Origin of the sequence: Wolbachia endosymbiont (group A) of Clivina fossor, assembly GCF_964026865.1 — a bacterium.
Lineage (GTDB): Bacteria > Pseudomonadota > Alphaproteobacteria > Rickettsiales > Anaplasmataceae > Wolbachia.
The window spans coordinates 173,015-230,685 of sequence record NZ_OZ034707.1; the positions used below are offsets into that span (position 1 = coordinate 173,015).

At 36.2% G+C, this 57,671-nt stretch carries 49 protein-coding genes, 1 tRNA gene and 6 pseudogenes (2 of these 56 running past the window's edge); 37 read left to right on the top strand and 19 right to left on the bottom strand.

The genetic code is table 11. The annotated features are described in order from the left end of the window. Positions 1-617, top strand: the 3' portion of a protein-coding gene (locus AAGD99_RS00950; protein ID WP_341822332.1) for an Rpn family recombination-promoting nuclease/putative transposase. 262 nt of this gene lie to the left of the window's left edge; only the last 617 of its 879 coding nucleotides appear in the window; its start codon lies off the left edge, out of view; it ends in the stop codon at positions 615-617. 62 nt (positions 618-679) lie between these two features. Further along, positions 680-1,060, top strand: a pseudogene (locus AAGD99_RS00955) (recombinase family protein); the annotation flags it as partial. A gap of 185 nt (positions 1,061-1,245) precedes the next feature. Here AAGD99_RS00955 and AAGD99_RS00960 read toward each other — a convergent pair. Then, positions 1,246-1,473 carry a hypothetical protein gene (locus AAGD99_RS00960; protein ID WP_341822334.1) on the bottom strand — a complete coding sequence of 76 codons (228 nt, stop codon included), beginning with the start codon at positions 1,471-1,473 and terminating at the stop codon, positions 1,246-1,248. Between the two features lie 228 nt (positions 1,474-1,701). On the opposite strand from AAGD99_RS00960, the gene AAGD99_RS00965 reads away from it, so the two are divergent. The 11 genes and pseudogenes from AAGD99_RS00965 to AAGD99_RS01015 form a co-directional block, all read left to right on the top strand. Further along, positions 1,702-1,878, top strand: coding sequence for a hypothetical protein (locus tag AAGD99_RS00965; RefSeq protein ID WP_182319925.1), 177 nt, complete (start codon positions 1,702-1,704; stop codon positions 1,876-1,878). Then, positions 1,872-3,113: a recombinase family protein gene (locus AAGD99_RS00970; protein ID WP_341822336.1), complete on the top strand. Its 1,242-nt coding sequence runs from the start codon at positions 1,872-1,874 to the stop codon at positions 3,111-3,113. Before AAGD99_RS00965 ends, AAGD99_RS00970 begins: the two co-directional genes overlap by 7 nt. Next, on the top strand, positions 3,106-3,528 hold the full coding sequence (locus AAGD99_RS00975; RefSeq protein ID WP_341822337.1) for a hypothetical protein: 423 nt from the start codon (positions 3,106-3,108) through the stop codon (positions 3,526-3,528). Before AAGD99_RS00970 ends, AAGD99_RS00975 begins: the two co-directional genes overlap by 8 nt. Before the next feature lie 294 nt (positions 3,529-3,822). Continuing rightward, a pseudogene (locus AAGD99_RS00980) lies at positions 3,823-3,963 on the top strand (Holliday junction resolvase); the annotation flags it as partial. A 5-nt stretch (positions 3,964-3,968) separates the two neighbouring features. After that, positions 3,969-4,709, top strand: a pseudogene (locus AAGD99_RS00985) (terminase gpA endonuclease subunit); the annotation flags it as partial. Continuing rightward, complete coding sequence (locus tag AAGD99_RS00990; RefSeq protein ID WP_341822338.1) at positions 4,696-4,920, top strand: gpW family head-tail joining protein; 225 nt, start codon at positions 4,696-4,698, stop codon at positions 4,918-4,920. The pseudogene AAGD99_RS00985 and the gene AAGD99_RS00990, both read left to right, overlap by 14 nt. Next, positions 4,917-5,369, top strand: coding sequence for a glycoside hydrolase family 25 protein (locus AAGD99_RS00995; RefSeq protein ID WP_341822339.1), 453 nt, complete (start codon positions 4,917-4,919; stop codon positions 5,367-5,369). Before AAGD99_RS00990 ends, AAGD99_RS00995 begins: the two co-directional genes overlap by 4 nt. Further along, the gene (locus AAGD99_RS01000) at positions 5,360-5,614 is read left to right on the top strand and encodes a GH25 family lysozyme (RefSeq protein ID WP_341822341.1); all 255 of its coding nucleotides are present in this window, start codon (positions 5,360-5,362) and stop codon (positions 5,612-5,614) included. Before AAGD99_RS00995 ends, AAGD99_RS01000 begins: the two co-directional genes overlap by 10 nt. A 42-nt stretch (positions 5,615-5,656) precedes the next feature. Next, a complete protein-coding gene (locus tag AAGD99_RS01005) occupies positions 5,657-7,063 on the top strand; it encodes a cytochrome ubiquinol oxidase subunit I (RefSeq protein WP_341822342.1) in 1,407 nt (468 codons plus the stop codon). Next, a complete protein-coding gene (cydB, locus tag AAGD99_RS01010; RefSeq protein WP_341822344.1) occupies positions 7,056-8,078 on the top strand; it encodes a cytochrome d ubiquinol oxidase subunit II in 1,023 nt (340 codons plus the stop codon). Before AAGD99_RS01005 ends, cydB begins: the two co-directional genes overlap by 8 nt. A 586-nt stretch (positions 8,079-8,664) precedes the next feature. Further along, positions 8,665-8,922 (top strand): annotated as a pseudogene (locus tag AAGD99_RS01015) (IS110 family transposase); the annotation flags it as partial. Between the two features lie 10 nt (positions 8,923-8,932). On the opposite strand, the gene AAGD99_RS01020 reads toward AAGD99_RS01015, so the two are convergent. Both AAGD99_RS01020 and AAGD99_RS01025 read right to left on the bottom strand, forming a co-directional pair. Further along, positions 8,933-9,947, bottom strand: a protein-coding gene (locus tag AAGD99_RS01020) for an IS630 family transposase (RefSeq protein ID WP_341822214.1) whose coding sequence is annotated in 2 segments (ribosomal slippage) — positions 8,933-9,481 and positions 9,483-9,947 — 1,014 coding nt in all. Because the reading frame shifts where the segments join, the coding sequence is not laid out codon by codon here. Between the two features lie 76 nt (positions 9,948-10,023). Next, positions 10,024-11,028 (bottom strand): annotated as a pseudogene (locus AAGD99_RS01025) (Na+/H+ antiporter NhaC family protein); the annotation flags it as partial. A gap of 175 nt (positions 11,029-11,203) precedes the next feature. On the opposite strand from AAGD99_RS01025, the gene AAGD99_RS01030 reads away from it, so the two are divergent. Next, a complete protein-coding gene (locus tag AAGD99_RS01030) occupies positions 11,204-12,163 on the top strand; it encodes an RluA family pseudouridine synthase (RefSeq protein ID WP_341822345.1) in 960 nt (319 codons plus the stop codon). A 7-nt stretch (positions 12,164-12,170) separates the two neighbouring features. On the opposite strand, the gene AAGD99_RS01035 is transcribed toward AAGD99_RS01030, so the two are convergent. Both AAGD99_RS01035 and aspS read right to left on the bottom strand, forming a co-directional pair. After that, on the bottom strand, positions 12,171-13,433 hold the full coding sequence (locus AAGD99_RS01035; RefSeq protein WP_341822346.1) for an MFS transporter: 1,263 nt from the start codon (positions 13,431-13,433) through the stop codon (positions 12,171-12,173). Positions 13,434-13,468: 35 nt separating this feature from the next. Beyond that, complete coding sequence (gene aspS, locus AAGD99_RS01040) at positions 13,469-15,271, bottom strand: aspartate--tRNA ligase (RefSeq protein WP_341822348.1); 1,803 nt, start codon at positions 15,269-15,271, stop codon at positions 13,469-13,471. Positions 15,272-15,466: 195 nt separating this feature from the next. Here aspS and AAGD99_RS01045 point away from each other — a divergent pair, with 195 nt between their 5' ends. From AAGD99_RS01045 to AAGD99_RS01055, 3 genes are all read left to right on the top strand, one after another. After that, positions 15,467-15,898, top strand: coding sequence for a hypothetical protein (locus AAGD99_RS01045; protein WP_253309472.1), 432 nt, complete (start codon positions 15,467-15,469; stop codon positions 15,896-15,898). Between the two features lie 3 nt (positions 15,899-15,901). Beyond that, on the top strand, positions 15,902-16,525 hold the full coding sequence (gene ccmA, locus AAGD99_RS01050; protein WP_264328441.1) for a heme ABC exporter ATP-binding protein CcmA: 624 nt from the start codon (positions 15,902-15,904) through the stop codon (positions 16,523-16,525). A gap of 572 nt (positions 16,526-17,097) precedes the next feature. Then, on the top strand, positions 17,098-17,223 hold the full coding sequence (locus AAGD99_RS01055; RefSeq protein ID WP_265016525.1) for a hypothetical protein: 126 nt from the start codon (positions 17,098-17,100) through the stop codon (positions 17,221-17,223). Between the two features lie 87 nt (positions 17,224-17,310). Here the strand turns inward: AAGD99_RS01055 and pdhA are convergent, their stop codons facing one another. Next, the gene (pdhA, locus tag AAGD99_RS01060) at positions 17,311-18,291 is read right to left on the bottom strand and encodes a pyruvate dehydrogenase (acetyl-transferring) E1 component subunit alpha (protein WP_264736170.1); all 981 of its coding nucleotides are present in this window, start codon (positions 18,289-18,291) and stop codon (positions 17,311-17,313) included. 65 nt (positions 18,292-18,356) lie between these two features. Here pdhA and hemJ point away from each other — a divergent pair, with 65 nt between their 5' ends. The 4 genes from hemJ (at position 18,357) to AAGD99_RS01080 (ending at position 26,859) form a co-directional block, all read left to right on the top strand. Then, complete coding sequence (gene hemJ / locus AAGD99_RS01065; protein ID WP_341822349.1) at positions 18,357-18,785, top strand: protoporphyrinogen oxidase HemJ; 429 nt, start codon at positions 18,357-18,359, stop codon at positions 18,783-18,785. Positions 18,786-19,054: 269 nt separating this feature from the next. Next, positions 19,055-20,413, top strand: coding sequence for a tRNA (N6-isopentenyl adenosine(37)-C2)-methylthiotransferase MiaB (gene miaB / locus AAGD99_RS01070; protein WP_341822350.1), 1,359 nt, complete (start codon positions 19,055-19,057; stop codon positions 20,411-20,413). A 297-nt stretch (positions 20,414-20,710) separates the two neighbouring features. Beyond that, on the top strand, positions 20,711-24,097 hold the full coding sequence (gene ileS, locus AAGD99_RS01075; RefSeq protein WP_341823185.1) for an isoleucine--tRNA ligase: 3,387 nt from the start codon (positions 20,711-20,713) through the stop codon (positions 24,095-24,097). A 68-nt stretch (positions 24,098-24,165) separates the two neighbouring features. Then, on the top strand, positions 24,166-26,859 hold the full coding sequence (locus tag AAGD99_RS01080) for a hypothetical protein (RefSeq protein WP_341822351.1): 2,694 nt from the start codon (positions 24,166-24,168) through the stop codon (positions 26,857-26,859). Here AAGD99_RS01080 and pheT read toward each other — a convergent pair. Further along, positions 26,856-29,252 (bottom strand): phenylalanine--tRNA ligase subunit beta, encoded by a 2,397-nt coding sequence (pheT, locus tag AAGD99_RS01085; protein ID WP_341822352.1) that lies wholly within the window; start codon positions 29,250-29,252, stop codon positions 26,856-26,858. The two genes, AAGD99_RS01080 and pheT, sit on opposite strands and share 4 nt — an antisense overlap. A gap of 120 nt (positions 29,253-29,372) precedes the next feature. Beyond that, positions 29,373-29,660 carry a hypothetical protein gene (locus AAGD99_RS01090; protein WP_253309467.1) on the bottom strand — a complete coding sequence of 96 codons (288 nt, stop codon included), beginning with the start codon at positions 29,658-29,660 and terminating at the stop codon, positions 29,373-29,375. Positions 29,661-29,890: 230 nt separating this feature from the next. On the opposite strand from AAGD99_RS01090, the gene AAGD99_RS01095 reads away from it, so the two are divergent. From AAGD99_RS01095 to AAGD99_RS01120, 6 genes are read left to right on the top strand one after another with little or no spacing between them, the layout of a single operon-like run. Further along, the gene (locus AAGD99_RS01095) at positions 29,891-30,616 is read left to right on the top strand and encodes a F0F1 ATP synthase subunit A (RefSeq protein WP_253309466.1); all 726 of its coding nucleotides are present in this window, start codon (positions 29,891-29,893) and stop codon (positions 30,614-30,616) included. A gap of 59 nt (positions 30,617-30,675) precedes the next feature. Next, positions 30,676-30,903, top strand: a complete 228-nt coding sequence (locus AAGD99_RS01100; protein WP_250294934.1) for a F0F1 ATP synthase subunit C — start codon at positions 30,676-30,678, stop codon at positions 30,901-30,903. Between the two features lie 3 nt (positions 30,904-30,906). Then, complete coding sequence (locus AAGD99_RS01105) at positions 30,907-31,386, top strand: hypothetical protein (protein WP_264736175.1); 480 nt, start codon at positions 30,907-30,909, stop codon at positions 31,384-31,386. Positions 31,387-31,394: 8 nt separating this feature from the next. Continuing rightward, positions 31,395-31,871 carry a hypothetical protein gene (locus AAGD99_RS01110; RefSeq protein WP_064125097.1) on the top strand — a complete coding sequence of 159 codons (477 nt, stop codon included), beginning with the start codon at positions 31,395-31,397 and terminating at the stop codon, positions 31,869-31,871. A 14-nt stretch (positions 31,872-31,885) separates the two neighbouring features. Continuing rightward, complete coding sequence (locus AAGD99_RS01115) at positions 31,886-33,484, top strand: glycosyltransferase family 2 protein (RefSeq protein WP_341823186.1); 1,599 nt, start codon at positions 31,886-31,888, stop codon at positions 33,482-33,484. Next, positions 33,466-34,464: a COX15/CtaA family protein gene (locus AAGD99_RS01120; protein ID WP_341823187.1), complete on the top strand. Its 999-nt coding sequence runs from the start codon at positions 33,466-33,468 to the stop codon at positions 34,462-34,464. Before AAGD99_RS01115 ends, AAGD99_RS01120 begins: the two co-directional genes overlap by 19 nt. Here the strand turns inward: AAGD99_RS01120 and AAGD99_RS01125 are convergent. Both AAGD99_RS01125 and AAGD99_RS01130 read right to left on the bottom strand, forming a co-directional pair. Further along, a complete protein-coding gene (locus AAGD99_RS01125; RefSeq protein WP_341822353.1) occupies positions 34,447-36,525 on the bottom strand; it encodes an acetyl-CoA carboxylase biotin carboxylase subunit in 2,079 nt (692 codons plus the stop codon). The genes AAGD99_RS01120 and AAGD99_RS01125 overlap by 18 nt on opposite strands. 80 nt (positions 36,526-36,605) lie before the next feature. Beyond that, a complete protein-coding gene (locus AAGD99_RS01130; protein WP_341822354.1) occupies positions 36,606-37,358 on the bottom strand; it encodes an ankyrin repeat domain-containing protein in 753 nt (250 codons plus the stop codon). Positions 37,359-37,507: 149 nt separating this feature from the next. Here AAGD99_RS01130 and gltX point away from each other — a divergent pair, with 149 nt between their 5' ends. Both gltX and AAGD99_RS01140 read left to right on the top strand, forming a co-directional pair. Beyond that, positions 37,508-38,938: a glutamate--tRNA ligase gene (gltX, locus tag AAGD99_RS01135; RefSeq protein ID WP_341822355.1), complete on the top strand. Its 1,431-nt coding sequence runs from the start codon at positions 37,508-37,510 to the stop codon at positions 38,936-38,938. Between the two features lie 97 nt (positions 38,939-39,035). Then, positions 39,036-39,257: a hypothetical protein gene (locus AAGD99_RS01140; protein WP_341822356.1), complete on the top strand. Its 222-nt coding sequence runs from the start codon at positions 39,036-39,038 to the stop codon at positions 39,255-39,257. Between the two features lie 660 nt (positions 39,258-39,917). Here AAGD99_RS01140 and purH read toward each other — a convergent pair. The 5 genes from purH to AAGD99_RS01165 all read right to left on the bottom strand — a co-directional run bounded on the left by purH (position 39,918) and on the right by AAGD99_RS01165 (position 43,563). After that, entirely contained in the window at positions 39,918-41,429 is a 1,512-nt protein-coding gene (gene purH / locus AAGD99_RS01145) for a bifunctional phosphoribosylaminoimidazolecarboxamide formyltransferase/IMP cyclohydrolase (RefSeq protein WP_341822357.1), read from the bottom strand. A gap of 80 nt (positions 41,430-41,509) precedes the next feature. Beyond that, entirely contained in the window at positions 41,510-42,409 is a 900-nt protein-coding gene (gene fmt / locus AAGD99_RS01150; protein ID WP_341822358.1) for a methionyl-tRNA formyltransferase, read from the bottom strand. Positions 42,410-42,428: 19 nt separating this feature from the next. Continuing rightward, positions 42,429-42,794 carry a 50S ribosomal protein L20 gene (gene rplT, locus AAGD99_RS01155; protein ID WP_064125369.1) on the bottom strand — a complete coding sequence of 122 codons (366 nt, stop codon included), beginning with the start codon at positions 42,792-42,794 and terminating at the stop codon, positions 42,429-42,431. 20 nt (positions 42,795-42,814) lie between these two features. Beyond that, positions 42,815-43,021: a 50S ribosomal protein L35 gene (rpmI, locus tag AAGD99_RS01160; RefSeq protein ID WP_015589253.1), complete on the bottom strand. Its 207-nt coding sequence runs from the start codon at positions 43,019-43,021 to the stop codon at positions 42,815-42,817. Between the two features lie 98 nt (positions 43,022-43,119). Beyond that, positions 43,120-43,563, bottom strand: a complete 444-nt coding sequence (locus AAGD99_RS01165; RefSeq protein WP_253309455.1) for a PAS domain-containing protein — start codon at positions 43,561-43,563, stop codon at positions 43,120-43,122. Positions 43,564-43,737: 174 nt separating this feature from the next. Between AAGD99_RS01165 and alaS the strand changes: the two genes are divergently transcribed. Next, positions 43,738-46,347 (top strand): alanine--tRNA ligase, encoded by a 2,610-nt coding sequence (gene alaS / locus AAGD99_RS01170; protein ID WP_341822359.1) that lies wholly within the window; start codon positions 43,738-43,740, stop codon positions 46,345-46,347. 997 nt (positions 46,348-47,344) lie between these two features. On the opposite strand, the gene gatA is transcribed toward alaS, so the two are convergent. After that, on the bottom strand, positions 47,345-48,814 hold the full coding sequence (gatA, locus tag AAGD99_RS01175; protein ID WP_264688431.1) for an Asp-tRNA(Asn)/Glu-tRNA(Gln) amidotransferase subunit GatA: 1,470 nt from the start codon (positions 48,812-48,814) through the stop codon (positions 47,345-47,347). Between the two features lie 216 nt (positions 48,815-49,030). On the opposite strand from gatA, the pseudogene AAGD99_RS01180 reads away from it, so the two are divergent. From AAGD99_RS01180 to gpmI, 3 genes and pseudogenes are all read left to right on the top strand, one after another. Beyond that, a pseudogene (locus AAGD99_RS01180) lies at positions 49,031-49,328 on the top strand (transposase); the annotation flags it as partial. Positions 49,329-49,404: 76 nt separating this feature from the next. After that, positions 49,405-49,476: transfer RNA gene (locus AAGD99_RS01185), tRNA-Asn, on the top strand. A 33-nt stretch (positions 49,477-49,509) separates the two neighbouring features. Next, positions 49,510-51,060, top strand: a complete 1,551-nt coding sequence (gene gpmI, locus AAGD99_RS01190; protein ID WP_341822360.1) for a 2,3-bisphosphoglycerate-independent phosphoglycerate mutase — start codon at positions 49,510-49,512, stop codon at positions 51,058-51,060. Between the two features lie 147 nt (positions 51,061-51,207). On the opposite strand, the gene AAGD99_RS01195 is transcribed toward gpmI, so the two are convergent. Both AAGD99_RS01195 and fabD read right to left on the bottom strand, forming a co-directional pair. After that, positions 51,208-51,333, bottom strand: coding sequence for a hypothetical protein (locus tag AAGD99_RS01195; protein WP_265026956.1), 126 nt, complete (start codon positions 51,331-51,333; stop codon positions 51,208-51,210). 58 nt (positions 51,334-51,391) lie between these two features. Further along, positions 51,392-52,366 (bottom strand): ACP S-malonyltransferase, encoded by a 975-nt coding sequence (gene fabD, locus AAGD99_RS01200; protein WP_341822361.1) that lies wholly within the window; start codon positions 52,364-52,366, stop codon positions 51,392-51,394. A 128-nt stretch (positions 52,367-52,494) separates the two neighbouring features. Between fabD and rpmE the strand changes: the two genes are divergently transcribed. From rpmE to AAGD99_RS01220, 4 genes are all read left to right on the top strand, one after another. Beyond that, complete coding sequence (rpmE, locus tag AAGD99_RS01205; RefSeq protein WP_253309449.1) at positions 52,495-52,707, top strand: 50S ribosomal protein L31; 213 nt, start codon at positions 52,495-52,497, stop codon at positions 52,705-52,707. A gap of 27 nt (positions 52,708-52,734) precedes the next feature. Beyond that, positions 52,735-53,529, top strand: coding sequence for an NAD kinase (locus AAGD99_RS01210; RefSeq protein WP_341822362.1), 795 nt, complete (start codon positions 52,735-52,737; stop codon positions 53,527-53,529). 353 nt (positions 53,530-53,882) lie between these two features. Beyond that, a protein-coding gene (locus AAGD99_RS01215; RefSeq protein ID WP_341822251.1) for an IS630 family transposase occupies positions 53,883-54,897 on the top strand; the annotation gives its coding sequence in 2 pieces (ribosomal slippage) (positions 53,883-54,347 and positions 54,349-54,897; 1,014 coding nt in all). An 82-nt stretch (positions 54,898-54,979) separates the two neighbouring features. Next, a complete protein-coding gene (locus tag AAGD99_RS01220; RefSeq protein ID WP_341822363.1) occupies positions 54,980-56,335 on the top strand; it encodes a hypothetical protein in 1,356 nt (451 codons plus the stop codon). A gap of 1,136 nt (positions 56,336-57,471) precedes the next feature. Here the strand turns inward: AAGD99_RS01220 and AAGD99_RS01225 are convergent. Beyond that, positions 57,472-57,671, bottom strand: partial view of an NAD(P)/FAD-dependent oxidoreductase gene (locus AAGD99_RS01225; protein WP_341822364.1) — the 3' end only. 814 nt of this gene lie beyond the right edge of the window; 200 of the gene's 1,014 nt are visible here — the last part of the coding sequence; its start codon lies off the right edge, out of view — the gene reads right to left on this strand; its stop codon occupies positions 57,472-57,474.

Here is a 57,671-nt window from a genome sequence, read left to right on the forward strand (position 1 = left end):
CTGGCTTTGAAAAACGCGCACAATACTATGCTGCTGGAGCTTATTTTAGCCAAGCCGGCATAGGTGACAAATATCATGAACTTAAAGAAGTTATCTTCATTGCCATCACTGATTTTGTTCTATTTCCTAATAAATCAGCCTACAAGTCCGATCATGTTACTCTTGATAAGATTACTCACGAACATGACCTGAAGGACTTTAGTTATACTTTCATAGAACTACCGAAATTTCCAAAAACAAAAGAGGATCAATTAGAAAGTATAGTCGAAAAATGGATATTTTTCTTTAAGTATGCAAGTGAAACTAGTGAAAAGGATCTAAAGAAAATAGTAGGAAGTGACGAGATTATTGGCAGAGCTTATAATGAGTTGATAGAGTATAATTGGACTAAGGAAGAACGGACTATATATCAACAAGCTAAGAAAAATGAGGATGATAATGTATCTTGCCTCAACCAGAAATTTAATGAAGGAAAAATTGAAGGAAAAATTGAAGGAAAGATTGAAGGAAAAATTGAAGTGGCAAAAAACTTACTTAAAGCTGGCGTATCTGTTAACCTAGTAGCTGAATCTACTGGTCTTCCTAAAGATGAAATTGAACAACTCAAGAAGAAATAGTCTCTCATTGCCTAAATAAGTTTTAGACCGCCCATTTTTTTCTGCTATTACTAGCGGTACCTATAGAGGTACGTTCTGAATCAGAGGAAAAATTTATACCAATGAATTTAAAGAAGAAAGAAAACAAATGCACGGTAGTAGAACCAGAAGGGAAAACAAATAATGCGCTACTGAAAGCAGTGGTAAGGGCTCATCTGTGGAAACGTCAACTGGAAGAGGGCAAATATGGAAGTGTGAAAGAGCTGAGCGTTAAAATTAATATAGGTACGAGACGCATACAACAAATTTTAAGGTTAAATTATTTAGCTCCAAAGATAAAAGAAGACATAGTAAATGGGAGACAACCAAGTAATTTGAGGTTAGTTGATTTAAGGGAAATACCGATGCTGTGGAGTGAGCAATTAGAGAAGTTTTACGGGTTTAAGCAAGCTGTCTGCCAATAAAAAATTGGATAATTTCTTTAGAGGAATCTATAAATCATTAAACTTTCTGCAATTCTTTAGTCTTACTTATGGAAAGATTAGTAAGTTTAACATTCCCACTAAATTGGATAAATTGATTGCAAAAAAATAAGATTTTCAGTAAGTTGCTTGTATAGTTGGCCTTTCATAGGTAACAAAGCCAACTCTCATGCTACTTCCTTACCATTTTGCACTGTTGTTTGATTCACTACAGCTTCAGCATTGACATTCTCAAGTGACTTTGAAGGCTTATTACAATAGTATATGATTGCAGCAATAACTAAGCAACAAGCCCCAACTGCTATTCCCACTGCTAGCATTTCTAAGTAAACTGCAATAGCTATTCCTGAAATAATTCCAACTATTACAAGTGCAGAAGGAGCTATAATAGGCAACCTATTAGCATCTTTAAATTCTTCATCTGTGTTGCTGTTACTAATAGTTGCACAACTGTTACTATCTATTACAAGTGCAGGGACTCCGCCAACAATATTGCAATAAACCTGAAACTTGAGAAGACTATTTCTCGAAAGCTTCTACAAAAAGAACGGAGAGTTGAATTTATTTATAGAGCTAATGATCAAATAACCATATGTCTCGATGAATAATATATGGTAGAGCTCATGGGCAACAAAAAATTAATAGTTCGGATTAGTTGTAGTTATGAAGTAAATCGATTAGCAGAGTTGTATCTATTAGATGCATATGAAAAATTAGTGTTAAGTAAACCAATAAAAGCGAGCAAAAAGGAAGAAAACTCTGAATATAAGAAAGTAGATTTGAGGACGGTAAAATGGTAACAGTTAGTTTATATGCAAGAGTTTCTTCAGGTAGGCAAGCACAAGAAGATACAATAGCAAGCCAAATTGCTGCTATAGAGAATCAAATTAGTATGGATGGACATAAATTATTAAATGAATATAAATTTATTGATAATGGTTATAGTGGTTCTAACATAATCCGTCCTGGTTTGGAAAAATTACGTGATAAAATAGCAGAAGGTAACATTGATAAGGTTTATATTCATTCTCCTGATCGTTTATCTCGTAAGTATGCATATCAGATGATATTACTTGAAGAGTTTAAGAAATTAGGAGTGGAAGTCATTTTTTTAAATTATCAAATTAGCGATAATCCAGAATCTCAATTACTATTACAAATGCAAGGTATGATAGCAGAATACGAACGTGCAAAAATCATGGAACGAAGTCGTCGAGGAAAGATTTATGCAGCAAATAAGGGTTGTATAAGTGTAATGAGTGCTGCTCCTTATGGCTATCGTTATATAAACAAAAATACAGAAACAGGACAGGCCTTATTTGAGATTTATGAAGAAGAAGCTGAAGTTGTTCGTAAAGTATTTTCTTTGGTAGGAAGAGAAAGAGCCAGTATAGGAGAAGTATGTCGTAGGCTAAGTGCTATGTCCATTATGACGAGAACTGGAAAAGAGTATTGGGATAGGGCTGTAGTTTTGAGTATGTTAAAAAACTCTGCTTATAAAGGACAAGCAGCTTTTGGTAAAACAAGGTTTGGCGTAAAACTAAAACATATAAGACCGAAAAAAAACTCCTGCGAGCATCCAAAAGATAATTATTCTACTTATCCTGTTCCAAAAGAGGATTGGATTTATATTAAAGTACCTAGTATAGTAAGCGAAGATTTATTTGAAATCGTTCAAGAACAATTAGCTGAGAATAGAAAAATAGCAAGAACAAGACAAAGAGGAGCAAGACATTTATTGCAAGGTTTAGTAGTATGTAAGCTTTGCAATTATGCATATTATGGTACTAGCACTGCAAGGAATAAGGAGGGGAAAAAAACTAATAATCAGGTATATTATCGTTGTGTTGGCACGGATTCATACCGTTTTGGCGGTAATAAAATGTGTAACAACAAATTAATTCGTACAGATACATTAGACATGGCTGTGTGGGAAGAGGTGAAACATCTATTAAAAAATCCGAATAGAATATTAGAGGAGTATAAACGTAGACTTTCAGAACTTACCACTAGATCAAAAAAGCGCTTTGCTTGAAACACAAGAAGATAAATTAAAACGAGGTATTGCAAGGTTAATTGATAGTTATACTCAAGAATATATTGATCAAGAAGAATTTGAGCCAAGAATTAAAGCAATGAAACAAAACTTAAAAATGGTTGAAGAACAAAAGAAAAAGATATTTGATCAGAAAAAACTCACACAAGAGTTAACTCTAGTAGTAACAAATTTAGAGGGGTTTTCCTCTAGTATTAACTCAAGTCTTAATAATGCAGACTGGCTAACTAAACGTGATATTATTAGAACGTTAGTTAAGCGAATTGAGATTAATTTTGAGGATGTAAACATCGTGTTTAGAGTAAAAGAGCTTCCAGACTCTTTTCATATGGAGAAAAATCAATGCTTGCAATGTTGTTGTAGGGGTAAGAACCATGGAAGCATGCTATTTTAACTTATATTAAGACTATGGAGGGAAAGAATGATACCTTAGTTTTTATAAGCTTAATGAATATGTGGATAAATACTTTAAATGTGTGTGGCGTATTTATCCACATATTCATTGGCTGCATAATTTAAAAGAGATTAATTAGAAATTTAGTGCTGGTGTTTTGATTGCCAATAAAACCCCTTTTGATTGAATAAGATAATACGATAGTAAATAAAAGGTTGTATCAGACCTGAGTTTTACATCAAAAAATATTTTTCATGATACAAAAAATTATTATTGACTTTCATGCAATTAGAGAACCTTGGAACTGATGGTGCGCATTGTTATGGTGGTTTCTTTGCTGTTTTAGCTGCTTGGTGTGAAAAGCATCATATACCTTATCAAGGTGTACCTGTCAAGACGATAAAACGTTTTATCACCGGTAAAGGCAATGCAAGTGTGGCAAAGTAGTGTTGACGGCAGGGGTTGATGTGCAAAAAGATCGGTTAGAAGTAGAAGTAGTAGCATGGGGAAAAAACCGAGAAAGTTGGTCAATAGACTACCAGGTATTAGAAGGTGATACTGGAAGTGAAGAAGTATGGGGAAAACTTTCGGAGTTATTAAATCATCATTTTATCGGTGAAAATGGTCTTGAATACATGATAAGTATGATGGCGGTTGATGCTGGGTATGCAACACAGGAGGTATACAATTGGGTGAGAGGTCATCAAGGCTCTGGAAGAGTAATGGCAGTAAAAGGGGCAAACAAAGCGCTAGTGCCACTGAGCAGCCCAAGTAGAGTTGATGTAACAGTTAGCGGACAAAAGCTAAAGAGAGGAATGAAGCTGTGGCCAGTTGGAGTATTGATATTAAAGTCAGAATTGTTTCAGTTGCTGAATGTTTTAACAGAAGGGGCGCCGGGGTATTGTCATTTTCCAGATTATACACCTGAGTATTTTAAACAGCTAACCGCAGAGCAACTAATTACCAAAGTAGTAAAAGGATATACCAAACAAGAGTGGCAAAAGATAAGAGACCGAAATGAAGTACTAGATTGCAGAGTTTATGCAAGAGCTGCGTCTATTGCCCTGGGGATTGATAGATGGCCAGAGAGTAAGTGGGAGAGTTTAGTAGGTGAAAAAACTAAAAAGCCTAAAAAGGTAAGAAAGAGTAGATGGCTGGGTGAGAAGAATGTACAGCAGTGAATATTTAGCCCAAGTTGAAGAAGCGATAAAGAAGCTGCAAAGCGGGGAAAGGGTTGTCTCAATTGCACATGGTGACCATGTAGTTCGGTACGGGGAAGTTCAAATAAAGGATTTATTGGAGCTCAGGCAACGAATCAAAGCAGAGTTAAAAGTTGCAGGTGTGAAGCCGAAGAGAAAGATTGTTATTGCAACTAGTAAAGGAGTTATATGAGAAGTTATATGGTGGAAAATGAGTATCCGGACTTTTTAGAGCATTTAAAGTATATTATAGCCACTGGTACACCAGGGATGCTTGTAAATGCAATAATAGACATTTCTCATTGGAATGAAAGTGTGGATTTTAAGCTAGTGAAAGAAGATGGTATAGTGGGCATCATACACAAAGCAACGCAAGGGGTGAAGTACATAGATCATGAGTATGCAAAAAGAAGAAAAGCCGCTGAGGAAGAAGGAATTCTCTGGGGAGCATACCATTTTGGTGTTGGGGAAAAAAGCGGCAGAGACCAAGCTGAACATTTTCTGGAGACAATAGGCGATAGTTCTGGAGTTTTACTCGCTCTTGATATAGAAGAAAATAAGGATGGAAAAAACATAACACCAAAACAAGCTGAAGACTTTGTTAATCGAGTTTATGTAGTAACGGGACGCGTTTGCCGTTAATTTATGGAAATGCGTATTTTCTCAAGGATTTTGCAACGCCAACTTTAACTGAATGTCCACTTTGGTTAGCGAAATGGGGAATAAAGCCGACATTACCAATAGGATGGAGGAACTGGACTTTATGGCAATATACTGACGGAAAAAGCGGAAAGAAGCCATATTCAGTAAAAGGCATAGGACCATGCGATAGGAATAAATTCAACGGGACATTAGAAGAATTAAAAGATTTTTGGATTGAATTATAGGTAGATTTGGCTATTATTTGTAATACATGGGTATTGAGTAAAATGTTTGAATTTAGTTCTGTGCTGCTAGCTCGAATTCAGTTTGCCTTCACAATAGGCTTTCACATTATATTTCCTGCTTTCACGATCGGACTTGCAAGTTTTCTAGCCTTTTTGGAGTGGTGTTGGCTTAAGACTGGTGATACACGTTTCCGTGATGTTTATAAATTCTGGATCAAGATTTTTTCCGTTGCTTTTGGCATGGGAGTGGTATCTGGAGTTGTAATGTCATATCAACTTGGTACCAATTGGTCAATTTTTTCTGACCGCATAGCCAATGTTCTTGGCCCTCTATTTTCCTTTGAGGTTTTAACAGCCTTTTTTCTGGAGGCATCTTTTTTGAGTATTATGCTATTTGGATGGAATAGAGTAAGTCCTCGTATGCACTTTGCTTCTACTTGTATTGTTGCAGTGGGAACGCTTATTTCAGCTTTTTGGATTATTGCAGCCAACAGTTGGATGCAAACACCCGCTGGATTCACGATTGGTGAGAATGGTCTCTTATATCCAACCAATTGGTTAGAGATTATTTTTAATCCTTCTTTCCCTTATCGCTTTATTCATATGGTAACAGCAGCCTATCTTACAACAGCTTTTGTGGTTGGTAGTGTAGGATCATTTTATCTTTGGAGAAAACGACATGCTCCTCAAGCAAGAATTATGCTTGGTATGGCAACCATTATGGTAGCTTTAGCTGCACCGTTTCAGCTGTTCATGGGGGATAGGCATGGATTAAATACACTAAAGCATCAACCTGCTAAGATTGCTGCAATGGAAGGTATATGGGAAACCGAAAAAGGGGCTGGCTTACTTTTGTTTGCTTATCCGGATCAGCAAAATGAAATTAATCACTACGAGATAAAAATTCCTAATCTTGCCAGCTTGATCTTAACACATGATTTTTTAGGAGAAGTAAAAGGATTAAAGGAATGGAAAAAAGAAGATAGACCACCTGTAATATGGGTATTCTGGTCCTTCCGTATAATGGTTGGAATTGGAATTTTAATGATCATAATTGGGTTAGTAAGTGTTGTGCAGTACTTTCGTGGCAAATTATTTCAAAGTTGTTTCTTGCATGGATGGTGGATATTAATGATGCCCTCTGGTTTTATAGCATTGCTCGCAGGTTGGTTTACTACTGAAATTGGCCGTCAACCTTACACTGTATATGGAATTATGCGCACAATTGAATCATTTTCACCTGCGGTTACCGGTCCTCAGGTTGCATGGTCTTTGATTGCATTTATCGTTATGTATACCCTTATATTTGGAGCAGGCAGTTACTATATCCTGAAACTTATATACAAAGGAATTCCTGTCATTAAAGAAGAAGAGCAATTTTATAAACACGGTATTGGAGCTTCAGTGATTGATGCTGGTACATCTGGAAAGGGCAACAATCATGTTTGATTTTTCTTCCTTAATTAATTTACCCCTAATCTGGGGATTACTAATTGCCATAGCTGTTTTACTGTATGTTTTAATGGATGGGTTTGATTTAGGTGTTGGTGTTTTACTTCCTTTTGCACCGTCAGATAAATGCCGTGATCACATGATAAGCTCAATTGCACCATTTTGGGACGGAAACGAAACATGGTTGGTATTGGGTGGTGGAGGGTTGTTTGCTGCTTTTCCTCTTGCATATTCAATATTAATGCCTGCTTTTTATATTCCAATCATTATTATGCTGCTTGGCCTTATAGTGCGAGGAGTATCCTTTGAGTTTCGTTTTAAGGCAGAAGGAAAATACAAGCAATTATGGGATTATGCCTTTCATTTTGGGTCACTTGGTGCTGCATTTTGCCAAGGCATGATTTTAGGTGCATTTATACATGGTGTAGAAGTAAACGGACGCAACTTTTCTGGTGGCCAATTTGATTGGGCAAGTGCTTTTAGTGTAATGACAGGCATTGCTGTGATATTTGGATATGCACTTTTAGGTTCTACATGGCTCATAATGAAGACAGAAAATATAACACAAGAATGGGCACGCAAGGTTGCTTCTTATACGCTTGGTTTTGTAGGTATTTTCATGGGACTAGTGAGTATAATGACACCATTTTTAAATGAACGTATTAAAAACTTTTGGTTTAGTATGCCAAATTTTTATTATTTATTTTCTATTCCATTATTCACATCTTGGCTATTTTTCATGCTGTGGTTTGATCTCCAGAATACTAAACGGGAGTACCGTCCATTCTTTCTCAGTATTGCTATTTTTTTTATGGGATATTTAGGTTTAGGAATTAGTATCTATCCATGGATTATACCTTTTCAATATACCATTCTGGATGCAGCTGCTTCTGGGCCAAGTTTATCTTTAATGCTCATTGTTATAATACCGCTTTTACCAATCATTTTAACTTATACTGGTTATTGCTATTATGTCTTTCGTGGAAAATCAAACTATGAACACACATATTAAGGAGTTAGTGATCTTATGGTTAAAACGTTACCCTCAAATCAAGCAGTCGTTCTGGTTTATTGTTTTATGGGTTGGCGGTTTATTAGCAGTATCGATATTAACTTACCCGATAAAATTGATAGTTAATTTTTGTAAATAACATATTTTCTGTGTTTCTTCTCGTACCTAATTGTTCCATACGCAGTCAAGTTAAGGAGAAGTAGCATTAGGAAGAAGGGCTGTTTTAAATATTAAATGCAGTAATCTAGATTTAATCTAGCAGGTATGAATTATCCGATAGCAGGAGTCAAACCAGTATGGTGGAAAAAACCATATGCAAGCATCGAACAGACGAAATCTGTCAAATCAGAAAGAAACACACAAATTTAAGTTTTTAGTAGTTTTCAAGTATAGTTGTACAGGGAGCGCCTCTGCAGTTATGACCGACATTTTCAATGGTGCCTAAGTGCCCGTATGCAAGCATGGTTTTGGAAGGAACGGTCAAATCATTGATGGAGTCATTTAGACTACCTCGGTTAGGAGATTGTACTATCAACCGTTCCAAGCTGAAGCGTTTCCCTATTACAAATTATATGTAGGAGTTACCATGAAAAAAGCAAAAAGTAAATTAGAAATAGTGAATCCTAATGCAGCAGGAATAGACATTGGTTCAGCTGTACACTATGTGTGTGTACCTGAAGGAAGAGATGAACAACGCGTTCAGAAATTTGGCTGCTTTACTGAAGACCTTCATAACTTAGCACAGTGGTTGAAAAAGTGTAAAGTTACAACAGTAGCTATGGAATCAACAGGAGTATACTGGATTCCTTTATTTCAAATACTTGAGTCATACAAATTCGAGGTAATACCAAATCTCATAAATAAGTAGGCAAATAACTCACAGAACAAATGGTTTTGATCGAACTTTCCGTAATATTACGAATGAATGCACATACAGTATCCTCCAATAAACTAACAGAGTCATATATTCTATTTTTAATGAGATTGTCTTTCAAATATTGCCATAAACGCTCTACTGGATTTAACTCTGGTGAATATGGAGGTAAATAGATTAAGGTAATATTTTGTGGTATTTTTAAACCTTTGGATCTATGCCATCCTGCACAATCCACAACAAGAAATGCCTCCCTTGTTCCTAAATATTGTGACATCTGCTCAAGGAATATATTCATACAATCAGTATTGACGTTTGGTACGAATAAGCTAGAACTCTCTCCATTTCTAGGATTAACTGCACTATAGAGATAAAAGTTTTGCCTACCTAATTTTACCTTAACCTGTGTCCTAATGCCTTTTTTAAACCACCCGTGTCCAATCTTTGAATGTGTGCCAAACCGCGACTCATCGAAGAAAAATAGCTCTTTTTCGGGATACGTGACAATAGTTTCATTAAGATTTTTTTTTAAACTCTTCTTGTTTATTTTTATCCTGTTTATTGTGCACAGGCCTTGGAGTAATATACGAAAAACCTAACTTTTGCATCAGTCTATGTGCTGTAGACTTACTTACCTCAATAGAAAACATTTTCTCAATTATGATTTTTAATTTCTTAGCCGTTAGGTTGGCTCCTTCTTCTGCTATGACATTTTTAATTTCTTCTTGCTGCTTGTAGCTCAACTTCGGCTTTACTCCACGTCCTGGTTGTATTTTAAACGCATTGACTCCTCCTTCCTTAAATCTTGTAATCCACTTCATCAATGTAGTTCTAGTAATTCGGTATATTTGAGCAACTTTTGTTATTCCATATTCTTTTGCAGATATTATTGCCTGTAATCTTCTTCCTATCTCTCCTCTTATGCCGTGCTTCTTTAATTCCAGGTTACACTTATTATATAATTCTTCTCCTATTGCTTTACTTTTTCCTGCCATAACTCCCCACTAATTCTTAAATTATTCTATTTTAGAAATTTTTCTTTATTCGTCTATTTATTTTTAGGAATTGGTATAAGGTAGTAAACATAGACGCAATTCCTGCTATCAAAAATTCAGCTTTAGTTTTTGTGATATTGCTTTCATCGATGAGTTTATGTAACGCTTTTTGACCTTGTTTGTACATTATATGGCTCAACCCACCGATAAATAGAGCAAATATTACTATTTCGTTTACTTTTTTGAAACCGTCGTACACGTCATGAGGAAATTGAACGATGGCATAATCAAAAAAAGCTATTCCTAGCACACCAGCAATAATTATGTTTACAGTTATTGTTACTAAAGTGGTGACTTCAAGCAGCCCCATGATTATTAAAGAAATATAAGGAATAATTTTTATTATAGAATAATAATCTAAATTTGATATAGAAATAATTTTTGTACTACTTGAAATCACTGCCAGATAGGTGAGTGTTATAATACCTGCAGTAAATGCAACCTTAGAGTTTATTTTAAGTTTATCTTTTGCTGAAGCTCCCTGTGAAGAAACAGATGCAATGGTGGTATCAGATATCATTGAGAGGTTGTCACCAAACACGGCACCACCTACTACAGTTGCAGTTCCTATTTCAAGGCCAAAAGCTCCACTTTTTGCCAGATTAACAGCTATAGGTACCATCAGCGCAACAACTCCCATAGATGTACCAATTGCAGTTGAAATAAAAGCAGAAGCCAAAAATACTCCAGGCAGCATTAATCTTGCTGGAAGGAAATTAAGAATTAAATTAGCAACAGTGTCTGCGCTACCAATTGATTGAGTAACCGCAGAAAATGCTCCAGAAAATAAAAAAATTAAACACATAGTAAGGGTATTTTTGTCACCCATGCCCTTGATAACAGTATCGATGTTATGCTGAATTTTATTTGTACCACGTGAGACAGCAAAAAATAGCGCTGGTAACAAGCAGATTACTGGTGAAACCTGATGAAGTGGATTATCAGTTCCGATAAAAGAAAAATAAGCACCACTTCCAAGGTACAAGATTAAAAAAACAATCAAAGGGACAAAAGCTGTCATTTTACTGTACCTCAAACTTATGACTATAACTAATTAAGTGGTTTTAAGCAAGTTTGGTTTTCACTAGTTTTGCAGGAAGTTGACAGCAGAGTTTTAAACTTCATATTTAATCTACTAAATAAATAGCACATGTAGCCGAAGGGTTTATATCTTGTGCTATACTTTATTTTATGTCATGCAAACAGTTGATATTAGCATACATCCAAATAAAGTAATGGAGAATATAAAAACCATATCAGTAAAAGACGATAACGTTAGGCTGGATAGGTACATCAGAAGAATCTTTCCTGATCTAAAGCAATCTGTAATTGAAAAATCTTTAAGGAAAGGGTTAATCAAAGTTGATGATTGCAAAGCAAAGTCTAGTGATAGAGTAAATTCTGGACAAACTATAACGCTGAAGCACTTGAATTATATTGAGAACGCTAATTCTGATCGCAAATATAATGAAAAGTTAGTGAATCTACTAAGAGAGAACATATTATATGAAGACGAATATATACTAGCTATAAACAAACCCGCAGGGGTCATCGTTCAAGGTGGCGTAAAAGTAAAGATTAGCATTAGTGATTTGCTTGACCAAATAAGAGAGGAAGAAACATTTAAAATTGTCCATAGGCTGGATAGAGATACGAGTGGAGTGATAATATTCGCACGCAATGCTAGTGTTGCCAGATACCTTATGGAGGAATTTAAAGGACGAAGGGTAAAAAAAACTTACTTGGCATTGACTTCTGGCATACCGAGCAAGGATAGTGGAACAATAGACTATCCATTGGTGAAAAAATATGTTTCAGGTCAAGAAAAAGTGGTCGTTGATGAAAATTCACCTCAGAATGCCACTACGCATTTTTCAATTATAGCAAGGTTAGAACATAATGTCGCTTATTTAAAATTACAACCAATTACCGGCAGGACCCATCAGTTACGTGCACATTTAGCTCATATAAATTGCCCTATTCTTGGTGACGGTAAATACGGTGGTAAAAAAGCTTTTATTAATGGGGTAGCAAATAAAATTCACCTTCATTCGCATTCTTTATCTTTAAAATTACCAAGCAATAAAGAAATCACTATTACTGCTCCTATCCCTAAGCACATTGAAAAGTCTATTGAAGTGCTATTTTTCGACTGAAACGATTTCACCAATCAACTTTTCTGTCTTTGGCTTTGATTTGAAGCACAGATATTAGGCTAATTAATGCGCAGGCAGTAAGATAAATACCTGCTGCAAGTTTTGTTTCGGTTTTTTCTATAAGCCACATGCATATGTATGGAGAAAGGCCACCAAAAATTCCTGCAGATATGTTATGTGCGAGGCTAAAGCCGGTGCACCTAACTTTCGTTGGAAATAACTCACAGGCAAGAGAATTATATATCCCAAAAGATGCACCTATCGGCACACTTATCAACAGAAAAGTGAGCGTTACAATATAGTGATTATCATACGATAATAGCGAAAGTACCGGCAAACCGGCGCAAGCTAGAGCTACTAATGTAGGAATCATTACATTTTTTCTTCCAACTTTATCAGACAGTATTGCAAACAGCACTGCAGACGCTCCAAATGTAATTTCAACTATAATCCTTACTACATTTTTAATATTGATGCCTGAGAGAATAAGTTCTTTTACAGATATGTTGTAAAACATGATTGCTGAATAAACAATTGCATTTTGGGCAACGCCAAGCCCAATTGCTAGCACAAATGCCTTTTTATAGTCCCTGATTAATTCTAAAAATGGAGAATCAGATAAGCTTCTATTTTGATCATGAATTTTATATGCTAGGCTCTCTTCCATTATGTATCTTATTAAGAAGCCTATTATGCCCATAATAAAGCAGAAATAGAAGAGCAACCTCCAGCCCCAAATTTCATAATTTTCACCTGTAAATTTTTTGCAAATAGCTATCATTACAAAACATGTAATAGAACCAAGAGCACCACTAAAAGCTTTCATGCTACCTAAAAAGCCTAGATTTTTTTTATCGCTTGAATGCTCTATTAAAAAGGCTGAGTTGATACTCGTTTCCCCTCCTGTTGCCATTCCTTGTATTATTCTACAAAGCAGAAGTAATATAGGAGAAAATATTCCTATTTCTTTAAATCCTGGTATGACCGCAATTGCAGTAGATGATATCGAAGCTAATATTACGGAAGTCAGCAAAACTTTCCTCCTACCGTACTTATCTCCAATGTAACCAAAAATAAATGCACCAAGTGGTCTAAATCCAAATCCAATTGCAAAACTACCAAGAAATTTGATTGTGCTTAAATAATCGCTTTCTGAAGGAAAAAAAACATTGCTTATTATATGTGTTAAAACTCCAAATAGAGTTACTTCATACCATATAATCATATTGCAGATTATGCTTGATAGTATTGCTTTTTGAATATCGTTCATGATTTTCGGTTTACCACACTCCGCTATAAAAATTTTCACTCAATGATCTGCAAAGACAACTCACGTAAATGCTTATCCTCCACCTTGGAAGGAGCACCCATTAGAACATCTTCACCTTGCTGGTTCATAGGAAAACAGATTACTTCACGAATATTTGGCTCATCAGCAAGCAGCATAACCATTCTATCAACCCCTGGTGCTATTCCACCATGAGGGGGCACACCAAACCTGAATGCACGCACAAGTGCGCCAAATTTTGTATCAACTTCTTCTTTGCTGTAGCCTGCAATGGCAAAGGCCTTATACATGATATCCAGCTTGTTACTACGAATCGCCCCGCTTGACAGTTCTATTCCATTGCAAACAAGATCATATTGGTAAGCAAGGATATCCAGTGGATTTTTGTCCTCTAAATCTTTCAAGCCGCCATGTGGCATGGAGAATGGGTTATGAAAGAAATCGATTTTTTTACTTTTATCGTCATATACAAAATAGGGAAAATCAATGATCCAACAAAACTTGAAGATATTATCATCTATAAGACCTAATTCTGACCCTAAAAGAGTGCGCACTTTTCCTGCAATTGTTGCTGCCTCATTCTCTTTGTCAGAAGCAAAAAACACGCTGTCTCCAGGCTTTATATCCGTTATTTCTTTTATGGAATTTAGCCTATTGTCATCAAGGAATTTAGCAATCGGTCCTTTCGCAGTTCCATCTTTATCAAACGTTATATATCCAAGACCCTTAGCACCGAATTCTCTTTGCGCATGTTCTATCTTTTTATCAAAGAAGCTGCGTGGTTCCTCTGCTGTTTTAGGTGCAGGGATGGCTCTCACTACCATACCGCGCTCAATATTGCTTTTGAAAATATTGAACCCTGAATCACGGAAAATTTCTGTAACATCGCTGATTAATAATGGATTGCGCAGATCTGGCTTATCAGAACCATATTTGAGCATTGCTTCTTTATATGTAATACGTGGAAAATCTTTATCGACAGACTTACGAGAAAATTTAGCAAACACTTTATATAAGGTAGACTCAATAATCTGAAAGATGTCTTCTTGAGTCACAAAAGACATTTCAAGATCTAGTTGATAAAACTCCCCCGGAGAACGGTCAGCCCTTGCGTCTTCGTCACGGAAACACGGTGCAATTTGAAAATATTTATCAAACCCTGAAACCATGAGCAATTGCTTAAAAATCTGTGGAGCTTGCGGCAATGCATAAAATTTACCAAGATTTAGTCTGCTTGGCACCAAATAATCACGTGCACCTTCAGGGGACGAAGCAGTAAGTATTGGAGTCTGAATTTCCAAAAACCCTTGCTCTATCATGAGCTTGCGGAGTTCTGCAATAATTTGTGAGCGCAGAATAATATTGTTGCGGGTGTTTTCTCGCCTTAAATCAAGAAAACGATATTTAAATCTCATATTTTCTGGGTATTCTTGTTCGCCAGCAATGCTCGCTAATATACTTCTTTCTTCTTTTGCTATTTCTTCATCACAGTGGAACTCAACTTCTGATTCAACGTGTAAATTGCTAACTACAACCTCAATTTTCCCGGTTGCGATAGAGCTGTTTACCGTATCTTCAGTTCTAGCTTCAACTATTCCTGTAACAGTAATTATACTCTCCAATTTTAAATTTGATGTCTCATCAAAAAAGTCTTTGTCATTATTCAATACTAGTTGAGTGATTCCATAGAAGTCTCTTAAATCAACAAAGATTAGGTTACCATGGTCGCGCTTACGGTATAACCATCCAGAGAGGGTAACTTCCTTTCCTACATCATTCTTCCTTAATTCATTGCACGTGTGAGTCTTGTAGCAGTTCATATTTGTTTTACTTCTAAATTCTTTAAAAAGTATAGAAATAAACCTTACTACATACAAGCCCATTCTCAGATATTTGTCCAATTTACGAAATAGAGCAGTATTACTTTTATACTGTCTTTACCCGCAAAGAAATTGCACAATTTCTATAATTATGGTATAATAGTAAGGGTATTTTTAATGAATTAGATACAGGAAATGCCACTTACACAGATCATATTATATAGCGTAACATTACTTGCTGTAGCTGCAGTATTTCTCTTTTTGAGAAAAATATACAAAAATCGCATTAGAAAAATCATATTTCCTAGAAAAGTTTTTAAAGAAGAGTGGGAAGAAGACAGAAAATTCAACGAATTATATCAAAAAAATAAGCAAAAAGAGTTGATGAAACAACAGGAAATGCTACGCGAAAAGCAAAAAGATATACAGGTTTATAAAGAAGATCTAGAAATAGTTGACATAGCAAAACCGGTAGGTAAATGGACAAAGATGGTTATGATGGGTAATGGTTTAATGCAGCGTTTTGCACAATTGATACATAGAGAAGGCGGAAAGAAAGGATTTTGGGAGCTGTTTGTAAAAGCTCAGGCTTCAACTCAAGGTAAACATAAGGGGAAGGGCAGATAATTCATGCTCGAATGTGAAAATTTATCCTGCGCTCGTAATAACAAAGTATTATTTAAACATCTCAGTTTTAAAGCTGAGCCAAAATCAAAGATTCTAATCACTGGTCCAAATGGTAGTGGTAAAACCAGCTTAATTAGAAGTTTATCTGGACTTTTACCGCCGGTATCAGGCAATATAAGGTACTGCGGAAAAGACATATATGATGATCCAAAATCCTATATACCTTCTATGGTCTATATAGGCCATAAGAATGCCTGTAAAGATAGCTTAACTGTTGCCCAAAACATAGAATTCTGGGCAGGAATACGAAATACTAGGGAATTGATTGTGGCAGCTGTTTGTTGCTTGCAGTTGCAATCTGTACTTAATATTAGATATGGCGAACTTTCTGCAGGCTGGAAAAGAAGAGTTGCGCTTGCTCGCCTCTTGATTTCTAATGCAAACGTTTGGCTGATAGATGAACCATTTTGTAATCTTGATAGTGCAACGTGTGAATTAGTGCTGAACCTAATCTCAATACGCTCTGAGCAAAATGGTATAGTAATTATTACAGGGCATAGCTCTACAGAGCAATTGTGTGATTTTACAACGATTGATATACGCGATTTCAATAGACTTCTTGCATAGTTTTTGGCAGCACGTTAACAACCGTTAGAAACGAAAAAACTTCCTTGACAAACTCCGCCAGCCCCCTTATTATGACAATAAGGGTATTTATGACTCAAAACTTGTTTTTGATCTGCGCAGGTTCAATGACAAAATTCAGTAAAAAACTTAGGGTATTTTTTGGCGGATTACATCAAATTATAGCGGCTGCATGTCTTTTAAATTTTTTCTACATTCAGCCAAACCGCGCTTAAACTAAGCGTCAGCACATTATTACAGCGCCACTTACAGTAATATAGAGTCAAAACTCGCACCACGGGATTTCTTTGCCTTTTTTTTTATTTGGTAAATTTCTTAATGTTTGTAGCTAAAAGAGCCCAAGAGAGGTGTCATCCCGCTGCTTGTTAGCGGGATCTATGTTAAGAGATACCGCGAATGAATCGCGGTATGACGTAGGACTGCTGTCATCCCAGTGCCCAGACACTGGGATCCAGTTTTCCATATAATCTCATCGAAAATGTTGTAACCACTTTCTATGCTAGTTTGCTTGCTTACAAGCAAACTTTTCTGGATCCCAGTGTCGGGGCACTGGGATGACACCATTCTTTTTCCTGGATCCAAGTAGTCAGGGCACTGGGATGACAAGAAGAGGGCACTGGGCCGTCATAAAGGAATCAGTTTCAGCTACTCGGATGACAAGAAGAAGGCTACTTAGATGACAGAAGAAGGAAGCACTTGGATGACATCGTTTACTATACAATGTTCGTACAGTTAGTTGCCACCTGGATAAAAAAAAAGAAGCCTACTTAGCTAACAAATTTATAAACATCAGTATACAACTCATCAACGCTTGGTTCTTTACTATTTTTGGCAAAATCTTCCGACTTTTTTACTAAATCACGTACTTCCTTATCAATTACTTTACATTCTTCTTCTGAAGCAATTTTATTATCTATCATGTATTTCTTTAAAGTGCCTATAGGGTCATGATTTTGCTTCATATCTTCAACTTCTTCTTTTAAGCGATAAGTAGCAGGATCTGACATCGAATGGCCGCGATATCGATATGTCTTCATTTCAAGCAGGATAGGCCCTTTTCCGCTGCGTGTGTGTTCCGCTGCTTCGCTTGTAGCCGCATAAACAGAGAAAAAATCCATTCCATCAACTTGTTTTCCAGGAATACCAAAACTTTCTCCTTTTTTATATAGCTCAGTTACCAAAGTGGATCTTTCTACAGAAGTACCCATTGCATATCCGTTATTCTCTATAATATAAACTACAGGTAACTTCCATAAAGCTGCCATATTAAATGATTCATATGTTTGCCCTTGATTTACAGCACCGTCACCAAAATATGTGAATACCACGTTGTCTCTTTTCTTATATTTATTAGCAAATGCTATTCCTGTGCCAATTGGAACTTGTGCCCCCACTATTCCATGTCCGCCGAAGAATTTTTTTTCAACGTCAAATACGTGCATCGAACCACCTTTACCTTTCGAGCATCCTGTTTCTTTGCCAGTGAGTTCTGCCATTACAACATTTGGATCAGAATTACATGCGAGCATTAAGCCATGGTCTCTATAACTTGTGATAAAAGCGTCACCTAATTTTGATGCAGCTTGAGTTCCAACTGCAACTGCTTCTTGCCCTATTGATAGGTGACAGAACCCACCTATTAATCCCATTCCATATAATTGTCCTGCTTTTTCTTCAAATCTGCGTATGAGTAGCATTTTCCTGTAGAATCCAATTATCTGTTCTTTAGTGAAATTTTCTGCTTTCATATCGATTTCTTTTTCATTAAACTAAAATAATATCAGAAATTTTTAACATTTTGTAATAAATCTCAATGGATTACTACCGCTGGCTCGAAGCTTTTCACGTTATCTCCGCCATTATGTGGATGGCAGGTATGCTTTATTTACCCAGGCTTTATGTCTACCACGCAACTGTAAAACCGGGATCGGAAAATGATAGCTTGCTTCAAACAATGGAAAAGAGGCTACTTAGATATATCATAAACCCTGCAATGCTTTTCTCACTTGGTCTTGGAATCACATTAATGGTTATTAGGGAAGCATATTGTGAAGGATGGTTTCATGTAAAAGCATTTGCAATACTTTTGATGTTAATTATTCATATGCTACTTGCAAAATATAGGAAAAATTTTGCAATGGGTTCAAATGAAAAAAAACACGTTTATTTTCGTGTTTTAAATGAAGCAGTTACAGTATTGATAATAGTTATAGTTATTATGGTTGTTGTAAAACCTTTTTGACTGACCTTACCCAGAAAAAGCAGAAAGCTCAGCTACTCTTCTATTTTCATTTTTGACTTTTTTGAAAATAACATAAGCTAAAGTTACTGAGGTTTACCAATGATTTTTACAGGGATACTGGTGAAGTCGAGTTGCAATAGCTGTGTGCTTGACATTGGGATCCAATTTTATAAAAATCTATTGTGCTAGCAAGTTCACTAGCGTCACGCGCTGGTCTGTTGGACATTTAATGTGATTGTATGTAGGGTTTTGAAAAAGACATACCAAATATGAAAGGCCTATATATTAAAACTTACGGCTGTCAGATGAACGTTTATGACTCCGTTTTAATGGAAAATATAATTAAACCTTTGGGGTTCAACGTTGTTAGTGATGCAGAAAAAGCTGATTTGGTGATACTGAACACTTGTCACATTAGAGAGAAGGCAGCAGAAAAGCTTTATTCTGAGCTCGGGAAGATTCATTCGTCACGAAAAGAAATTACTATAGTGGTGGCTGGATGTGTAGCGCAAGCAGAGGGAGAAGAAGTATTCAGAAGGGCTCCTTTTGTTGATATTGTTGTTGGTCCGCAGAGTATCGCTACCTTACCGGAGCTGATAGTCAAAGCAAGCAGAAGTAAAGGTCATGTAATAAACACTGATTTTCCTGAAGTTGCAAAGTTTGATAAATTGCCAGATGAATGCTATGGCAATAGCCAGGGGTCTTCTGCGTTTCTTGCCATACAAGAAGGTTGTGATAAATTTTGTACGTTTTGTGTAGTACCATATACTCGTGGAGCTGAGTATTCACGGCCAGTGAATGAAATATTTCGTGAAGCATTGAAATTAGTTGCAAATGGGGCGAAGGAAATCAATTTGCTTGGTCAGAACGTCAATGCTTACCATGGGAAATGCGAAGGGGAAGTGTGGGATTTAGGCAAATTAGTTAGTCATATTGCTAAAATTGAAAAGCTAGAGAGGATTCGTTATACAACTTCTCATCCAAGAGATATGCATGAATCTCTCTACTTGGCACATGCGGAAGAGCCAAAACTCATGCCATTTATTCACCTGCCTGTGCAGTCAGGTTCGAATAAAATATTGCACGCGATGAACAGAAAGCACACTGCAGAGGAGTATTTGGAAATAATAGACAGATTTCGCAAATTGAAACCTGAAATCGAATTTTCTTCTGATTTTATTGTTGGTTTTCCTGGAGAAACCGAAAAAGATTTTGAAGAAACTGTAAAATTAGTAGAAAAAATTAGATATGCTCAGGCTTATAGCTTTAAATATAGCCCAAGACCAGGTACACCAGGAGCAGAAAGAAAAGATCAAGTACCAGAAGAGGTTAAAACAGAACGCCTTCTTCGTTTACAGAAATTAATTAGTAAGCAACAACTTGAGTTTAACCAGAGTATGGTAGGCAAAACTATACCTGCTTTGTTCAGTGATAAAAAAGGCAAACACCAAAACCAAATTATTGGTAAAAGCCCATATATGCAATCAGTGTGCATTGATGATCCTGAAGGTAAATACAGGGACAAAATAGTAAACGTGAAAGTGTTGGAAGCTCGGCAGAACAGTTTGTTGGGGCGTGGGGTGCAGGATAGCTCTGTTGGACATCCGTCAGAGAATTATTTTGATTGAGAGAAAGTACCCCTATAGAACAAGATAGAAGTACTTCACGTAGTTTATTTCAAGTTTATCAACTATAGCTAAAGTAATTTAGGCTTACCGACAACCGTCATCCCGCTACTTGTTAGCGGGATCTAGAGATACCGTGACGATATGACGGTTAAGCTGAGATACCGCGAATGAATCGCGGTATGACGTGGGATTGTGTTAGCTATAGGGTGTGGGGTGCAGGAATAAGTTTGTTTCTTTTTGCATTTGTAATTTTCTAGAAAGCCCTATATTCTTTGGCTTTATCCGGTCAAAATGAACATGAAGTCAAAGCATTATCCTGATACAGTAAGTAGTCCTGATTTTTCGTCGTTAGAAAAAGAAATCATAAAATTTTGGCAGGAAAATAAAGTTTTTGAGCGGTCAGTTGGAGAACGTTCCAAGGATAATTGTTTTGTGTTTTATGATGGGCCTCCGTTTGCAAATGGACTTCCACATTATGGACATTTACTCACTGGTTTCATCAAAGACGCATTTGCAAGATATCAAACTATGCTTCAAAAAAGGGTTGAACGTAGATTTGGTTGGGATTGCCATGGATTACCGGCTGAGATGGGTGCAGAAAAAGAACTTGGAATATCTGGTAGAACTGAGATAGAAAAATTCGGCATTGAAAAATTCAATAACCATTGTCGTACTTCTGTAATGAGATTTTCATCAGAGTGGGAAAAATATGTCAATAGGCAGGCAAGGTGGGTGGATTTTCATAATGACTATAAAACCATGGATAAATCATTCATGGAGTCGGTCATGTGGGCATTTAAACAGCTTTATGATAAGGGTCTAGTGTATGAATCAGTACGCGTTGTTCCATATAGCTGGGCGTGCGAAACTCCATTATCCAATTTTGAAACAAGGCTTGATAACGCGTATAGAGAAAAGACTAGCAAAGCTGTAACTGTTGCATTTGAGCTTTTAGAAAACCCACAGCAGTTTAAAAGTGTTAAACAAAAATGTAAATTACTTGCTTGGACTACAACTCCTTGGACTCTTCCTAGCAATCTGGCATTGGCGATAGGAAAGGACATCAAGTATTGTGCAGTGTCAGTCCACTCTTTGGTGTCATTCCAGCGCGTGACGCTGGAATCTATTTCTAGATCCCAGTGTCGAAGCACTGGGATGACAGAAGTTAATGAAAGGAGTTCAGTGAACAGTGAAATTTATATTTTCGCTGAAAGCTACCTAGAAAAATTTATCAGCCACTCTGAACAAAACAATATTCCATATGAAAACTGCAATATAAAACTTAAAGCGAATGATCTTGCAGGCCTTTCCTATAAGCCGCTGTTTGATTACTTTAAAGATACAAAGAATGCATTCCGTGTTTTTGTTGCTGATTATGTTACAGGAGAAGATGGTACTGGCGTTGTACACACTGCTCCTGGATTTGGTGAGGAAGATTTTTACCTTTGCCAAAGCCATGATATTCCAGTTATTTGTCCAATTGATAACAGTGGAAAATTTACTGCTGAAGTTTCAGATTTGGCAGGGGTTCATGTTTTTGATACCAATGATACAGTAATAAAAAAATTGAAAGAACAAGGAAACTGGTTCAAAACTGAACAATATATTCACAATTATCCACACTGCTGGAGAACTGACACTCCTTTGATCTATCGCACTATGCCTTCTTGGTATGTTGCCGTTACAAAATTCAAAAGCAGAATGGTAGAGCTAAATAAGAGAGTTAATTGGATACCAAACCACATTAGAGATGGTCAATTTGGAAAATGGCTTGAAGGGGCACACGACTGGTCAATTTCACGCAATCGATTCTGGGGTACTCCGATTCCTGTGTGGCAATCAGATGATACAAGATATCCAAGAGTGGATGTATATGGTTCGATAGAAGAACTAGAGCGAGATTTTAATGTTAAAGTAGATGATTTGCACAGACCATTTATCGATACTTTAACGAGGCCAAATCCTGATGATCCAACAGGAAAATCAGTTATGCGTCGTGTGCCTGACGTATTTGACTGCTGGTTTGAATCTGGCTCGATGCCATTTGCGCAAGTCCACTATCCGTTTGAAAATAAGGAGTGGTTTGAAACTGCAGATTTTATCACTGAATACATAGCGCAAACCAGGGGGTGGTTTTATACGCTCTTTGTATTGTCCACTGCTTTGTTTGATAGGGAACCATTTAAGAACTGCATATGCCACGGTGTTGTTTTGGATGTAAAAGGGCAAAAATTGTCCAAGCGTTTGAATAACTATGCAGATCCAATGGAGGTTTTTGATAGATACGGTTCTGATGCACTGCGTTTTCTTATGCTTTCTGGATCTATTGTTTGTGGTGGTAATTTGCTACTGGATAAAAAAGGAAACTCAATACGAGATGTTCTGAAAAACGTAATAAAACCTATTTGGAACAGTTATCACTTTTTTACCATGTATGCAAATGCAGATGGAATTAAAGCTGAAGTTTGTAAGGATTATCAAAGTACTATTGATCGCTACATGATTTCCAAATGTTTTGAAGCTGTAGAAAGTATCCAAACTTCTATGAACAGCTATAACTCCCAAGAGGCTTGCAAAATTTTGATGAACTTTTTTGAAGTGCTAAATAATTGGTATATTCGTCGCAGTCGCGAGCGTTTTTGGAAAAGTGATTTGGATCAGGATAAAACTGATGCTTATAATGTTCTATATACGGTTTTTTATTACATGCTAAGAGCTGCAGCCCCTTTGTTGCCACTTATAACAGAGAATATATGGCAAGGGCTTAAGTATGAAGAAACATCTGTTCATTTGGCTGATTTCCCACAATTAGAGAAGTTTGATAGTCAGCTCATTGCCAAAATGGATCTAGTGAGAGAGATATGTAACTCTGCACTCTCTATTAGAAACACTTTTAATATACGTATCAGACAGCCACTTAGTAGTATGACGATTTATCATAAGTCTTCCTGCGGTTTTCTTGAAGGTGAGCCGTTTTCTGTCATCCCAGTGCGTGACACTGGGATCCAGTGTGCTGAAAACTCAAATGAGTACCAAGAGATGATAAAAGATGAGGTAAATGTAAAAAAACTGAAGTTAGTAAACAGACTTGAAGATATTGCATCACTAGAGTTAAAACTCAACTTCCCTGTGCTTGGAAAAAGAATTCCGGAGAAGATTAAGACACTGGTTCAATATGTTAAACAAGGAAAGTGGAAACAAGTTGAATCCGGTGTCATCCGAGTAGCTGACACTGGGATCCAGACGCAGATTCCAGCGTCACGCGCTGGAATGACAGAAAGAGGTCTCATATTTTTGGGGGATGAGTCAGAAAATTATATCATAGAAAAAGGCGAATATGAACTATTATTAAAAGCAAACAGTGAATTCTCCTCTGTATTTGATAACAACAAAGGGGTTGTTATCCTAAACACTACTTTAAATGATGAATTGATTCTAGAAGGGCTTGCAAGAGATGTAGTGAGGCTCATTCAGGAAACTAGGAAACAAGCTGATTTTCATATGTCCGATAGAATCAGAGTAATAATCAAAACAGAAGATGAGAAAATTAAGGAAGCAATAAATACGTGGATTGAATATATAAAAGAGCAGACCCTTGCCTTATCTTTGGACATTAATACAGAAATTGGAACTAACTTTTATTCTAAGGAATATCAGGATTTAAATGTTAGCATTGAGCGTTAGATTTTTAATAAAGTTGCAAGATTGTCAGTATTTATGCTATACTTAAGGTAATTGGATAAGGTTATGGTATGAATGCTGTTGTAGGTTGTGAGGAAGTTGTTGACTTAAATAACAATAGTGGTGATTTAGATGCATTAAATGGACAACCTAATTTACAAAGAGAATCTTTTGCTACTTCAGAAAAACAGGAAGGACCTGTTGCTACTTTGGAAGAGCAAGAATCTGTTAGTAATTTAAAAAAAATAGGTGCTGATTTTAGCATTCCACTAAGTATATTTCATTATAAAGGTTACGGCTCCGATTTTTTTACTTCCTGGTATAATATATCAAGCGAAATATTTAAGGAAATAAACAGAGCTTGCCTGGAGAAGAAAGTATTAAATTCAGCTCTATCAGTTTTAATGTTTCCTTATGTTGCTTCTGTTGCATTGGGGTTAGTTATATATAAAACAAACAGTAAAACACAAACCAGTTCAGAGGAAAGTAAAACAAAAAAGAGTGAGGTAAGTACAGCAAAAAGATTGGCATATAGCGTTTTTGCTGCAATTGCAATTCTTGTTGATATAGCTGTGCTTATAGCCTTAATTATTCCTGCAACACTCGCCTTAGCTACTTTTTATCTTACAAACAGAAAGTTATCTCATTCTTTGGTTGCTGCTCTAAAAATAAGTAATGGGTTATATCAGAATGAATACCAGAATATTGAAGTGTCTTTTCGTGAAATAGATGCTGGTAAGTCAGACATTAAGTGGGATATGGAAGTTAAGTTTCCACCGCAATTTGAACAATTACTTAGAGATTTATATGAAGATAAAGATGGTAGTTGGTTTAATGTTGCACGTGATTCAGAACATAATACCATACTGAAATTATCAGCTAATATCAATTTAAAAAACGGCCTTAGGCCTTTACGTAATGAGATCAAGAATGTGCTTGCAATTTCGATTCAGGAATTCGCAAAGACTATGGAAGAGCTAATGAAGCTAGAAGGAAAAGATATTACATATGATAAGCTGAAGGAATTGTTGGACGAATTCAGACTGAAAGTGGTGGATAGTGTAGATTCTAAACTGGTGAATTACTTAATACAAAATGCTTATCGAGTTGCTTTTATACAAGCAATTAAATTTCAGCGAGATAGACGGGGAGAAGATTTTTCACTGGAAGATGAGCTAAGAAATACTTTAGTGAAACAGAAACTAGAAAGCCAAGGTAAAGAATTACCAAATGAGAAAGAGATGATAATAAAAGGTCTAAAAGAAGCAGGAGCAAAAGTGCCAGATGCCTTAGGCGATAGTGAGCTTTCTGTATTTAAAGCAGAATGGGAACGGCTTATACAAGAAGATAAAATAGCTAAGAAAACAATAATTGATGTTTATAAGGATACAGATCTTGGAAAAACAGAGAAAGCTCTAAATGATGCTAAAAAAATAATTGAAGATTTAAAAAAACAAGGACAAGAAAGATATACTAAGATATATGAAAAATTAAAAGCAGTATATGATGAGGGAAAAAATAACTTAACAAATGATGATTTAAAAAGGAAATTAGAAGGTCTTTTTAAATTCGAGTATGATAATCAGGAGGTTGAGCAAAGGCTAGTAAAATCAGTAATGAAAAAAGCAAAGGGTGAGTTAGGCCTATTAGGCACGCTAAGCTTAATAGACCAGTTTCGAAGTTTAGAAGAGGAGATAAAAGGTCCTTTTAGCAAGAAAAGTTTAAAAGAAGCTTCAGATAAAGTAAATGACTTTATAGCAAAGATATATTTAGAAATAACGAAATGTAAAATACAAAATTTATTCAAAGGCCAAGCAAAGGGTATAGAGGACTCATGTAAGCTGTTAGAGGAAAAGGAGCCGAATTTAGTGCAGAGGATTAATGCGCACCGAGCGGAAATTGCAGAATGCTTAAAGCAACCTATATCGTTAAGAAAAGTAATAGAAGGAAATGAGGATTTAAACAAATATTTAGAAGATGAGCAAAATAGAAGGGGGGAGAAGCATCCAAGTACAAAATTAATAGAGAAGCACTTGCAAAATAACCAAGAAATCCTAAAAGCATTAAAACAGTTAGAATTAGAAGAAAAAGGATTATTGATAAATGAAGAAACAAAAAATGATTATAGAGAAGAACTGGAATCTCGCGAAAAAATAAAATTTGCAATAATAGAAGATGAGTTGTTGGAGGTGCTCAAGCAAGAAATTTTTGATGAAAAAGAAATCAAGGAGTTATTAGAAAAAGCAGAACTAGAATACTTTTTAGCAGAAAAACGCATGAAAGGTCCTGTAGTTAAAATAAAGAATAATATCAAACACTTTTGTCAAGATTTATTGTCTCCTTTAATAAATAGGTTGGTGGAAAATATAGTAAATAATGTACCAAAAAGCGATAAGAGTTCATGGCTGCAACCTATAAAAGCTATTCAGACAGGCTTGGGATATATTAAAACAGGTCTTGCCGTTGCAATGTATGGGGATAGGAGCACAGAAGGAAAAGCGTTAAGTGTAGCACATGATACTCATAAGGAAGTAGAGACATTTCTTCAACATTTTCAGTCAAGTTATGAAGAAATCGGAACTTTTTTAGGTAATTTATTTTCTGATGATGGAGAGATATTTAAAAATGATGTATGGCCTAAAGTAGAAGAGCATTTGCGTGGAATGTGGAATAGATTTTTTAAGGATGTTGAATTCAAGATTGGGAATAGATTGGATGAAGTAAGTGTGACACAGCAAAAGCAGAACACTATGATTGCGGCTTAATGATGAGTTCTCAAAGTTCCTCCGGTATTTTCATATACCAAATTGACTATAGCACTTGATTCTTTTTGGATCTCTTTTTCAGTTAAAGTGTGGATTGGAGAGCAGAAAGTAACTGACAATGCTATAGACATCTTATTCGGTTCTATATTGTTTCCATGGTATACGTCAAATACTAAAACTTCTGTGATGAGCTCTGAGCTTTTTTTTACCACATTGATTATGTTACCTACTTCCACATCCTTATTTACAATAAATGCAAAATCACGTTTTACACTTTGGTATTTATAATCGATAAATTTCTTTCTACTTACAGGTAAATTTTCAATATTTTCTAGTATTACCTCAAAACCTACAACTTTTTGCTTGATGTCAAAAAGATCTAATATATTAGGATGCAATTCCCCAAAATAACCAACTATTTTACTTCTAAAAGATAAGGTGCCTGACTTTCCTGGATGATAATATTCTTTTTCTGCTCTCTCTATCGTTAAATTATCGCAATTGACGTTAAAAAACTCCAAAGCTGCTATGCAATCAGCCTTTGCGTCAAAAACATCTACTTTCCTATCAATATTATAATGGTTTCGCGGTAAATTATTTCCTGTTCTTATTCCACTTAAGACATGTTTAGACTGAGCTTCACCATCGTAAATCGGCCCAATTTCGAAGATTGCAAGATCAGATACTCCATGGGCAATATTATCAGCAGTGACTTGCAATAAATTTAGCATAATACTTGGTCTCATCATATTAAAGTTATTGTTAAACGGATTATCGATGATAAATAACTTATTCGAGTAACCAAATTTTTCAGCTGTTGATTCACTCATAAATGACCAGGTTAGCACTTCATGAAACCCTCTGTTTGTCATCAAAATACGCAAATTGTCGTATGTACTATCTACTTCTTCAACATTATTTGGTAGTGGTTCTTCTTTTATTTTGTCATAGCCGTATATTCTTGTTACTTCTTCAATTAGGTCAGCAGGTATAGTCACGTCCGGTCTCCAGCTTGGTACTTGTACATTCCAATTGCCTTCGGTTTTTTTATCAATACTAAACCCTAGTTTCGTTAAGATATCGAACGTCTCATCAGGTGATACAGATACACTTCCAAACTTGTTTATATCTTGGTAATCAAGGCTTATCTTAGCATCATTCCGGCATGGTTTTTTCTGGATCCCAGTGTCAGCTACTTGGATGACAGAGGTGTATTCTTTATCTAGATTACCGGCAGACACTACGCTTGAGACTTCTCCACCACATAAATCCAAAATCATTTTGGCTGCAAGATTGAGTCCATCGAGGGTAAATCCAGGATCGATTGAACGTGCAAATCTGTAACTAGCGTCTGTGGAGATGCTGAGCTGTCTTGAAGATTTAGTGATAGAGATTGGATCGAGCAAAGCTAATTCCAAAAAAATATTGGTGGTTTCAAGAGTACATTCACTGCACTTTCCACCTATAATTCCAGCAACTCCATGAATATTTTTACTATCAGAATAAATGTTTATATTATTGTCCAGTAAATATTCCTTACCATTTAAAGCAAAGAAGCTTTCTCCATCATTTGCTTTTCTTATTGTAAGTTTGCCATCTACTTTGTTTGCATCAAACGCATGCATTGGACGATTAAAAGATATCATAATATAGTTAGTAATGTCAACTATTGTAGAAATGGAGCGCATTCCTATCGATTCCAATTTATCTTTTAGCCACTTTGGGCTTTCTTGATTTTTTACATTGGCGATGTATATTCCACTAATAAAACTTTCTCCGTCAGTCACTTCAACATCGATTGGTGAATTTATGGAGCTGGTAAGTTGTGGAATGCTTAAAGTCTTTAATGTCCCAATTCCAGTTGCAGCAAGGTCGCGAGCTATTCCATAAATGCCTAAGCAATCTCCACGGTTTGGAGTAACATTTATATCAATTACAGGGTCACAATTGAAAAATTTATCCCCTACTTTATAATCATCGGAAAGCTCGATTATTCCTTCACTTTCCTCTTGAACCAGCGCAAGTTCAGAAGCAGAGCAGAGCATCCCTTCACTTAGCACTCCTCGTATTTTTGTAGGCTTGATTGTGAAATCACTTTCTGGCAATGTGCTACCAAGAGATGCAAGCACAGTTTTCATACCTTCTCTAACATTGTTTGCTCCGCAAACTATTTGTAGAGTTTTACTTCTGTCATCTACTTTACATAATTTTAATTTATCGGCATTTGGATGAGGTGCAACTTCTAATACTTTTGCAACAATAAAACCAGCTAATTTGGTATTGTCGATCACATCTTCTACTTCTAACCCTATGTGAGTTAATTTATCGGTAATTTCTTCTAAACTAGCATTGGTTTCTAAGTGTTCTAATAACCAAGATAATGTGAATTTCATGAACCTTTAAAGAAATAAAAGAGTTATTGTAATATAAAATGTAGTGCTTTTAAAGCTTGTTGTAATGGAATAAAAGGTAACTTCTACATCATAAACAAGGATGCAGAAGTTTTTGTAATTTTATATATTATTGTAGAGAGAATTTATCTTCTCGATATCACCTTTTAAATCTATCTCCATAGAGAGCTTAAGATTCATATTGTGGTTATCTTCATGGAAGTTATGAATGTAACCATCAATAGTTAAGTTTCCTATCATATTATGGCTTTTATCTAGTATTTCGCTTCCCATTTGATAATGGCCAGTATATTCGTTAAAGGAGCCATCTGTTAGTTTAATGTATCCACTACCAAATTCCTGCTCTAAATTTAAAGGATGATTAGTGTTAATAAAATCTATTTCGTTCATAATAATACCTCACTAAAAATTAAATTATAATTAAAATAAGATGTTAAGTCAAGATATTGAATTATTTAATAAGATTAGTAAGTTTTAAAATACAGAGCTGACTGTAATTAACACTCTAATTACATATTTTGTTAATGTATCAATGTTATAATGATACAGGGCTTTATCTTAATTCTTGACTTTGTCCTATAAAATTCATACTTTATTTACTGTTTATAGTTCAGATTAAAATGGCATTAAATCCACTGGAACAGTTTAAAGTATATACAATAATAGAGTTACCTAGGTTATTTGGGTATGACGTAAGCTTTACCAATTCATCTCTTTTCATGATGATTTCGGTGATATTGGTGATACTCTTTTTGCTTTTTGGAATAAAGAAGGGGTCAGTAATACCAGGATATTTGCAAGCTGCAGTTGAATATGTATATGATTTTGTTGTTTCAATAATAGAAAGTAACACTGGAAGCAAAGGCTTGCAGCACATTCCATTGATATTTACAGTGTTTATTTTCATTTTATCATGTAATTTGGTTGGTGTTCTTCCTTATAGTTTCACGGTCACAAGTCATGTGATAGTCACCTTCGCTTTATCGATGGTGGTTTTTATTTATATAACGATTGTTGGATTTAAAGAAAGGGGAGTAGAATTTTTACGCATATTGCTACCAAAAGGAACTCCTTCGTGGCTTGCACCTATAATAATTATTATTAAGTTGTTTGCTTATTTAGTAAGGCCGATTAGCCTATCAATAAGGCTTGCAGCAAATATGATTGCGGGTCATACAATTATCAAAGTGATAGCAGGGTTTATTGTAAATATGAACATATTTCTCACTCCTGCGCCGTTTTTGTTCATAATTGCATTGATAGGGTTTGAAGTATTTGTTGCAGTTTTACAAGCTTATATATTTACTATATTAACATGTGTATATTTGTCAGATGCAGTAAAGTAATTGACTTCCTTGCAGAATATTTTACAATTATATTATAAAGAAATGTTTAAAGGTAATATATGGATTTAGTAGCTTTAAAATTTATAGCAATTGGTTTAGTTGCGTTTGGAATGCTCGGTGCTGGTTTAGGTATAGCTAATATCTTTTCTGCTATGCTGAATGGGATTGCGAGGAATCCTGAATCGGAAGGTAAAATGAAAACTTACGTTTATATTGGTGCTGCTATGGTTGAAATAATGGGATTGCTTGCGTTTTTACTTGCAGTATTATTAATATTTGTTGCTTAACACATGCCACAGCTTGATGTTTCAAACTTCTTTTCTCAAGTTTTTTGGTTTTTAATTTTTTTCTCTTCACTTTTTTTCGTAGTAAGTTGTTTATTTTTACCAAAGTTAGATGAAATAATAAGCACTAGAAGTAAAAAAGTATTGGATTCTTTTAATAGTTCTGTTCATCTTTTAAGACTCACGGAAGAGCAGATTGCCAAGTATAATGCCGCTTTAAACCAAGCTAGAATACAGGCAAAAAGGATCATAGATGATGCACTTGCTCAGGTAGAAGAAATGAGAGCTAATGTTAAGAATATATTAGAAGAGGAAGACAAAAAAAAGAGCAAGCTTATTGAAGAAAAAGTGGCAGAATTTAAATCTGAATATACTGATCAGTTAAAACAAATGGCTACTAGTATTGCTTTAATTTATTATACTAAATTGACCAATTCTGAAATTGAAGAGGAGTTTGTTGCTGACTTGGTGTCCAAAGAATTTTAGGGGTTTTTATGTCTACATCACTGATTATCGGTCTTGCCTTCTTGGTAAGTTTTGTCCTTTCGTATAAATTGCTAAAGAAAGTGATAAAAAATGCGCTTAACAATAAGCGTAACAAAAGCAAATTTTCAAGTGAAGAAACTGAAAAATTCAGGAAAGATATGTTGGAGTATTACAAAAAATCTTCTGAAAAATACAAAGAATTAGATGCAGAAGTTAATAAAATGATGAATGAAGCACTTGATAAAGCTAATAGTATCATTAAGCACAATAGACAGCAGCTAGATCAGACATTAGATGACAATGCCCATTCTAACTTGAAGAAAGTCACTGACCAAGTTGAAAAAGCTCTTGGAGACTTACAGGCTAACACAGCGAATATAGCTGCTGATGCTGTAAAAAAAATAATGCATGAACGTAAAGATGATAAGCGTAGTAGCGAGGTCATATCTTCATTTTCACGTGACTTAAATAAAAAATTGCATTAGGTTTAATGCAACAATTGCCTATACTTCAAGCTGATAATGTAGAAAAAATTAAGTTTGATTCTAGTTTATGCAAAGAGCAAGAGAAACTTTTTTACTATAAATTTAATATAATTCCTTGGCAAAAATTAAATGATACTACTTTTTTTATGGTTGAAGACACAAGCCGAGATATCAACCGTTGGGTCGAAGCTCATTACGGTATTGACTATGTATTAATAAAAGTGGATAGCGAACAGATTTTAAATCTTCTTAACTCGCACTTTGGTATTTCAGAATTTGCAAGCAACTACTTATATTACAAGAATGCTAATTTTTCAGCTAAAAGCATTAAACTAAGCTCAATATTTTTTGCTTCTTTCTTTGTTGTAACTTCAATTTTAACACTAACAGAGAAATATACATATTTTGCTTTGATGTTGATATTTATAATCGGATGTTCTAGTTATTTATTCAAGTTTATAGCTACAATTTTTAACTTATGTGAAACCTCCAACCAAAAAGTGGATTATAGTAAGCTGAATGAAGAAGATTTTCCTATATATACTATTTTATTGCCTGCTTTTAAAGAAAGTGCAGTGATAGAGCAATTGATCGAAAGCATTGAAAGTTTGGATTATCCAAAATCGAAATTAGATGTGAAGCTTCAGGTAGAAAGTGATGACCAGGAAACGCTAGCAGCTATAGAAAAGTACACTTTACCACAGTATTTTGAAGTAATAAAAGTGCCTCATTCTTTGCCTAGAACAAAAGCCAAGTCATGCAATTATGCTATGAGCTTTGCTAGAGGAAAGTATGCAGTAATATATGATGCGGACGATAAACCAGACCCATTGCAGTTAAAAAAAGCACTGATTGAATTTAATAAGGGCGACGATAAGCTTGCCTGTGTACAGGCGAAATTAAATTACTATAATTGTGATTATAATTTTCTCACAAAATCCTTTTCTCTGGAGTATATGAACTGGTTTCAATACTTATTGCCTGGATTCCAAAAAATAAACATGCCAATGCCTTTGGGTGGTAGCAGTAATCATTTTTCAGTAAAAATTCTAAAAAAATTGTTTTTCTGGGATGCTTATAGTGTTACCGAAGATGCTGACCTCGGTTTGAGACTTGCGCAAATGGGATATAAAACCAGGATGATTGACTCAGAAACATTGGAAGAGTCACCAATTGCTGTATTTGCTTGGATTAAGCAAAGAGCGCGCTGGATCAAAGGCTATATGCAAACTTATATTGTTCATTTAAAAAATATAAAGTCTCTTTATAAACACACTGGATTTAAGGGAATTTTGCTATTGAATCTTTTTGTTGGCTCTGCAGCTTTTATATTTTTTACTACTCCATTTTTACTGCTTTCATTGATATTAACTAAAGTTTTAAATGAATTATTTTTGTACTACTTTGTAGTGGTATATGTTACTAACCTGATTCTTTTGGTAATAGCTGTCAAACAGCAAAAGATGCCTTTTTATTTTTATATAGTATCGATATTTTTTCCGGTCTATAGTCTGCTACATAGTGTTGCAGCTTTTCTTGCCTTATGGGAATTTATTCTTTACCCTGAGCGATGGAACAAAACTCAGCATGGTTTATGGAATCAAAACCTGTAGCTATTTGGCTTTTTCTCTGCTGTATTATGGTAATTCTCATGGTGGGGATTGGTGGATTTACCAGACTTTCAAAAGCAGGATTGTCAATCACGGAGTGGAAACCCATCACTGGAACATTGCCACCACTGAGTGGACAAGATTGGCTACAAGAAAAATTAAAATATGAAACTACACCTGAGTATAAAGCATTCAACTATGGTATGAGTATGGAGGAATTTCAGGCTATATACTTAATAGAATATGTACACAGATTGGTTGCAAGACTAACAGGTTTAGTTTTTGTCCTGCCATTTATATATTTTACATTAAGAAGAAAAATATCTAAAAAGGTAGTAATAAGGCTATTTATGGCATTATTATTTGGAGCTTTACAAGCTTTTGCTGGTTGGTATATGGTTAAAAGTGGTTTAGTAACTGAACCTCATGTTAGCCACTATAGGCTTGCACTTCACTTATTATTAGCATTAATTGTCTTTGCATTATTGTCATATCAATTTTTTGATTACCAAATCAGGCCAAAGCAAACTAAACTTAAGATTAGTAGTGACACTATATACTACACAGGGATGATTTTGGCCCTAATTGTAATACAAATAATTTTCGGTGCGTTTGTTGCGGGATTAAATGCTGGTTTGATTTACAATACCTTTCCACTAATGGACGGACAAATCGTTCCAGAAGATTTATTTTTCTTACACCCTATATGGCTGAATATCTTTGAGAACAGAGCGACAGTGCAATTTATACATCGAGCACTGGCATTGCTAATACTAGCTTTGGTAGTAATACTCACAGTAAAAAATGCTAGCGTAAAACCGGTATATATTATGCTGCTCTCCGTTATCATTCAGATCATTTTAGGTATAATTACTCTATTATTGCATATACCAATAGCCATTGCCATAGCTCATCAAGTGTTTTCATTTATCTTGTTTGGGTCAAGTTTATACTTCTTGTGTTATTTAAGAAAGCAGAGCTAATACTACATCACCAATCTGCACATTTTTTCCTTCTTGAACGAGAATATTTTTTATCACCATTGCTGCTTCAGCACATATGATATTTTCCATTTTCATTGCCTCCACCACAAATAAAGGTTGTCCTATTTCCACCTGATCTCCTATATTTACGTGCAACTTAACTAATAAGCCAGATATTGGGGATTTTACAGCATCTGCTGAAATCCCTTCTGTTTCATTATTTAGCATTAACCTACTTAATTCAGCTACATGAGGCTTAAATATACAACACTCAGCTTTCATGCCTGCATGTCTTATGAAGTATTTGCTGCCTTGTTTTTCTACTTTAAATGTTATATCAGCATCATCATTAATTGTAATATATAGTAACTTATGACTTGATTTCCACTTGCCTACTACAGAGTATGTATTGTGGTTATATACTGTTGTTAATATATTATCTTGATATCTTGCACTTACGGAGTACTCATTATCATTTATATTCACTATGAATAAATCTCTTGCACGGTCACCTGCCATCCGAGTAGCTGATACTGGTGCCCCTTCTTTTTTACTAGATTCCAGTGTCACGCACTGGAATGATACCTGAGGTGTTTCATTCACTGCTTTATGATGGTACCTTTCTTCATTTTCCAAATGAACATATAACGCAGTGAAAATAAATATTTTAATATACTCCTCTGTAACAAAATCGCCGTGAAACCCACTAGGGTAATGGTCTGGAATGAATCTCGTATGGAGCTTTGCTGCAATAAAATTTGGGTGATGGAAGATGGATTCTAGAAATTCTATATTATTTGTTACTCCTTCTATATAGCATTCAGACAATGCTTTTTGCATTCTACTGATCGCTTCTACTCTATCTTTTCCATATGTTATAACTTTTGCAATCATTGAGTCATAGAACGTGCTAATTTCTGAACCTGCAGCAACTCCATCATCTATTCTTACATAATCATTTTCATCCGGTTTATCGTAATATTTTATTCTTCCGCTGGAAGGGAAAAATTTCTTCGATGGGTCTTCAGCGCAAATTCTACTTTCTATTGCAGAACCAGTAAGTTTAATATCATCCTGATTGAATCTCAATTTCTCTCCACAGGAAGTTCTAATCATTTCTTCTACTATGTCTATTCCAGTTATAAATTCTGTTACTGGATGCTCAACTTGCAATCTCGTATTTACCTCAAGAAAATAGAAGTTTTGGTCTTTATCTACAACAAACTCAACAGTGCCTGCTGAAAAATAGCCAACTTGCTTTGCCAGAGAAACACATTGGACATACATTTTTTGTCTTACTTCTTCACTAATAAATGGACTTGGCGTTTCTTCCATTATTTTCTGGTTATTCCTTTGTATCGAGCATTCTCTTTCTCCAAGACACACTATATTGCCATATTTATCTGCTATGATTTGTATTTCAATATGTCTTGGTAGTTCTATATATTTCTCTATAAAGATACTGCCATCCTTAAAACTTTTCTCTGCTTCATTTGTTGCTGATGTGAACGCTAGTTCAATTTCTTTTTTGGAATTTACAATTCGCATTCCTTTGCCACCACCGCCTGATGCAGCTTTAAGCATAACCGGAAAGCCAATTTCTTCAGCAACGATGGCTGCATGAGCGACATCTTTAATCTTGCCCATATATCCTGGTACTACATTTACTCCAGCCTTTCTTGCCTCTTCTTTTGCCGTTATTTTATTGGCTGTAACTTCTATTGTTTTTGCACTTGGCCCGATGAAATCTATGTTGTGTTTTTGCAGAGCACGTGGAAAATCTGGATTTTCCGCTAAAAACCCATAACCAGGATGAACTGCCTGCGCACCTGTTTCGACTGCTACCTCGCATATTTTTTCGATGTTTAAGTAACTAAGGCAAGAAGGCGAAGGGCCAATATACCTCGACTCATCTGCTTGCCTTACATGCACAGAATTTATATCCGCATCCGAATATACGCATACACAAGACATACCCATCTTATGGGCAGTTCTGATAATTCTGCAGGCAATCTCCCCTCTGTTTGCTATTAAAATCTTACTGTACTTCTTTTCTGTCATCGTATAAATATACTTTCTTAAGAATCACTCTTAAGAAAGTACATTCCTATATAATTGCCTGCAAGTAATTTCTAGCTTCATCAAACACCCAAACCTTCTCCTGCAAGTTGTACATTAGTTTCCACTAAAGTGCTTTCGTTATGCAAGGCATGTATCTCGTTACATGCCTTAACTGACAGGTATGTGACTCCGCCAGAAGCTATTGCAACCATCGAGCTTAGTGCAAAAGTCTGAGAAGATAGATACAGAAAATATAAAGATAAACACAAGGCAGCAATACACGCTATAGCCCCTACTATATATAAACACAGGTGAAACTTCTGATTACATATAAAGCTGTCTTTTATGTCTGCGATTTGCTTAATTTCTTTCTGTTGTGCAGCATCTAAGTAATAAAGAGGAGTTTCCCTTTTCTTATTAAAAGCATGGTCTTTACTGCAGAGCGCATCTTTAATATATTTTTTATTACATTTGAGTTCCTCTTTCAATCTGCTTACTTCTTTCCGATCTCCAGCTTCTTCTGCTTTTGTAATTTTGTTATCAGCTTCCGTCTCTAAGTAATGCACAATCTCTTTTACTGCAGGCAGCAAAATCCCACTCCTTGCTGCTTCATGAAATGGATTATTTCCATATTCATTATGCGCAGCTACAGAAGCAATGTTCTTCCTGCAAATGTCTACAAATTTATCTTTTTTTGGTATTCTTGCAGCTAGATGCAAGAGATTATCTGCCCATACTATTTGTTTTGTTTTATCAAAAGGGCCGGTGTAACGCCAACTGACATTATCTTCATTATCTGAAAGCAATTTTGCTATATCTACAAGTCCATCCATAACTCACCTCGCTATATTTAACCAATAATAAATTATACAACATAACTTATGAAAAACAAGTAAATCTTATCTCTCAGAATAAATAAATTCCACATTGTTGCAAGCATAAATTTTAGCTATCATCATTTACATTACTGTAATAGACAAATATGCCAGACGTAGTCACGAGATTCGCTCCATCGCCAACAGGGTTTTTGCACATTGGAGGGGCTCGTACTGCTTTATTTAATTGGCTCTACGCGAGGCACCATGGTGGCAGGTTTTTGCTAAGGATTGAGGACACCGACAGAAAACGTTTAACACAAGAAGCAATTGATGCAATTATAGAAGGGCTGAAATGGCTTGGAATAAACTATGATGGAGAAATAATATATCAATCGAGAAGAATAGCTAGACATATTGAAGTTGCAAATCTTTTAGTTGAAAAGGGTAGGGCATATCACTGTTACTGCCCTGAAGATGAAGTTGCAGAAAAGAAAATAAAAGCAAGAGAAGAGGGCAAGATATACAAGCATAAATGTACTACAAAACCTCCTTCTTGTCATCCCAGTGCTCGACACTGGGATCCAGAAAAAAATATGTGGTCACGCGCTGGAATGACATCGGGTGTGAGGTCAGTTATCCGTTTCAAAGTGCCAGACTCGCAAGAGATCGTCATTGATGATAAAATATACGGCCAAATCAAAGTAAGTAGCGAGCAGCTTGATGATATAGTGATTCTACGTTCTGACAACACTCCAACATATATTTTTGCCGTAGTGGTTGACGATCATGATGCTGGGATAACTGATATAATACGTGGCTCTGATCACCTAACTAACACCTTCAAGCAATTGCTGATATATCAGGCTCTTGATTTTGACATTCCACGCTTTGCACATGTGCCGCTTATCCATGGGGAAGATGGGAATAAGCTATCCAAAAGGCATGGTGCCACAAGCGTTTGCGATTATGAAAAGATGGGAATATTGCCAAAAGCGATGCGTAATTACTTGCTGAGACTTGGCTGGAGTCACGGCAACGATGAGATTATTAGCGATGAGCAAGCAATAGAGTGGTTTAATTTAGAAAGTATTGGTCGTTCACCTGCACGGCTCGATTTCAAAAAACTGGAGCATTTGAATAACCACTATATTAGTAATATGAGCAATGAAGATATTCTGACTCTAATGCTTAGAGAAAATACTCTAACTGACAAAAAAAAGGGCTATTTACTGCAGGGACTGACAGAGCTGAAAAAAAGAGCAAACTACCTGACCGAATTATTGGATTTAGCAAAATTTTATATTCAAGATCCGCTACTTGATTTAAGTGAAGAAGCTTGTCAAATTGTCAAATCTAACCTCAATATAATTAAGTTACTCGCATCATTTCTGTCAAAGATCGGTGATGAAAATTGGAATAAGGGTTTTTTATCTTCTCAGATCAAGGAATGTGCAAAATCACATGATATGAAAATAAGCAGTGTATACCACTCATTACGTGCCCCTATAACTGGAGTAATGGATGCACCTGGAATCATCGATATCATGGTGATTCTTGGTAAAGACGAGTGTATAAGAAGGTTACAAGCAATTTAAATGAAATAAGAAAATTCCTTGACAAACTCCGCCAGCCCCCTTATTATGACAATAAGGGTATTTATGACTCAAAACTTGTTTTTGACCTGCAGGCTCAATGACAAAATTCAGTAAAAAACTCAGGGTATTTATTGGCGGATTACATAAAATTATAGCGGCTGCATGTCTTTTTTATTTTTTCTACATTCAGCCAAATCGCGCTTATTTTAAGCGTCAGCACATTATTACAGCGCCACTTACAGTAATAGAGAGTCAAAACTCGCACCATGGGGCTTCTTTTGCCTTTTTTTTATTTGGTAAATTTCTTAAACATTTATAGCTAAACGACAACCGTCATCCCGCTACGTGTTAGCGGGATCTCTTGTTAGCGGATGAGATACCGCGAATGAATCGCGGTATGACGGTTCGCGGTGGAATGACGATAACTTCATCATTCCGCTATGTGTTAGCGGCTAAGAGATACCGCGGCAGTATGATGGTTAAGTAGGGTGTCATCCCAGTGTCAAGCACTGGGATGACAAAAAAGGGGCTACTCGGATGACAAAAAAAGGAGCACTGGGATGACAGCTAGCCTGACAACCGTCATCCCGCTACTTGTTAGCGGGATCTATGTGAGATACCGTGAATAAATCACGGTATGACGTAGAAGCTATACTTTTATACTCACCAGCTCAGTGTCCAATCTGGATCCAAGTAGTCTGGGCACTGGGATGACACCTTGACGATTTGAAGAATCGTCATCCCGCTACTTGTTAGCGGGATCTATGTGAGATACCGTGAATAAATCACGGTATGACGTAGAAGCTATACTTTTATACTCACCAGCTCAGTGTCCAATCTGGATCCAAGTAGTCTGGGCACTGGGATGACAGGAGAAGGAGGCTACTTGAATGACATTCTACCTGTGGACTCAAATCACAACGTTCGTACAGTTATGGTGGTATGATATGGAAAAATCTCTAGCCATAAGACACAAAGCCTAATGGAAAAAACTGCGAACGCCAGTGAAAAACATAGCAATTTTATTTTCATTTGCAGCTTTTATCACATTTTGATCTTTCAGCGAGCCACCAGGCTGAATTATAGCTGTAATTCCATGTTTTGCACTTTCTACTATGCTATCTGGGAATGGAAAAAATGCATCTGAAGCAAGCACTGCACCTTTACATTTTTCACCTGCTTTTTTTACTGCAATGTTCACACTATCTATTCTGCTTGTTTGCCCTGCACCGATGCCAATAGCACAACCATCTTTTGCTATAACTATTGCGTTGGATTTCACATGTTTACATATTTTCCAGGCAAAAATAAGATCTTCCTTTTCTTTTTCTGTTGTAGTGCATTCTGTTACTTGTTCTGCTTTTATTGTGTGGTCATTATTTTCTTGCACCAAAAACCCACCAACAACATTTTTAGTTTGGTATTTCACATTTTGTTGGAAAGATTTATGAATAATCACTCTTAAATTTTTCTTTCTTTGCAAAATTTTTAGTGCTTCATTGCTGACTGAAGGTGCTATCACTACTTCCAAAAATATCTCGTTTAATTTTTCTGCTAGCTTTAAATCTATCTCCCGATTTAAAGCTACTATACCACCAAAACTGCTTACTTCATCACACGATAGGGCCTTTTCATATGCCTCCAAAGCATTATCACTAACAGCAGTGCCACATGGGTTATTGTGCTTTATTATCACTGCTGCAGGCTCTTTAAACTCAGAAATTATGTTAAGTGCGGACTCTATATCTACTATATTATTATAACTCAACTCTTTCCCATGTATTTTTTCTAGCGGATATTTGGTAAATTGATTACTATAAAATGCAGCTTTTTGATGGGGATTTTCACCATACCTGAGTTCTTGTACTTTATGTCCATATAGTGCAAAAAACTCTGGCAACTCATTATTTTTACTCTGGGATAAAAACCAACTGTGAATATTAGAATCATAGTGTGCAGTGAGAGCAAATGCTTTGGTTGCTAAATGTTTTCTATATTCCAATGTTGTTTCATTGTTATTTTTTATCATCTCAGCTTTTAGTGCTTCATAGTCTTGAATGCTAGAAATAACTGAAGTAAAACAAAAGTTTTTTGCTGCAGCTCTAATTAACGCCACTCCGCCGATATCAATTTGTTCTATAATTTGATCTTCATTTGAGCCGCTACTTACTGTCTCCCAAAATGGGTATAGGTTAGTTATAAGCAGGTCTATTGGCTCAACACCTAGATTTTGCATTTCCGTTTTGTGCTTTTCTCTATTGCAAAGTATTCCTCCATGAATTTTAGGGTGTAAAGTTTTTACTCTACCACCCAGTATCTCTGGAAATTGTGTGTAATCTGAGACCTCTTGTGTTTTTATTCCGGCATCAGATAGTGCTTTATAAGTATTTCCCGTTGAGAGAATTTCTATTTGTTGCTGCATTAAAAACGATGCAAGATCAATTATATTCGTTTTGTCGTATACTGATATTAAAGCTCTTTTTATTTTCATTTTTGTACGGAAAGTTTTTTAAGATTATATCTAAGAAAAGGAAATTTAGCTATTACATTTCTACACTAATTTAAAGCAGTCTATTCTATAAATTTTTTTACCATGCTTGATTTCAAGCCACGAATAAAATCTTCAATACTGCAAGGATTTCTCCCTTCCATTTGTACAACTTTAGGAATTAAAGTGCCACCTTTTAAACTTATGTGCATATTATCGTTAACAATCTTACCTTGTTCTGAAGCGAGAGCTTCAAAGTCAGCATCAAGTATCCTGATACGTTTATTCTCTATCTTGATGAACGCTTTTGGGTAAAACGCTTTAACCTTTCTATAAGCAACCTCACAAGCATCACTTGCATAAATTTTATAGTCTTCCACTTTGTCAGCGTAACATGCATCATTATCGTTCTGTTTTAAGGGAACCTGTTTTTCAATTTCGTTTAGCACTTTCAGCAGTAAATCACTGCCTAATTCAGACAATTTATCATGCAATGTCTTGTAGTTATCGTTCTTTTCGATAAGAAATTTTTCCTGTTTTAAAATAGGGCCGGAATCTAATCCTTCATCCAATTGCATAATGCTAACCCCGGTTTCTTGATCTCCTGCTAAAATTGTGTGCTGTATCGGAGCTGCACCACGCCACCTTGGTAGTAATGAAGGATGAATATTAATACAACCATATTTAGGAATATTCAAAATTTTTCTTGGAAGTATCAATCCATACGCAGCAACAACTGCAACGTCTGGTTTGAAATTTCTAAATTTTTCTTGCTCTGCCAAAAACTTTAGAGAGATAGGAGTACATACCTCTATGTTACTTTCTTCAGCGATAACATGTACTGGAGATTTCGTTGGCTTCTGTCCACGTCCTGAAGGTTTTGGAGCCTTGGTGTATACTGCTACCACTTCGCTCTTTGATTTCAGTAACAAGCTCAGAGAATTAACAGCAAATCCTGGTGATCCCATGAAAATAATTCTCATGCTTTCAAGTGTTTTTGCTTTAAGAATTCTCCGCTAATTTACCACTTACAGCTTCTACTAATTTGGCAAAATCATCCTTATAATTAACGGCCATCTCAGCAAGAATTTTTCTATTTAAATCAATGCCGGCAAGTGTAAGACCATGCATAAACCTACCATAAGTAAGCCCATGCTCTCTTGCTGCTGCATTAATACGTATTATCCATAAGCTACGGAAATCACGTTTACGGGTTCTTCTGTCTCTGTAAGCATATTGCAGTGCTTTTTCAACTCTTTGTAATGCAATTCTATAACAGCTTTTTGCACGTCCTCTATAACCCTTTGCCAGTTTCAATATTTTTTTATGACGAGCGTGAGTAGTGACTCCACGTTTTACCCGAGCCATTTTATTTTACCTCCATTTTGTTAAATACCATAAGGCATATAAAGCTTAACTATACGCGAGTCAGATTTACCAAGAATCGTTGTACCGCGCTGATTACGAATATTAGATTTACTTCTCTTTACCATGCCATGCCTTTTGCCTGACTGAGTAGAAATGACTTTACCCTTAGCTGTAAGGTGAAAGCGCTTTTTAACAGAAGATTTGGTTTTTAATTTTATTTTCTTCATATTCCAAATAAATTTACAAGCACTACTATTGAGTTCTTTAATAGTAATTAAGCATTAGTATAAATAATTTTATTAAAGAATCAAATTAAAATTGTATATTAAAGGAGTTTAAAAGTAATTACGCCCAATATGTGTGTTATACCTTCTTTATTCCCAAGTGGTAACAATACTTGCCTCATTTTAACACTTTCACTTTCTTCCTCTTCATTGATTGGGCATTTACTCTCTATTACAGCATCAAGTTTATCAATAACTGCATCTATTTTATATAGTCGCAAAAATGGTGCATCAATTGCATACTTATTATCAATGCGCGTCTTTTTCTCAAAACCATAGAATTCAACAGCCTTTTCTCCTGCATTTTCACAAATATAACCTTGATCCTTGACTTCAATGATAAAACAATGCTGCCATGACTCCATTATTTCTGCAGTGTCTATTTCGTGCCTTTCTGGCCAATCTCTGTCTGGTCCTTTTATGTCACTCCAGTGCTCAGTTACCACATTTGCTATTCTTTTTTCTTTGCCTACATAAATTTCCATTCCAATTTCCACATATAAAACACAGATATGAGGTAAATTTATCGTGAATATATTGATTTTTCCTTACCACAAGGTGCATATCACTAGAAGTTCTGAGATCTAGAGAGTGGTGGTATTGTAATTGATTTTATTTCCATTGCAGCTTATTATTCATGAATAATCTCAATAAAAATAATGAAGTTAAGTGAAATCAGAGAAAGATTTATAAAATTTTTTTTAAGTAATGACCACGAGCAGGTTTCTTCTTCTCCTTTGATTCCAGAACATGACCCAACGCTCATGTTCACAAATGCTGGTATGGTGCAGTTTAAAAATATTTTTACTGGTGCTCAAAAAACTGAAATGAAACGTGCTGTCTCAAGTCAAAAGTGCCTAAGAGCAGGCGGTAAACACAACGATCTTGAAAATGTTGGCTATACAACTCGGCATCACACATTTTTTGAAATGCTCGGAAATTTTAGCTTTGGTGATTACTTTAAGGAAACTGCGATAGAATTTGCGTGGAAATTTATCACTAAGGAGTTATCTCTTGATAAAAACAGACTATCCATAACCGTCTACCATACTGATGATGAGGCGTACGAGATTTGGCGTAAGATAAGTGGCTTTTCAAGTGATAAAATCATAAGAATTGCAACGGACGATAACTTTTGGAGTATGGGAAGCACTGGTCCATGCGGTCCATGTTCTGAAATTTTTTATGATCATGGGAGTCTTAATTTACAAGACGACGATAGAATTGTTGAAATCTGGAATCTGGTATTCATGGAGTTTAACAAAGATGAAGAAGGTAATTTGCACAAATTGCCAAAAAAATGCATCGATACTGGAATGGGTCTTGAGAGAATAGCTACTGTAATGCAAAATGTCCATGATAACTATGATATTGATCTATTTTCTGCTCTGATCAATAAATCTCAAGAGTACTGTGGAAGAACGGAAAATAAAATAGCGCATAAGATCGTAGCAGATCATCTTCGCGCGGCTGCATTTCTCATTGCAGAAGGAGTGCTTCCTGGAAATGAGGGCAGGAATTACGTATTACGCAGATTAATTAGGAGAGCCGCGCGTTATATCCACCTGCTTGGATATAATGATTCTCTACTCCATCGCATTTTTCCTGCGCTGATAGATAGCACGAGTTCGGCTTATATGGGAGATGTTTATCCTGAATTAGTCAGAGCCAAAAGCTTGATAGAAACGACGTTAAAATCAGAGGAAGAAAACTTTAAAGACACTTTGATGAAAGGTATCAATCTTCTGGAGAAATTCACTACAGATTTAAAATCGGGCGATACTTTGCCTGGAGAATCAGCATTTAAGCTATATGACACCTATGGGTTTCCTTTGGATATTACACTTGATGTTTTAAAAGAGAAAAAAATAAATTTTGACCAGAAGGGTTTTGATAATGCAATGGGAGAACAAAAAGAGAGAGCACGTGCTAAATGGGCTGGATCTGGTGAAAAATCTGTTGAGCAAGTATGGTTTGATTTGATCAATAAATTTGGCAAAACAAAATTTGTTGGTTATGAGTTCAATGAAGTAAGTGATGCGAAAATACTAGCTATAGTTTCCTCTAAAAATGAAGTAATTGATTCTGCAAAGGAGGGAGAAAAGATAATCATTATACTTGATAAAACACCTTTTTATGGCGAGTCAGGTGGACAGGTGGGGGATACTGGCAGTCTGATCAAACCTGGTAGAAGTATTATTATAGTCGAGAATACCCATAAGGTTAATGACCTATATTTGCACAGATGCATAGTTAAATTCGGCTCAATTTGTAAAGGTGATGTAGTTACAGCAAGCATCGACAAGGAAAGAAGGCAAACCTTAAGAAGAAATCATTCGGCTACGCATCTTCTGCACTTTGCATTGAGGAAAATCTTGGGTGATCATGTCACTCAAAAAGGTTCCCTAGTTGCACCAGATAGACTGAGATTCGACTTCAGCCATAACACTCAAGTGACTCAAGATCAGTTATTCTGGGTAGAGGATATGGTAAACTCTCTAATCAGAGAAAATCTTTCTGCATCTACAGAAATTCAAAGCATGAATCAGGCAATAGACGAAGGAGCCATGGCGTTGTTTGGTGAAAAATATGGTGATCAGGTTAGAGTTGTAAATATTGGAGATTCGAAAGAGCTATGTGGTGGCACGCACGTTGAACATACTGGAGAAATCGGTTTATTTAAGATAGTAACAGAAAGTTCTGTTGCTTTTGGAGTGAGGAGAATTGAAGCTTTAACTGGTCAGGAAGCAATCAATTATGTACGTGATAATGAAATTAACTTAAAAAAAGTTGCAGAATTCGTAAAAGTGCCAGTAAGTGAAATAACAAGCAGATTAAGTGTTTTAAGTCAAGAATACAAAAAATCCGAAACCAAAATAAGAAACCTATATAAAAAGCTTGTGAGTGCAGAGAATATAAAAAGCACTGAAATAAATGGGATAAATTTTATAAGCCACACTTTCACTGATATTCCAGCAAATGTAATAAGAGAGTTTATTTTGCAGCAACAAAAACCAAAAATGGTAATAGCTTTCACGGCAACAGAAAAAGATAAAACAGTTTTGATTATTAAAGTAAGTAAAGACTTAATCAATAAAATTAGCGCAAAAGAACTAATATCAATAGCAGTTGAAAAGAACTGTGGTGGGAATGCTGAACTTGCACAAACAGGCTGTGATAGCAATAAAATAGATGATGCCATTACAGCTATTTATAGCAAAATAACCGCTTCTAAGCACTCTACGTCATACCGCCGCGGTATCTCTTAGCCGCTAACAAGTAGCAACTGTTCTCCCTCGTCATACCGTAACGGTATCTCTAGATCCCGCTAACAAGCAGCGGGATGACGAGGTTATCGTCACATGCCACCGCGAACCGTCATACCGCCACAGACCGTCATACCGCGATTCATTCGCGGTATCTCATCCGCTAACACGTAGCGGGATGACAGCAGTCCTACGTCATGCCGCCGCGAACCGTCATACTGCCGCAGATCGTCATACCGCGATTCATTCGCGGTATCTCATCCGCTAACACGTAGCGGGATGACAGCAGTCCTACGTCATGCCGCCGCGAACCGTCATACTGCCGCAGATCGTCATACCGCGATTCATTTGCGGTATCTCTTAGCATAGATCCCGCTAACAAGCAGCGGGGATGACGGTTGTCATAGTGTCATGAAAGTAGCTGACACTGGTTTCCATCCAAGAGGGTGTCATCCGAGTAGCTTGACTACTTGGATCCAGAAAACTTAACTTTAAATAAGTGGCTGCATAATAAAGACTAGATTCCAGCGTCACGTGCACAACTGTACGAACGTTGTGATTTTGGCCCATCAGGAGGGTGTCATCCCAGTGCTTGACACTGGGATCCAGGAATTTTAATTGTAAGTAAGCATACTGAGTTGATAAGTATAAAAGTAGCTAGAAAATAAACATTTTTGATGAGATTATATGGAAAACTGGATTCCAGTGTCAAGCACTGGAATGACAAGAAGAGGGTACTTGGATAAGAGGCATTGCCCTTCTGGTAGGCCCAAATCACAATGTTCGTACAGTTATGCGCTGGAATGACAACGTAAGGTGAATTTTTCAACATCCCAAAATTACAGAATTTAGTCTGTTTAATTAAGTGTGAACTGTTACACGAAAATTTTGTAAACAGATTAATATGCCCTGTTTTTGCTATTCATCTAAAAATGGAGCCATAGAGTACGTTGATGAGCATAAGCAAATTTTAATGCAAAAATTACTATCAGAAAATAGATTACGCAAGAGGTCTAATTATTCTGCCGCAATTTTGCTCTATCAAACTTGCCACATTTAATATTCCAGCTTCGTCATAATAATTTCCAATCACTTGCAAGGCAAGTGGTAAACCCTCATTGGAAAGCCCAACAGGAACAGAAATAGCAGGCAATCCTGCAAGACTTGCTGGCACGGTAAACACATCATTGATGCACATAATTAGCGGATCTGGCTTTTCATTTAAGCCAAAAGCTTCTGTTGGAGCAGATGGCACAAGTATGTAATCTATTTTTTCAAACGCTTTTATAAAATCATTTCTGATTAATGCTCTAATGCACTGCGCTTTTTCGTAATATTCATTATAATGACCTGAAGAAAGCGCATAAGCGCCAATTAAAATTCTTCTTTTCACCTCTTTACCAAAACCTTCTGCTCTTGTTAGTGAATACATTTCTTCAAGGGTATCAGCATCAACCCTTAATCCATAACGCACACCATCGTAACGAGCAAGATTGGATGAAGTTTCAGCAGAACAGATTAAATAATAGACCGGTATTGCATATTTAGTATGTGGCAGAGTAATGTCAACAACTTCAGCGCCATTTTCTTTTAAATAGGAAGCAACTCTTTCCCAATTATGAACTATTTCCTCTGAAATTCCATCCATCCTATATTCTTTTGGTATACCAATACACTTACCCTTGACATCACCATTTATAAAGCTAGAAAATTTAGGCACTGGCTTTTCGCTCGATATTGAATCTTTTTTATCATAGCCACAAATTGCTTCCAGCATTAATGCTGAATCAGAGACAGAACGAGTAATGACTCCTGCTTGATCCAGAGAACTCGCAAATGCAATCATACCAAAACGCGAGCATCTTCCATAAGTTGGCTTTATTCCAACTACTCCACAATAAGCTGCTGGTTGGCGTACAGATCCACCGGTGTCGCTTCCTAACGCTCCAGCGCATAAAAATCCAGCAACCGATGCTGCAGATCCACCAGATGATCCACCAGGAACAACTTTTTCCCCATCACTTTTTCTAATCCACACATTTTCAACAGGGCCAAAATAGCTGTTTGTGTTCGCAGAACCCATAGCAAATTCATCCATATTAAGCTTACCGAGCATGGCTGCTCCACTTTTTAAAAGCAAGTCAGACACCGTAGATTCGTAAGTCGGAACGAAATTTTCCAGCATTTTTGAGCATGCTGTTGTTTTTATTCCTTTTGTACAGAATAGATCTTTGATGCCAACTGGTATACCCATGAGCGGCGAGATTAAATCATCCTTTTGCCTAGAGAAATGTTCATCTGCAGCTTTAGCAGCTTTCATTGCTATCTCTGGGGTTTTTGTTATAAATGCATTTAATTTCTCATTTTCAACCGCACTGATGTGCGCCTCCACGAGTTCAACAGCGGAAAAACTCCTTTTTTTGAGCCCGTCATGCATTTGTGTAATACTTAACTTTTTTAGTTCATTCATCAATATTTAATTTTTAGCAAGACGTTAATTATAACATGGCACGATAAAAAATCCATACATTTATAGTTACAGCTAGAAATATAGCTAATACCAAACTTCGTTATTGGGAAGACAAATAGAATATACGATAAATTCACTTAAACCTCCAGTTATAGGCGGAAAGCACTCTTTTTCATTTGTCTCATTATTATTGAGAATTGGTATAAGAACCTGTACATAATTGATGCTCAGAGTGTAAAGAACGCAGATACTGCTGAAGAAAAAGGCTATGACGCTGGTAAAAAAATCTCAGGGCCATATCGCAGTTGATACTCAAGGTTTACCACATGCAATTTATGTAACAACTGCAGGAACAACTGACTGCAGCAGTGCTGTGAGAATGGTCAACAATGCAAAAGAAAACCTTTCTGGAGTTAAAAATATACTGGTTGATGCGGGCTATACAGGAGAGAATTTTGCAACTCAAATAAAAGATATTATTGGTGCAACTGTTGAAGTAATAAAGCGAAGTGAATTTGAACAGGCTCTTACAAAGTATACAAAAAACGTTTACAATCAACGTTCAACGTGATAAATTAAAGACGGTTTATTCCTCGGTAGCTCAGTGGTAGAGCAGTTGGCTGTTAACCAATTGGTCGCTGGTTCGAATCCGGCCCGGGGAGCTCTTCTCTGTGAAATTCTAGTGTTAATCTTATATGGGCATTAAATCAGTTGTCTTATGTATACTAGATGGCTGGGGAAATGGAGTAGAAAGCAGTAAATATAATGCTATTAGCAACGCAAATCCACCCTGTTGGCAATATATTAGCTCTAATTATCCAAAATGCAGTTTGTCCGCCTGTGGAACTGATGTTGGGTTACCTGGTGGTCAAATAGGTAATTCAGAAGTTGGCCATATGAATATTGGCAGTGGTAGAGTAGTAATGCAAAGCCTTCAGCGCATTAATCAAGAAATTGGAACAATAGAAAACAATGCAAATCTACAAAGCTTTATTAGTAATCTAAAAAGTAAGAACGGAGTATGCCATCTGGTGGGATTAGTGTCAGATGGCGGTGTTCATTCGCATCAAAAGCATATTTCGACTTTAGCAAATAAAATATCACAGCGCGGAATCAAAGTGGTGATACATGCATTTTTAGATGGCAGAGACACATTACCAAATTCAGGAAAAAAATGCATTCAAGAATTTATAAAGAGTATAAAGGGAAATGACATAAGAATTGCTACTGTTTCTGGGCGTTACTATGCTATGGACCGTGATAACAGGTGGGAGAGAACAATTGAAGCTTATGAGGCTATCGCATTTGCAAAGGCACCTCGTCATGATAATGCAGTATCGTTGATTGATGAAAATTATCAAAATAACATAACTGATGAGTTTGTCAGGCCCGCAGTAATAGGTGACTATCAAGGTATAAAACCAGAAGATGGAGTGCTGTTGGCTAACTTTCGTGCTGATCGAATGATACAATTAGCAAGTATTTTACTAAACCAATCAGGTGTCATTCCAGCGCGTGACGCTGGAATCTATGGTCAAACTACTCGTACGACAGAAGGTCGTAAACGAAAACCATTTTCTTCAATTCTAAGTATGATGAAGTATAAAGAAGATCTTAAAATTCCTTATATTTTTCCTCCTATATCTTTTGCTAACACTTTAGGACAAACAATAGAAGACAATAAATTGCAACAATTACGCATCGCCGAAACCGAAAAATACGCTCATGTGACTTTCTTTTTCAATTGTGGAAAAGAAGAACCTTTCTCTGGTGAAGAAAGAATACTCATTCCCTCACCAAAAGTTCAAACTTATGATTTGCAGCCCGAAATGTCAGCCTTCAAGCTCACAGAAAAGCTTGTAGAAAAAATTCACTCCCAAGAATTCGCACTGATAGTTGTAAATTATGCTAATCCTGATATGGTAGGGCATACAGGTAATATAAAAGCAGCCGAGAAAGCTGTGCTAGCTGTAGATGATTGTCTTGCGAAAGTGCTGAGTGCTGTTAAAAAGTCAAGCAACACTGCATTAATTGTTACTGCAGACCATGGTAATGTGGAATGTATGTTCGATGAAGAAAATAATACACCTCATACAGCACACACTCTAAATAAAGTGCCATTTATTGTGTCTTGCGATAATCTAAAACTAAGAGACGGAAGGTTATCTGATATTGCCCCTACTATTTTACAGCTACTTGGAATTAAGAAACCGGATGAGATGACAGGTAGTTCGTTGATTGTATAATTTTTTGCATTACTCTCTAACTGGATATGCACAGCTGTTGTAGTTTGAGACACCGGAAAGGTGTCATTCCAGTGCTTGACACTGGAATCCAGATTAAAGATTAAGTTGTAATCTTATATTAAAAATAATATCTTTGATAGTGAAAGATTAGATTCCAGTGTCAAGCACTGGAATGACATCATAGGAGTTATCCGATATTGCCCCCACTATTTTACAGCTACTTGGAATTAAGAAACCGGATGAAATGACAGGCAGTTCGTTGATTTCTTGCATTACCCTCTGTCATTCCAGCTAGGCAGCGTCATGCGCTGGCAAATAGATGTGTTTTAACTTAACCCAACTTTAAATTTTTCGCTGTTAGTACTAATGATTCATTAAAGAAGCTGTCTATATCACCAATATTACCTATACTTTTTGTACTGATAGATTGGTCAATCCTTTTGACTAAATTAGATAAAACTTTATTAGGGCCAATTTCAACAAATTTGTTAATGCCACGGCTTGCCATATACAAAACCATTTCTCTCCATTTCACTCTGCTTATGACTTGTTTAGCAAGTAAAGCTTTTATAACTTTGGGATCACTCTCCTCTTTAGCTGTAACATTTGATATCAAAGGAACTATAGGACGGGTTATTTTAATACCCTCCAAAAATTCCAAAACTTTTTCATCAGCAGGTTTCATAAGAGATGAGTGAAAAGGTCCACTAACCTGTAACTTAACTAATCTCTTGATGTTCAAGTTCTTGAGCAAATCGGGTAATATTTCAAGACCCTCTCTAGTACCACTTATAACCACTTGTCCGCCACCGTTATCGTTTGCAATTTCACAAATTCCGTCAATTTGAACTGATTTCAATATATCTTCCACTTCATTTATCTCTGCTCCAAGCAACGCAACCATTCCCCCTTCACATTTCAAAGAAGCTTCATGCATTGCTTCGCTGCGAACTTTCAGCAGCTTGATTGCAGACTCAAGAGTTAATGCCCCTGCAGCACATAGCGCTGTATATTCACCGACTGAATGTCCACAAACATATTTAATTCCATAATTAGAAAAAAGAGATTCACCAAACACATGCTCGATAACACGTAGCGTCGCGATTGACACTGCCATTATAGCTGGCTGAGCGTTTTCTGTAATGGTTAATTCTTCAATAGGACCGTTGAAGATTAAATGAGACAGCTTTCTACCCAATATGCTATCCACTTCATTAAATACTTGTCTTGCAACGGAAAACTCACTATATAAGCTCTTTCCCATTCCTACAAACTGAGAGCCCTGACCAGGGAAAGCAAAAATCATGATAGTTATTATTTATTCCTTATTAAATATACTACTTTATTTATTTTTTGTCAATATTTTAGAATAATGATTGACTTAGTGAATTAAGTTCACTAGAATATTAACTGACTAAAAGTTTATAAGCAACAATGGCAGAAATTGATTATCATAAGGTTACTATAGTCATGACAGATGGTCAAGAGTTTGAAACTCGTTCCACTTATGGAAAGGAAGGTGATAAGATAAAACTTGATAGGGATCCTCTCACTCACCCTGCATGGACTGGAAGTTTGACAAGCGGGTCAGCAAGTAAAACTAGCAAATTAGCTAAGTTTAACGATAAATATGGAGATATTTTCTAGTTTTTCGCTTCTTTTTCAGAGTGAAGCATGCATAAATACAAAAATATAGGCTATATCGCTTCTGAGTCACTAAAATCGCAGGAAGTATCTAAACTATTAAAGAAACTTAATTTTATCAATATAACAGAAGAAAATAAGTCCGAAATCGATCTATTGATAGTTGTTGGCGGTGATGGCTTTATGCTACGCACCTTGCATAATTACGTTATAGAAAACAAAAACACACACGTATACGGAGTAAACACTGGCAATGTTGGGTTTTTGATGAATAAATGCTTTAGTCGCAGTGAAGATTTAATTGATCATATAGAGCACGCAACTTCAACTCAGTTAACTTTGCTAAAAATGGAAGCAACAGACACAAGTGGCAAGAGATATCATTACATAGCAGTAAACGAAGTATACGTTTTTAGAAAAGCGAATCAAATAGTAGAGATGAATATTACTATTAATGATAAGCTAAAAGTAGAAAAATTTAGAGGGGATGGAGTAATATTATCTACTCCCACAGGCAGCACTGCATATAACTTCTCTGCCGGTGGCCCAATTTTACCACTAAATTCAAACTTACTTGCACTGACCTCTATTAATAGCTATTACCCAAGGCATTGGAATGGAGCACTAATCTCAAATGATACGATCGTACAAATTGACATTAACGACACAAAAAACCGTCCAGCACTTGTAGTATCAGATTACAAGGAGTTTCATAATATATCACAGATAAAAATACAAAAAGACCATGAGAACACAATCACTCTGCTTTTTGACAAAGATGACTCACTCAATGAAAGGATCTTTGATAGACAATTTCTATACTAATAATTATCCGGTATCTGTTCAGATGCATGGCTAATGTACAAATACTGAAACAAAAATTCCAGTGCTCCCTTTCTTGTCATCCCAGTGCTTGACACTGGGATCCAGATTGGGCACTAAGTTGGTAAACACGAAAGCGCTTTACAACGTTTTTGATGGAACTGTGTGAAAGGACTGGATGCCAGTGTCAGCTACTTGCATGACACCCATTTGTTCCTATAGTTGTCTTTTCTCGTCTACCTTATTTTGCCACTCTGCTAAGCAGATACATTATCTGTAATACCAATTCCTAAAAATAAATAGACGAATAAAGAAAAATTTCTAAAATAGAATAATTTAAGAATTAGTGGGGAGTTATGGCAGGAAAAAGTAAAGCAATAGGAGAAGAATTATATAATAAGTGTAACCTGGAATTAAAGAAGCACGGCATAAGAGGAGAGATAGGAAGAAGATTACAGGCAATAATATCTGCAAAAGAATATGGAATAACAAAAGTTGTTCAAATATACCGAATTACTAGAACTACATTGATGAAGTGGATTACAAGATTTAAGGAAGGAGGAGTCAATGCGTTTAAAATACAACCAGGACGTGGAGTAAAGCCGAAGTTGAGCTACAAGCAGCAAGAAGAAATTAAAAATGTCATAGCAGAAGAAGGAGCCAACCTAACGGCTAAGAAATTAAAAATCATAATTGAGAAAATGTTTTCTATTGAGGTAAGTAAGTCTACAGCACATAGACTGATGCAAAAGTTAGGTTTTTCGTATATTACTCCAAGGCCTGTGCACAATAAACAGGATAAAAATAAACAAGAAGAGTTTAAAAAAAAATCTTAATGAAACTATTGTCACGTATCCCGAAAAAGAGCTATTTTTCTTCGATGAGTCGCGGTTTGGCACACATTCAAAGATTGGACACGGGTGGTTTAAAAAAGGCATTAGGACACAGGTTAAGGTAAAATTAGGTAGGCAAAACTTTTATCTCTATAGTGCAGTTAATCCTAGAAATGGAGAGAGTTCTAGCTTATTCGTACCAAACGTCAATACTGATTGTATGAATATATTCCTTGAGCAGATGTCACAATATTTAGGAACAAGGGAGGCATTTCTTGTTGTGGATTGTGCAGGATGGCATAGATCCAAAGGTTTAAAAATACCACAAAATATTACCTTAATCTATTTACCTCCATATTCACCAGAGTTAAATCCAGTAGAGCGTTTATGGCAATATTTGAAAGACAATCTCATTAAAAATAGAATATATGACTCTGTTAGTTTATTGGAGGATACTGTATGTGCATTCATTCGTAATATTACGGAAAGTTCGATCAAAACCATTTGTTCTGTGAGTTATTTGCCTACTTATTTATGAGATTTGGTATAAATTGGTATTTACTACATCTTAATAACTATAGCGTAATCAATGCAGCATAGTAATTAATTTTGGAGTAAATATGCCAGGAACACAAGATCAAGATACAGTAAAACCACTTTCTTATACACCAATAGGTGAAGATGACGGGACGAAGCCAGGAATTCCACCAATACCAGCACTTAGGACAAGTACTCCCAAACAAGCATCGCTTGAAGGAGCAGAAAATTTTACCTCAGATACACTATCACCAACAGCAAGTTTAGGTTTAGGAGGATCATCTGATAATGAACCAGAAGAACCTATTTATGCAACTATAAACCCAGATACAAAATCTTCGAAAAAGAGTTTAGACAGTGGAATAGATAATCAAAGCTCAGGAATGAAAAGATCAGTTTCACAAGAAACGGAATTTAGTGACCCTTGGGATAGTAATAAAACATTAGAAAAACTCCTCGGTAACAAATTTGGTGATCCAGGTACACCTCCAACTCCTTTTACACCAGAAGATGATGCGGACATTGAAAGTAGTGAAGTGGGTTCAGAAACTCCTCTAATCAGCTCAAGCAAAAAAACAAACAGATTCTTGCCAAGAGCAAAGTATGCCATGCAGCAGAAGAGCGTTATAATTTTTGGTGCAAGTGCTATTATACTTGGCACATCTGCAGCTTTATTATACTTACAAGATAAAGCAAAATTTATTGCATTTTTTACAAACAGCCCAAAATATATCACTATACCAGTTATCGCACTTGCTGCGTTGCTTGCAATTAGTCCAATACTTTTTGCAATAAGGCAATTTAGAGATACTGCAGAGCATAAAACTCAAGAAAAAAATGCGGATGGAATTTTAGATGAGGTGTTAAAGCATCAGCCAGAAAATAAAGCTATAAAATCTGTAAGATTAGAGTATAACAACAACACTCATTCAAATTTTATATTTAATGCTTGGGAATCTAAAAACGACTTCATTAACATTGATGAAAAAGTAATTAGTAGAACTAATAAAATAGAATCAGTAATTAACAATAGGCCACTATTTACTGCATTACTGACCGGTGTAGTTGCTGCAAATATAGCACTTCCTTTATTGCTGTACGCGGAAGGCGGTGTTAATAACGTACAAAAATTTTACCAAAACCCTTTGACTAATAACATAGGGTTATCATTGCTTATAGGCTCAGGTGTACTTGCATTATTAGTTGTATGTTTTGGCGTGCATTATTATAACAAAACAAATTGCACTAACCTTATATATTCTCAGGAAAAGATTAACACTAAAAGCGTTAACAAGAAATTCATTGAAGAAATAAAACAAGAAAGAACAGAGGTTCTTGGAGAAAACCACAGTAAAGATGCTAAACGCAGCAGCTTAACGCTTGAGCAAGTTGTAGTCCAATCTCATAATTGTAAGGATGTTGTTTATAGTGTCGGTTAATAAAATGCATGATATAGCTAGTGCAACCCTACGTCATACCGCCGCAGAATAATTAACCGTCATACCGCCGCGGTATCTCAGCCGCTAACAAGAGATCCCGCTAACACGTAGCGGGATGACGAATATACCGCCGCGGTATCTCTTAGCCGCTAACAAGTAGCGGGATACTTAACCATCATCTACACCGTCATACCGCCGCGGTATCTCAGCCGCTAACAAGAGATCCCGCTAACACGTAGCAGGATGACGAATATACCGCCGCGGTATCTCTTAGCCGCTAACAAGTAGCGGGATACTTAACCATCGTCTACACCGTCATACCGCCGCGGTATCTCAGCCGCTAACAAGAGATCCCGCTAACACGTAGCGGGATGACGAATATACCGCCGCGGTATCTCTTAGCCGCTAACACGTAGCGGGATGACGAATATACCGTCGCGGTATCTCTTAGCCGCTAACAAGTAGCGGGATACTTAACCATCATCTACACCGTCATACCGCGATTCATTCGCGGTATCTCGCTAACACGTAGCGGGATGACAGCAGTCCTACATCATATCGTCACGGTATCTCTTGGCATAGATCCCGCTAACAAGCAGCGGGATGACGGTTGTCGTTTAGCTACAAACGTTAAGAAATTTACTAAACGAAAAAAAAGGCAAAAGAAGCCCTAGTCATTGTCTATTTTCAGTATTGGCGTTTTTTAAGCCTTAAACACTGCAATTTAGCTGCTTTTAAATGCAACTAACCTTAGTTTAAATGTTTAAGAAATTTACCAAGCAGAAAAAAAGGCAAAAGAAACCCCGTGGTAATTAGTGTTCACTCTCTAATCCTGCAAATTGGCGTACTATACTGTCTTAAACGACTTATAAGCGCGTTTCAGCTTATGTAGGTAAAAACCCAGAAATGTTGTGAAGACATAAGGTGCACATAGTGCAAAAAATTAAAAATAAGACGCCAACTACGTTGTTTTTTTGCTGTTTAATCTGCACAGATGAAGATAACTGAATACCTTCAGTTTCATGATAAGGGCGCTGGCGGAGTTTGTCAAGCAAGTTTTTTCGTTTCTACTTGGGTAACATCTTTGTGTTTTAGGCAACTGCCTTCGAAAACAGATGCCCCGGGTTATTCCAGATTTACTCACTTTCTTTCCCGTGAATTCCCTTTGAAGTCGAGTATTGAAAATTGACTGGAGAGTTGTGGATTACTTTGTATATGTCATAACAAGCCATGGCACTCTCGGCAAAACCACTTAATATTAACTTTAGTTTGCCTGAATAAGTAGCTATATCTCCGATTGCATATATTCTATCTCTACTGGTTCTAAGTGTAGCTG

Coding starts and splice junctions, on each gene's coding strand:
- AAGD99_RS01035 (WP_341822346.1), bottom strand. CDS start 13,433: ATGAACGATATTCAAAAAGCAATACTATCAAGCATAATCTGCAATATG.
- AAGD99_RS00990 (WP_341822338.1), top strand. CDS start 4,696: ATGTACAGCAGTGAATATTTAGCCCAAGTTGAAGAAGCGATAAAGAAG.
- AAGD99_RS01140 (WP_341822356.1), top strand. CDS start 39,036: ATGACAAAATTCAGTAAAAAACTCAGGGTATTTATTGGCGGATTACAT.
- AAGD99_RS01220 (WP_341822363.1), top strand. CDS start 54,980: ATGCCAGGAACACAAGATCAAGATACAGTAAAACCACTTTCTTATACA.
- AAGD99_RS00965 (WP_182319925.1), top strand. CDS start 1,702: ATGGGCAACAAAAAATTAATAGTTCGGATTAGTTGTAGTTATGAAGTA.
- AAGD99_RS01100 (WP_250294934.1), top strand. CDS start 30,676: ATGGATTTAGTAGCTTTAAAATTTATAGCAATTGGTTTAGTTGCGTTT.
- ccmA (WP_264328441.1), top strand. CDS start 15,902: ATGCTCGAATGTGAAAATTTATCCTGCGCTCGTAATAACAAAGTATTA.
- gpmI (WP_341822360.1), top strand. CDS start 49,510: ATGGGCATTAAATCAGTTGTCTTATGTATACTAGATGGCTGGGGAAAT.
- AAGD99_RS01210 (WP_341822362.1), top strand. CDS start 52,735: ATGCATAAATACAAAAATATAGGCTATATCGCTTCTGAGTCACTAAAA.
- gltX (WP_341822355.1), top strand. CDS start 37,508: ATGCCAGACGTAGTCACGAGATTCGCTCCATCGCCAACAGGGTTTTTG.
- ileS (WP_341823185.1), top strand. CDS start 20,711: ATGAAGTCAAAGCATTATCCTGATACAGTAAGTAGTCCTGATTTTTCG.
- fmt (WP_341822358.1), bottom strand. CDS start 42,409: ATGAGAATTATTTTCATGGGATCACCAGGATTTGCTGTTAATTCTCTG.
- AAGD99_RS00995 (WP_341822339.1), top strand. CDS start 4,917: ATGAGAAGTTATATGGTGGAAAATGAGTATCCGGACTTTTTAGAGCAT.
- cydB (WP_341822344.1), top strand. CDS start 7,056: ATGTTTGATTTTTCTTCCTTAATTAATTTACCCCTAATCTGGGGATTA.
- alaS (WP_341822359.1), top strand. CDS start 43,738: ATGAAGTTAAGTGAAATCAGAGAAAGATTTATAAAATTTTTTTTAAGT.
- AAGD99_RS00970 (WP_341822336.1), top strand. CDS start 1,872: ATGGTAACAGTTAGTTTATATGCAAGAGTTTCTTCAGGTAGGCAAGCA.
- rplT (WP_064125369.1), bottom strand. CDS start 42,794: ATGGCTCGGGTAAAACGTGGAGTCACTACTCACGCTCGTCATAAAAAA.
- gatA (WP_264688431.1), bottom strand. CDS start 48,814: ATGAATGAACTAAAAAAGTTAAGTATTACACAAATGCATGACGGGCTC.
- AAGD99_RS01095 (WP_253309466.1), top strand. CDS start 29,891: ATGGCATTAAATCCACTGGAACAGTTTAAAGTATATACAATAATAGAG.
- AAGD99_RS01125 (WP_341822353.1), bottom strand. CDS start 36,525: ATGACAGAAAAGAAGTACAGTAAGATTTTAATAGCAAACAGAGGGGAG.
- AAGD99_RS01120 (WP_341823187.1), top strand. CDS start 33,466: ATGGAATCAAAACCTGTAGCTATTTGGCTTTTTCTCTGCTGTATTATG.
- AAGD99_RS01055 (WP_265016525.1), top strand. CDS start 17,098: ATGACACCATTCTTTTTCCTGGATCCAAGTAGTCAGGGCACTGGGATG.
- rpmI (WP_015589253.1), bottom strand. CDS start 43,021: ATGAAGAAAATAAAATTAAAAACCAAATCTTCTGTTAAAAAGCGCTTT.
- AAGD99_RS01080 (WP_341822351.1), top strand. CDS start 24,166: ATGAATGCTGTTGTAGGTTGTGAGGAAGTTGTTGACTTAAATAACAAT.
- pdhA (WP_264736170.1), bottom strand. CDS start 18,291: ATGAAAGCAGAAAATTTCACTAAAGAACAGATAATTGGATTCTACAGG.
- AAGD99_RS01090 (WP_253309467.1), bottom strand. CDS start 29,660: ATGAACGAAATAGATTTTATTAACACTAATCATCCTTTAAATTTAGAG.
- AAGD99_RS01195 (WP_265026956.1), bottom strand. CDS start 51,333: ATGCAAGAAATCAACGAACTGCCTGTCATTTCATCCGGTTTCTTAATT.
- AAGD99_RS01030 (WP_341822345.1), top strand. CDS start 11,204: ATGCAAACAGTTGATATTAGCATACATCCAAATAAAGTAATGGAGAAT.
- AAGD99_RS01005 (WP_341822342.1), top strand. CDS start 5,657: ATGTTTGAATTTAGTTCTGTGCTGCTAGCTCGAATTCAGTTTGCCTTC.
- miaB (WP_341822350.1), top strand. CDS start 19,055: ATGAAAGGCCTATATATTAAAACTTACGGCTGTCAGATGAACGTTTAT.
- AAGD99_RS01130 (WP_341822354.1), bottom strand. CDS start 37,358: ATGGATGGACTTGTAGATATAGCAAAATTGCTTTCAGATAATGAAGAT.
- rpmE (WP_253309449.1), top strand. CDS start 52,495: ATGGCAGAAATTGATTATCATAAGGTTACTATAGTCATGACAGATGGT.
- hemJ (WP_341822349.1), top strand. CDS start 18,357: ATGGATTACTACCGCTGGCTCGAAGCTTTTCACGTTATCTCCGCCATT.
- AAGD99_RS01165 (WP_253309455.1), bottom strand. CDS start 43,563: ATGGAAATTTATGTAGGCAAAGAAAAAAGAATAGCAAATGTGGTAACT.
- pheT (WP_341822352.1), bottom strand. CDS start 29,252: ATGAAATTCACATTATCTTGGTTATTAGAACACTTAGAAACCAATGCT.
- AAGD99_RS01110 (WP_064125097.1), top strand. CDS start 31,395: ATGTCTACATCACTGATTATCGGTCTTGCCTTCTTGGTAAGTTTTGTC.
- AAGD99_RS01045 (WP_253309472.1), top strand. CDS start 15,467: ATGCCACTTACACAGATCATATTATATAGCGTAACATTACTTGCTGTA.
- aspS (WP_341822348.1), bottom strand. CDS start 15,271: ATGAACTGCTACAAGACTCACACGTGCAATGAATTAAGGAAGAATGAT.
- purH (WP_341822357.1), bottom strand. CDS start 41,429: ATGAAAATAAAAAGAGCTTTAATATCAGTATACGACAAAACGAATATA.
- AAGD99_RS01105 (WP_264736175.1), top strand. CDS start 30,907: ATGCCACAGCTTGATGTTTCAAACTTCTTTTCTCAAGTTTTTTGGTTT.
- fabD (WP_341822361.1), bottom strand. CDS start 52,366: ATGATTTTTGCTTTCCCTGGTCAGGGCTCTCAGTTTGTAGGAATGGGA.